The organism is Streptomyces sp. ISL-66 (assembly GCF_018614135.1).
In the GTDB taxonomy this organism is placed as follows: Bacteria; Actinomycetota; Actinomycetes; order Streptomycetales; family Streptomycetaceae; genus Streptomyces.
In genome coordinates this window covers 1-57,400 of sequence record NZ_JAGGOW010000152.1, presented here as the reverse complement: position 1 = coordinate 57,400, position 57,400 = coordinate 1, and the positions used below count along the sequence as shown (strand labels likewise).

General features: G+C 71.0%; 50 protein-coding genes, 2 tRNA genes, 1 pseudogene and 1 riboswitch (1 of these 54 cut by a window edge). Of the genes and pseudogenes, 33 read left to right on the top strand and 20 right to left on the bottom strand.

The annotated features are described in order from the left end of the window. A protein-coding gene (locus J7E97_RS27725; protein ID WP_215032703.1) for a glycoside hydrolase family 2 TIM barrel-domain containing protein crosses the window boundary here: on the top strand, positions 1–1,414 show its end. 1,649 nt of this gene lie to the left of the window's left edge; only the last 1,414 of its 3,063 coding nucleotides appear in the window; its start codon lies off the left edge, out of view; it ends in the stop codon at positions 1,412–1,414. Positions 1,415–1,496: 82 nt separating this feature from the next. Here J7E97_RS27725 and J7E97_RS27720 read toward each other — a convergent pair whose 3' ends face one another. The 4 genes from J7E97_RS27720 to J7E97_RS27705 form a co-directional block, all read right to left on the bottom strand. Then, on the bottom strand, positions 1,497–2,795 hold the full coding sequence (locus J7E97_RS27720; RefSeq protein WP_215032722.1) for an RICIN domain-containing protein: 1,299 nt from the start codon (positions 2,793–2,795) through the stop codon (positions 1,497–1,499). A gap of 95 nt (positions 2,796–2,890) precedes the next feature. Further along, a complete protein-coding gene (locus J7E97_RS27715; RefSeq protein WP_215032701.1) occupies positions 2,891–4,321 on the bottom strand; it encodes an endo-1,4-beta-xylanase in 1,431 nt (476 codons plus the stop codon). Positions 4,322–4,374: 53 nt separating this feature from the next. Then, positions 4,375–5,673: a glycoside hydrolase family 6 protein gene (locus J7E97_RS27710; protein WP_215032699.1), complete on the bottom strand. Its 1,299-nt coding sequence runs from the start codon at positions 5,671–5,673 to the stop codon at positions 4,375–4,377. A 100-nt stretch (positions 5,674–5,773) separates the two neighbouring features. After that, on the bottom strand, positions 5,774–6,748 hold the full coding sequence (locus J7E97_RS27705; protein ID WP_215032697.1) for a glycoside hydrolase family 6 protein: 975 nt from the start codon (positions 6,746–6,748) through the stop codon (positions 5,774–5,776). A 294-nt stretch (positions 6,749–7,042) separates the two neighbouring features. Here J7E97_RS27705 and J7E97_RS27700 point away from each other — a divergent pair, with 294 nt between their 5' ends. After that, positions 7,043–8,074, top strand: a complete 1,032-nt coding sequence (locus J7E97_RS27700) for a LacI family DNA-binding transcriptional regulator (protein ID WP_215032695.1) — start codon at positions 7,043–7,045, stop codon at positions 8,072–8,074. Positions 8,075–8,301: 227 nt separating this feature from the next. Here the strand turns inward: J7E97_RS27700 and J7E97_RS27695 are convergent, their stop codons facing one another. Then, positions 8,302–10,521: a glycoside hydrolase family 3 N-terminal domain-containing protein gene (locus tag J7E97_RS27695; RefSeq protein WP_215032693.1), complete on the bottom strand. Its 2,220-nt coding sequence runs from the start codon at positions 10,519–10,521 to the stop codon at positions 8,302–8,304. 8 nt (positions 10,522–10,529) lie between these two features. Then, complete coding sequence (locus J7E97_RS27690) at positions 10,530–11,543, bottom strand: LacI family DNA-binding transcriptional regulator (RefSeq protein ID WP_215032691.1); 1,014 nt, start codon at positions 11,541–11,543, stop codon at positions 10,530–10,532. Positions 11,544–11,776: 233 nt separating this feature from the next. Here J7E97_RS27690 and J7E97_RS27685 point away from each other — a divergent pair, with 233 nt between their 5' ends. The 13 genes from J7E97_RS27685 (at position 11,777) to J7E97_RS27625 (ending at position 25,028) form a co-directional block, all read left to right on the top strand. Further along, positions 11,777–13,069 (top strand): extracellular solute-binding protein, encoded by a 1,293-nt coding sequence (locus tag J7E97_RS27685; RefSeq protein WP_215032689.1) that lies wholly within the window; start codon positions 11,777–11,779, stop codon positions 13,067–13,069. Then, complete coding sequence (locus J7E97_RS27680; protein WP_215032686.1) at positions 13,062–14,051, top strand: carbohydrate ABC transporter permease; 990 nt, start codon at positions 13,062–13,064, stop codon at positions 14,049–14,051. The genes J7E97_RS27685 and J7E97_RS27680 overlap by 8 nt, the downstream gene beginning before the upstream one ends. Further along, a complete protein-coding gene (locus tag J7E97_RS27675) occupies positions 14,048–14,878 on the top strand; it encodes a carbohydrate ABC transporter permease (RefSeq protein ID WP_215032684.1) in 831 nt (276 codons plus the stop codon). Before J7E97_RS27680 ends, J7E97_RS27675 begins: the two co-directional genes overlap by 4 nt. A gap of 35 nt (positions 14,879–14,913) precedes the next feature. After that, a complete protein-coding gene (locus J7E97_RS27670) occupies positions 14,914–16,299 on the top strand; it encodes a glycoside hydrolase (RefSeq protein ID WP_215032682.1) in 1,386 nt (461 codons plus the stop codon). A gap of 81 nt (positions 16,300–16,380) precedes the next feature. Further along, positions 16,381–17,415, top strand: a complete 1,035-nt coding sequence (locus tag J7E97_RS27665; RefSeq protein ID WP_374224257.1) for an endo-1,4-beta-xylanase — start codon at positions 16,381–16,383, stop codon at positions 17,413–17,415. Then, positions 17,412–18,458 (top strand): Gfo/Idh/MocA family protein, encoded by a 1,047-nt coding sequence (locus J7E97_RS27660; RefSeq protein WP_215032680.1) that lies wholly within the window; start codon positions 17,412–17,414, stop codon positions 18,456–18,458. Before J7E97_RS27665 ends, J7E97_RS27660 begins: the two co-directional genes overlap by 4 nt. Further along, positions 18,455–19,315 carry a PmoA family protein gene (locus tag J7E97_RS27655; protein ID WP_215032678.1) on the top strand — a complete coding sequence of 287 codons (861 nt, stop codon included), beginning with the start codon at positions 18,455–18,457 and terminating at the stop codon, positions 19,313–19,315. The genes J7E97_RS27660 and J7E97_RS27655 overlap by 4 nt, the downstream gene beginning before the upstream one ends. Continuing rightward, entirely contained in the window at positions 19,312–20,055 is a 744-nt protein-coding gene (locus J7E97_RS27650) for a cupin domain-containing protein (RefSeq protein ID WP_374224255.1), read from the top strand. Before J7E97_RS27655 ends, J7E97_RS27650 begins: the two co-directional genes overlap by 4 nt. Further along, positions 20,055–21,521 carry a non-reducing end alpha-L-arabinofuranosidase family hydrolase gene (locus J7E97_RS27645; RefSeq protein WP_215032674.1) on the top strand — a complete coding sequence of 489 codons (1,467 nt, stop codon included), beginning with the start codon at positions 20,055–20,057 and terminating at the stop codon, positions 21,519–21,521. Before J7E97_RS27650 ends, J7E97_RS27645 begins: the two co-directional genes overlap by 1 nt. Positions 21,522–21,767: 246 nt before the next feature. After that, on the top strand, positions 21,768–22,499 hold the full coding sequence (locus J7E97_RS36870; RefSeq protein WP_215032671.1) for a DUF6328 family protein: 732 nt from the start codon (positions 21,768–21,770) through the stop codon (positions 22,497–22,499). Beyond that, entirely contained in the window at positions 22,496–22,729 is a 234-nt protein-coding gene (locus tag J7E97_RS27635; protein ID WP_215032669.1) for a DUF6480 family protein, read from the top strand. Before J7E97_RS36870 ends, J7E97_RS27635 begins: the two co-directional genes overlap by 4 nt. Before the next feature lie 167 nt (positions 22,730–22,896). Continuing rightward, entirely contained in the window at positions 22,897–24,081 is a 1,185-nt protein-coding gene (locus J7E97_RS27630; RefSeq protein ID WP_215032666.1) for a zinc-dependent alcohol dehydrogenase, read from the top strand. 62 nt (positions 24,082–24,143) lie between these two features. After that, a complete protein-coding gene (locus J7E97_RS27625) occupies positions 24,144–25,028 on the top strand; it encodes an SDR family oxidoreductase (protein WP_215032663.1) in 885 nt (294 codons plus the stop codon). A 65-nt stretch (positions 25,029–25,093) separates the two neighbouring features. On the opposite strand, the gene J7E97_RS27620 is transcribed toward J7E97_RS27625, so the two are convergent. Continuing rightward, positions 25,094–26,683 (bottom strand): NAD(P)/FAD-dependent oxidoreductase, encoded by a 1,590-nt coding sequence (locus tag J7E97_RS27620; RefSeq protein ID WP_215032660.1) that lies wholly within the window; start codon positions 26,681–26,683, stop codon positions 25,094–25,096. Between the two features lie 152 nt (positions 26,684–26,835). Beyond that, positions 26,836–27,165 carry a plasmid stabilization protein gene (locus J7E97_RS27615; RefSeq protein WP_215032657.1) on the bottom strand — a complete coding sequence of 110 codons (330 nt, stop codon included), beginning with the start codon at positions 27,163–27,165 and terminating at the stop codon, positions 26,836–26,838. A 567-nt stretch (positions 27,166–27,732) separates the two neighbouring features. On the opposite strand from J7E97_RS27615, the gene J7E97_RS27610 reads away from it, so the two are divergent. The 3 genes from J7E97_RS27610 (at position 27,733) to J7E97_RS27600 (ending at position 31,768) form a co-directional block, all read left to right on the top strand. Continuing rightward, the gene (locus J7E97_RS27610) at positions 27,733–30,048 is read left to right on the top strand and encodes a prolyl oligopeptidase family serine peptidase (RefSeq protein WP_215032654.1); all 2,316 of its coding nucleotides are present in this window, start codon (positions 27,733–27,735) and stop codon (positions 30,046–30,048) included. A gap of 116 nt (positions 30,049–30,164) precedes the next feature. Next, complete coding sequence (locus J7E97_RS27605; RefSeq protein ID WP_215032651.1) at positions 30,165–31,259, top strand: glutamate--cysteine ligase; 1,095 nt, start codon at positions 30,165–30,167, stop codon at positions 31,257–31,259. A gap of 233 nt (positions 31,260–31,492) precedes the next feature. Next, positions 31,493–31,768, top strand: coding sequence for a hypothetical protein (locus tag J7E97_RS27600; protein WP_215032648.1), 276 nt, complete (start codon positions 31,493–31,495; stop codon positions 31,766–31,768). 170 nt (positions 31,769–31,938) lie between these two features. Here the strand turns inward: J7E97_RS27600 and J7E97_RS27595 are convergent, their stop codons facing one another. Together J7E97_RS27595 and J7E97_RS27590 are read right to left on the bottom strand one after the other, a co-directional pair. Beyond that, positions 31,939–32,193 (bottom strand): DUF6479 family protein, encoded by a 255-nt coding sequence (locus J7E97_RS27595; RefSeq protein ID WP_215032645.1) that lies wholly within the window; start codon positions 32,191–32,193, stop codon positions 31,939–31,941. 99 nt (positions 32,194–32,292) lie between these two features. After that, positions 32,293–32,709: a CBS domain-containing protein gene (locus tag J7E97_RS27590; protein WP_215032642.1), complete on the bottom strand. Its 417-nt coding sequence runs from the start codon at positions 32,707–32,709 to the stop codon at positions 32,293–32,295. A gap of 234 nt (positions 32,710–32,943) precedes the next feature. Here J7E97_RS27590 and J7E97_RS27585 point away from each other — a divergent pair, with 234 nt between their 5' ends. From J7E97_RS27585 to J7E97_RS27575, 3 genes are all read left to right on the top strand, one after another. Then, entirely contained in the window at positions 32,944–34,074 is a 1,131-nt protein-coding gene (locus J7E97_RS27585) for an amidohydrolase (RefSeq protein WP_215032639.1), read from the top strand. A 21-nt stretch (positions 34,075–34,095) separates the two neighbouring features. Beyond that, positions 34,096–35,562 carry an aminotransferase class I/II-fold pyridoxal phosphate-dependent enzyme gene (locus tag J7E97_RS27580; RefSeq protein WP_215032636.1) on the top strand — a complete coding sequence of 489 codons (1,467 nt, stop codon included), beginning with the start codon at positions 34,096–34,098 and terminating at the stop codon, positions 35,560–35,562. A gap of 168 nt (positions 35,563–35,730) precedes the next feature. Further along, entirely contained in the window at positions 35,731–36,831 is a 1,101-nt protein-coding gene (locus J7E97_RS27575; RefSeq protein WP_308346820.1) for a glycosyltransferase, read from the top strand. A gap of 125 nt (positions 36,832–36,956) precedes the next feature. Here the strand turns inward: J7E97_RS27575 and J7E97_RS27570 are convergent, their stop codons facing one another. Beyond that, the gene (locus J7E97_RS27570; RefSeq protein WP_215032633.1) at positions 36,957–37,448 is read right to left on the bottom strand and encodes an STAS domain-containing protein; all 492 of its coding nucleotides are present in this window, start codon (positions 37,446–37,448) and stop codon (positions 36,957–36,959) included. 65 nt (positions 37,449–37,513) lie between these two features. Further along, on the bottom strand, positions 37,514–37,735 hold the full coding sequence (locus tag J7E97_RS27565; protein WP_215032630.1) for a hypothetical protein: 222 nt from the start codon (positions 37,733–37,735) through the stop codon (positions 37,514–37,516). Between the two features lie 341 nt (positions 37,736–38,076). Here J7E97_RS27565 and J7E97_RS27560 point away from each other — a divergent pair, with 341 nt between their 5' ends. From J7E97_RS27560 to J7E97_RS27530, 7 genes are all read left to right on the top strand, one after another. Further along, positions 38,077–38,289 carry a hypothetical protein gene (locus J7E97_RS27560; protein WP_215032628.1) on the top strand — a complete coding sequence of 71 codons (213 nt, stop codon included), beginning with the start codon at positions 38,077–38,079 and terminating at the stop codon, positions 38,287–38,289. A 120-nt stretch (positions 38,290–38,409) separates the two neighbouring features. Continuing rightward, a complete protein-coding gene (locus J7E97_RS27555) occupies positions 38,410–39,609 on the top strand; it encodes an MFS transporter (RefSeq protein WP_215032625.1) in 1,200 nt (399 codons plus the stop codon). Between the two features lie 89 nt (positions 39,610–39,698). Continuing rightward, positions 39,699–40,436 (top strand): class I SAM-dependent methyltransferase, encoded by a 738-nt coding sequence (locus J7E97_RS27550; RefSeq protein ID WP_215032622.1) that lies wholly within the window; start codon positions 39,699–39,701, stop codon positions 40,434–40,436. Between the two features lie 81 nt (positions 40,437–40,517). Further along, on the top strand, positions 40,518–41,711 hold the full coding sequence (locus J7E97_RS27545; protein WP_374224252.1) for a serine hydrolase domain-containing protein: 1,194 nt from the start codon (positions 40,518–40,520) through the stop codon (positions 41,709–41,711). A gap of 103 nt (positions 41,712–41,814) precedes the next feature. Beyond that, positions 41,815–42,339, top strand: coding sequence for a hypothetical protein (locus J7E97_RS27540; RefSeq protein WP_215032619.1), 525 nt, complete (start codon positions 41,815–41,817; stop codon positions 42,337–42,339). 73 nt (positions 42,340–42,412) lie between these two features. Beyond that, the gene (locus J7E97_RS27535) at positions 42,413–43,264 is read left to right on the top strand and encodes a class II glutamine amidotransferase (protein ID WP_215032616.1); all 852 of its coding nucleotides are present in this window, start codon (positions 42,413–42,415) and stop codon (positions 43,262–43,264) included. A 295-nt stretch (positions 43,265–43,559) separates the two neighbouring features. Further along, the gene (locus tag J7E97_RS27530) at positions 43,560–43,922 is read left to right on the top strand and encodes a transglycosylase family protein (protein WP_215032613.1); all 363 of its coding nucleotides are present in this window, start codon (positions 43,560–43,562) and stop codon (positions 43,920–43,922) included. Between the two features lie 66 nt (positions 43,923–43,988). On the opposite strand, the gene J7E97_RS27525 is transcribed toward J7E97_RS27530, so the two are convergent. The 5 genes from J7E97_RS27525 to J7E97_RS27505 all read right to left on the bottom strand — a co-directional run bounded on the left by J7E97_RS27525 (position 43,989) and on the right by J7E97_RS27505 (position 48,117). Beyond that, positions 43,989–44,333, bottom strand: coding sequence for a peptidase inhibitor family I36 protein (locus J7E97_RS27525; protein ID WP_215032610.1), 345 nt, complete (start codon positions 44,331–44,333; stop codon positions 43,989–43,991). Between the two features lie 147 nt (positions 44,334–44,480). Further along, positions 44,481–44,990 (bottom strand): CHAP domain-containing protein, encoded by a 510-nt coding sequence (locus tag J7E97_RS27520; RefSeq protein WP_215032607.1) that lies wholly within the window; start codon positions 44,988–44,990, stop codon positions 44,481–44,483. A gap of 149 nt (positions 44,991–45,139) precedes the next feature. Further along, complete coding sequence (locus J7E97_RS27515; RefSeq protein ID WP_215032604.1) at positions 45,140–46,339, bottom strand: glutamate--cysteine ligase; 1,200 nt, start codon at positions 46,337–46,339, stop codon at positions 45,140–45,142. Between the two features lie 101 nt (positions 46,340–46,440). Continuing rightward, positions 46,441–47,736 carry a cytochrome P450 gene (locus J7E97_RS27510; protein ID WP_251055243.1) on the bottom strand — a complete coding sequence of 432 codons (1,296 nt, stop codon included), beginning with the start codon at positions 47,734–47,736 and terminating at the stop codon, positions 46,441–46,443. 108 nt (positions 47,737–47,844) lie between these two features. Continuing rightward, entirely contained in the window at positions 47,845–48,117 is a 273-nt protein-coding gene (locus tag J7E97_RS27505) for a hypothetical protein (protein ID WP_215032601.1), read from the bottom strand. Between the two features lie 196 nt (positions 48,118–48,313). Here J7E97_RS27505 and J7E97_RS27500 point away from each other — a divergent pair. The 4 genes from J7E97_RS27500 to J7E97_RS27485 all read left to right on the top strand — a co-directional run bounded on the left by J7E97_RS27500 (position 48,314) and on the right by J7E97_RS27485 (position 52,642). Beyond that, positions 48,314–48,387 (top strand) — tRNA-Met (locus J7E97_RS27500). A 364-nt stretch (positions 48,388–48,751) separates the two neighbouring features. Then, on the top strand, positions 48,752–50,164 hold the full coding sequence (locus J7E97_RS27495; RefSeq protein ID WP_215032598.1) for a family 2B encapsulin nanocompartment shell protein: 1,413 nt from the start codon (positions 48,752–48,754) through the stop codon (positions 50,162–50,164). Between the two features lie 190 nt (positions 50,165–50,354). Then, entirely contained in the window at positions 50,355–51,710 is a 1,356-nt protein-coding gene (locus tag J7E97_RS27490) for a family 2 encapsulin nanocompartment cargo protein terpene cyclase (protein WP_215032595.1), read from the top strand. Positions 51,711–51,724: 14 nt separating this feature from the next. Then, the gene (locus tag J7E97_RS27485) at positions 51,725–52,642 is read left to right on the top strand and encodes a geranyl diphosphate 2-C-methyltransferase (protein ID WP_374224250.1); all 918 of its coding nucleotides are present in this window, start codon (positions 51,725–51,727) and stop codon (positions 52,640–52,642) included. Positions 52,643–52,755: 113 nt separating this feature from the next. Here the strand turns inward: J7E97_RS27485 and J7E97_RS27480 are convergent. Then, positions 52,756–52,829 (bottom strand) — tRNA-Met (locus J7E97_RS27480). Between the two features lie 128 nt (positions 52,830–52,957). Continuing rightward, a riboswitch (cobalamin riboswitch) is annotated at positions 52,958–53,179 on the top strand. Between the two features lie 174 nt (positions 53,180–53,353). Here J7E97_RS27480 and metE point away from each other — a divergent pair. Further along, the gene (metE, locus tag J7E97_RS27475) at positions 53,354–55,672 is read left to right on the top strand and encodes a 5-methyltetrahydropteroyltriglutamate--homocysteine S-methyltransferase (protein ID WP_215032592.1); all 2,319 of its coding nucleotides are present in this window, start codon (positions 53,354–53,356) and stop codon (positions 55,670–55,672) included. A gap of 120 nt (positions 55,673–55,792) precedes the next feature. Here metE and J7E97_RS27470 read toward each other — a convergent pair whose 3' ends face one another. Then, the gene (locus tag J7E97_RS27470) at positions 55,793–57,091 is read right to left on the bottom strand and encodes an alkaline phosphatase family protein (RefSeq protein ID WP_215032589.1); all 1,299 of its coding nucleotides are present in this window, start codon (positions 57,089–57,091) and stop codon (positions 55,793–55,795) included. A 93-nt stretch (positions 57,092–57,184) separates the two neighbouring features. Further along, a pseudogene (locus J7E97_RS27465) lies at positions 57,185–57,400 on the bottom strand (galactokinase); the annotation flags it as partial.

Here is a 57,400-nt window from a genome sequence, read left to right as displayed (position 1 = left end):
CTACGGCGGCGACTTCGGCGAGGACCTGCACGACGGCAACTTCATCTGCGACGGCCTGGTCCTCCCCGACCGCACCCCCTCTCCCGGTCTCCTGGAGTACGCGAAGGTGAACGCCCCCGTCCGGATCGGCCCCGGCCCGGAGGCGGACACCCTCGCGGTGGAGAACCGCTACGAGGTGCTGGACCTCTCCCATCTGCGGTTCACCTGGTCGCTGGCCCGCGACGGGGTCCAGCTGGACCACGGCGTGCTGCCCACACCGGAGCTCGCGGCCGGGGAGCACGGCCGGCTGCCGATGCCCCGGCTGGACCCTCCCCCTGCTACCGCTGCGAGGTGCCCACAGGGCGCGCAGGACGGCGGAGGCGAGCTCTGGCTCACCGTCCAGGCGGAGCTGGGCAAGCCCGCCGACTGGGCCCCCGAAGGCCACGTGGTCGCCTGGGGACAGCTCCGGCTCTCCGCGACGCGCGGCCGCCGGCCGATCGGCCGGCCGGGCCCGGCCCGCAGCGAGGGCGAACAGATCCTGCTCGGCCCCGGCCGCTTCGACCGGACCACCGGAGCCCTGCTCGCCATCGGCGGACTTCCCCTCCGCGGGCCACGACTGAACCTGTGGCGCGCCCCTACCGACAACGACCGGGGCTGGCACCAGCGCGACGCCGCCTACTGGAAGGACCGCGGGCTGGACCGACTGCGCCGCCGCACCGTCTCCGTCACCCCTGACGCACAGGGCATGACCGTCGTCGTCCGTAGCGCCGCCGCCGCGGGCAGCTCCGGCTACCTCACCACCTACCGCTGGGACAGCGACGGGGACAGCCTGCGCCTGCGGGTGCATGCCGAGCCCGTCGGCCACTGGCCGGAGCGAGGCGACGACTTCCCGGACCCCATGGTGGACCCGGCACTCCCGCCGGAGGAATACCGAGAGCTGGTCCGCAGGAACAGGTCCCGCTCACTGGCCCGCATCGGACTCGACTGGGAGCTTCCCGCCGACCGGTCCCAGGTGGAGTGGTTCGGCACCGGGCCGGGCGAGGCCTACCCCGACTCGCGCCAGGCGGTTCGCGTCGGACGGTTCCGCGCGAGCGTGGACGAGCTCCAGACGCCGTACGTGCGCCCCCAGGAGAACGGCAACCGGGCGGACACCCGCTGGGCCACCTTCACCGACGGAGCAGGGAGGGGACTGCGCGTCGTGGGCGAAGAGCCGTTCCATTTCGCCGCGCGCCGCTGGACCGACCAGCAGCTCGACGCCGCACGACACGACAGCGATCTCGTCCCGGGCCCGGTGATCCACCTCCACACCGACCATGCCGTCCAGGGCCTCGGCACCGCCGCCGTGGGACCCGGTGTCCTGCCCCAGCACCGGCTCGAACTCGCGCCGGCGGACTTCGGGTTCATTCTGACCCCCCTGCGGCAGCCTTCGCGCTGAGACGGACGTCGACGGAGTGGAGCCAGGATCATCCTGGCTCCACCCCGGCATCACCCTGGCTCCACTCCATGGTGCGGACGTGTCACTGGAACTGTGCGAAGAACCGCCAGATCTCTCCCTTCGTCCAGGTGGTGACGCCGCTCTCGTTGGAGGAGCCGTCGACCGGACCGGGCATGTGGCCTCCGTCGAACGCCGCCCATTGGACCGGGTACCCGGCACGGCAGCCCGAGTAGGTGGTGGTGATGTGCGTCCGGCTGCCCGGCGCGGGCTCGCGCGGGCTCTGGGAAGTGCAGCCGTTGTTGCTGACGAACCTGTCGCGCAGGGACCGTCCTTGCGCGATGTCGAGGACGGAGTCGCCGACGCCGTGGATTCCGAAATAGGCGATGGGCTGGGTTCCGCCGCTGCACCCGCTGATCTGGCCGCCGGAGATGACCGCGACGGCTCTGAAGACGTTCGCCCGGCTACATGCGAGTGCGTAGCTCATACCGCCGCCCCAGCTGAAACCCGTGGCGAAACGCTGCGCCGTGTTGACGCAGAGGCCGCCTTCGATGCGCCGGATCATGTCGTCGACGAAGGTGATGTCCTCACCACCCGAATTGGCCCAGCCGTTGCCGAGGCCCTGGGGAGCGACGAGGATCGCGCTGTTGTTCGACTGTTCCTGTTGGCCGTAGTAGGACCAGGCGGTCCCGCTCGTTCCGCCCGAGGCGACCTCGCCGGCGGTTCCGCCCCGCCAGTGGAACGCGAAGATCAGCCGGTAGGGGTGGCCGTTGTCGTAGTTGGCGGGAACTCTGAGGATGAAGCTGCGGCTCTTGCCGCCGCTCTGAATCGTGTGCGTACCGCTCGACAGAGTCGGGGCGCTGCCGCATCCGCCGCCGCCGGACGACAGCTTGATCATCTGCCATTGCTGGTTGGCGCCGCCCCAGTCGGTGTACTGGACGATGTTTCCGCCGTTGGCGGTGGCGGCGCCCTGCACCTCCACGGCCTTGCCGCTGTTGCGGTTGATCAGCCGTACGTGGCCTGCGTCGGAGTCGGCCAGGCGGAACTGCTGGTTGGCCCCGTTGCCGTCGGCCCACTGCGCGATCGCGGCGCCGTCGGTGGTCGAGGCGCCGGCCACGTCGAGAACCTTGCCCGAATGCCGGGCCTTGAGCCTGTAGAAGCCGCCGCCGGAGTCCACGAACTGCCACTGCTGGTTGGCTCCGTCGCCGCGCGTCCACTGGATGACCCGCGCGCCGTCGGCGGTGGACCCGTCACGGACGTCCAGCGCCTTGCCGCTGTTGCGGTTGACCAGGACGTACCAGGCGTTGGTGTCCACCGTCGCCGCCTCGGCGGGCGTCGGCTTCACCGCGACGAGCATGCCGATCGCGAGGGTCGCCGCCACCACGGCGGCCAACCGGGACCACCAGCGGTGTGTTCGTTGAGGGGCGGGGGAAACCGCACCGTAGGTCTTCATCGATTCACCCTCTTCGCCGTCGCAGGTCAGGTGCGGGTCCAGCGTTGGTTGCTGCCGTTCGAGCAGGAGTAGAGCTGGATCAGGGTGCCGTTGGCGGTGCCGCCGCCGACGGCGTCAAGGCAGAGGCCGGACTGGACGCCGACGATGGAACCGTCGGAGTTGAGGCGCCACTTCTGGTTGTCGCCACCCCAGCAGCTGTAGATCTGGACTTTGGCGCCGTTGCCGGTGCCGCCCGCGTCCAGGCACTTGTTGTCGTAGACCTTGAGCTCGCCCGCGGCGGTGTAGGTCCACTGCTGGTTGGTGCGGTTGTTGCAGTCCCACAGGTTGAGCTGGGTGCCGTCGGTGGTGCTGGAGCCGGGCACGTCCAGGCAGCGGCCCGAACCGACGCCCTTGATCTGTCCGGAACCGGGCGAGGGGGTGGAGGAGCCGCCGTTGAGTGCGTTGAGGACGGAGGTGTAGGCGGGCTTCTTGCTGCCGTCGCCGTTGAACAGCAGCGGCGACTGCTCCGATCGCCAGGAGTCGGTGTCGCGCACACCCCAGACGGTGATGCCCAGGCAGCGCGGGACGGCCAGGCAGTCGTTGGTCACGTTGGCGTAGGTCGTGGCCGAAGCGCCCTGGATGTCGAGTTCGGTGACGGCCACATCGACGCCGAGGGCGGCGAAGCTCTGCAGGGTGGTGCGGAAGTTGCTGTTGTAGGGGCTGTCGTTGTTGAAGTGCGACTGGAAGCCGACGCAGTCGATCGGCACGCCGCGCTGCTTGAAGTCGCGGACCATCGTGTACATGGCCTGGGTCTTGGCCCAGGTCCAGTTCTCGACGTTGTAGTCGTTGTAGCAGAGCTTGGCGGCCGGGTCGGCGGCGCGCGCGGTGCGGAAGGCGACCTCGATCCAGTCGTTGCCGGTGCGCTGCAGGTTGGAGTCGCGCCGGGCTCCCGAACTGCCGTCCGCGAAGGCCTCGTTCACGACGTCCCACTGGGCGATCTTGCCCTTGTAGTGAGCCATCACGCCGTTGATGTGGCTGGTCATCGCCTGGCGCAGCGTGCTGCCGCTGAGGCTCTGCATCCAGCCGGGCTGCTGGGAGTGCCAGGCCAGGGTGTGGCCGCGCACCTGCTTGCCGTTCTGCACCGCCCAGTTGTAGACGCGGTCACCGCCGGCGAAGTTGAACTGGCCCCGCTGGGGTTCCGTGGCGTCGATCTTCATCTCGTTCTCGGGCGTCACCGAGTTGAACTCGCGGCCCGCGATCGTCGTGTACGCCGAGTCCCCCAGCCTGCCCGAGGCGATGGCGGTGCCGAAGTAGCGGCCGCTCTGCGCCGCCGCGCCGCCGAGCGTGCTCTCGGCGGCCTGTGCGGTCAGCGGCGCCGCCAGCACGGCGGCCGAGCCGAGCACGCCGACGACCAGGGCCATGCACAGACCGCCGATCTTCCGGCGGACGGTGGGTGGGGGAGTGGCATGTGAGCCCATGGATGAGCCTCCAGGTCAGAAATCACGGAAGGATTGATGGGTGCGGGCCTCGGTCAGCGGACGACCGTGTTGAACTCCAGGGCGGGGTCGGCGTTCCGGACGAGGGACTTGGCCTGCTCCGGCCACCACACGCCGGCGGCGGGATCGACGATGCCGTACTCCGGGTCGATGGTGCCGCCCGGGATGCCGCGGTCGCACTGGCCGTCGGACTGGCCGACGGTCTTGATCCACAGGTAGGCGTCGACGAGCGGGACACCAGTGTTCGCGGTCGGTCGGTCGCCGATGCCGCGACCGGGAGCGTTGCACCAGGTCTGCGGGTCGCCGCTGTACTTGCCGGCGGGAGGGGTCCAAGCGCCCCGGCCGTTGCGGCTGGTGTCGACGACGAGGTGGGTGAGCTCCTGCGCGGGCGGGGAACCGACGTTCTGCTGGAACCACACGTCGGTCCAGTGCCAGGTGGACGGGTCGTCCACGTTCACGGAGTTGCCCGGCTGCCCGTCGTTCGGCGCCGCGGGGGAGTAGTACTGGCTCGCGCACCACTCCGGGTGCCCCTTGGCCCAGTCCGGGCCCTTGGTGGCGAACCACAGGCACTGGGAGACCCAGCTGCCGTAGTGGTTGGACAGGCTGGTGGCCAGGTAGTTGGAGACGTTCAGCGAGAAGCCCTGGGTGCGGGTGACACCGGCCTGGAGGAGGCGTTGCGCGATGTCGCCGACGCCGCGCCAGTGGCTGTTGCCGGCGTCCAGGTAGACGACGCTGTTCGGCTGCCGCTCCAGGGCGTCGATCGCGTGGTTGAGGTCGGCGAACCGTCCGGTGGTGATCGCGCCGGTGGGGTCGCTGTCGGGACCGCAGTCGGAGGGGAGGTTGGCCAGCCCGTCCGGTTCGAGGATGACGACGGCCTTGCTGCTGCCGAGCCCCCGGGCGAAAGCGCTGATCCAGGTCTGGTACTCGGCGTCCGACTGCGCACCGCCGGAGGAGTACTGGGAGCAGTCGCGCAGCGGGATGTTGTAGGCCACCAGGACGGGAACCGTCCGGGTTCGCTCGGCACGGCGTACCAGGTCGCGTACGCGGGATTCGACCTGCTCCGCAGTGCCGTCGGTGAACCAGGCAGCCTCGGGCCAACTGGCGAGCTTAGCCATGGACTTGGCGCCTTCGAGGTCCCGGTGGAGCAGGTCGGTGACGGCCTGGTGGGCCGCGTCGCTGCCGGGATCGACGGAGAAGCGGGTGTTCGCGGGAAGCGCGTGGGAGGCCGGCGCGGAGCCGGCCCCGGCAGAGTCGGCAGAGGTCGGGGCGGCGGCGCCGAGGAGCAGCGCGAGTGCGCTCGCGGTCAGGACGGATCGGTAGAGGGGGATACGCACGAAAGTTCCTTCGGCAGGGGTGTTCGGGGTCGCGGGCCCTGGCGCCGGACCGCGTGGGGCCGGCCCGGCGCCGGGGCCCGGCCTTCGGCGGGGGAACGGGTCAGTAGCCGTAGATCATCTTGTAGGCGACCTCCGGCAGGAACTGCCCGGCCGAAGAGCCGGCCCCGACACCGCAGTTGCCGTCGGACTCGCCGGGGATCTTGATCCACAGCAGCATCTCGGCACCGCCGCCACCGCGCTGGCTGGGAGTACCGATCCGGCGGCCGGCCGGGTTGCACCACTGACCGTTGGAACCGTTGCCGTTACGGCTGGTGTCGATGACGAACGGCTTGGTGTAGCCGTAGGAGCCCAGGGCTGAGTTGACCGCGTTGCCGTAGGAGGTGTTCTGGTCGGTGGTGAAGTAGTTGGAGACGTTCAGCACGAAGCCGTGTGCCCCGCCGACACCGGCGGTGGCGAGCTGCTGCGCCATGGTCGAGGCGCCGATCCAGCCGGGGTTCCCGGCGTCGAGGTAGACCCAGGTGTTGGGTGCCTTGGCCTTGAACTGGGCGATCGCGTTCTTCAGCATGGCGTTGCGCTCGGCGATCTGATCGGCCGTCATGCAGCTCTCGTGGCCGAGCGCGTCGGGTTCGAGGACGACGACGGCCGGGCGGCTGCCGATGCCACTGGCGAAGGCGGCGATCCAGGCGTCGTACGCGGCGCGGCTCCCGGCACCGCCGCCGGAGTGACCGGCGCAGATGTCCCGGTTGGGGATGTTGTACGCGACCAGGATCGGCAGCTTGTCGTAGGAGTCCGCGCGGCCGACGTAGGCGCCGGCGGCGGAGCCGATGTCGCCGCTCCAGTTGCCGAACCAGCGGGCTGCCGGGGTGTTGGCTATGGACGTCCGGATCGCTGCCGCCCGGCCGTCGCCGGGGTTCGCGTTGGCCCATCGCAGGGCGGAGTTGTCGGGGTCGGCGTAGAAGCCGCTGGTCATGGTGGTCGGGTCGGCGGCGTACGCCGGGCCGGCGCTGATCGCGGCGAGACCGGCGGTGAGCACACCGGCCAGCAGGGCGGATGCGGCTCGGACGGACTTGCGCATGGTTCTTCCTCCGGTGGGGTGGGGGCGGGGAAGTGGAAGCGCTTCCAGTTTTGACGCGAGTCGGACTGCGTTGATGGGATGATTGGTTCCGTTGCCGGGACATGTCAAGAGGTTGAACACGGTATTACTCGCGGCTCGGTTGACGCGGCAGATTGGAAGCGCTTCCAAATCCGTGGGGGAAACGCTGCCAAATCGAAACAAGGGAGTCGTCCGCGTGCAGGACCGAAGTCGGGACGGTGCATGGAATCATGGTTCCTGTTCACCGTCCGCGTGAGCCTGAGGAGCACTTTTTCCATGGAGTCGTCACCCAAGCGCATGCCGACCCTCGACGAGGTGGCTGCGCGAGCCGGCGTGTCGCGAACGGCGGCCTCCCGGGTGATCAACAACGCCCCGCACGTCAGCCGCGCCAAGCGGGAGGCGGTCCAACGTGCGGTGCGAGAGCTGGCTTTCGTGCCCAATCCGTCCGCGCAGGCCCTGGCGACCCGCAGGGTCGGAGCGGTGGTTCTGGCGGTCTCCAGCGACGAGCCGGGGCTGTTCGCGGACCCGTTCTTCGCGGAGGTCGTCGTCGGCGTCAGCGCGGCACTGGAGCAGACGGAACTGGAACTGATCCTGCTGCTGGCCAACACCCCGCGCGGCCGCGAGCGGTTCGAGCGGTTGCTGCGCTCCCGCCGGGCCGACGGCGTCATGCTGATGGCGCTGCGGGGCGACGACCCGCTGGGACGCCTGGGCGAGGAGGTCGATCTGCCCGTCGTCTTCGGCGGACTCCCGCTCGTCGGGGAGCCCACGTGGTACGTGGACGCCGACAACCGGGGCGGCGCGCGCCTGGCCGCCGAACACTTCGCGCGCACCGGCCGCCGACGGCCCGTCATGATCACCGGGCAGGTGGACGCCAGGGCCGCCGTCGCGCGGGAGCAGGGTTTCACCGAGGGCCTGACCTTGTCCGGCCTGCCGCTGCTCGGGGTCGAGTCCGGGCAGTTCACGGAGGACGGCGGCGCAGAGGCGATGGAGCGACTGCTCCGGGCGCACCCCGATCCGGACGCGGTGTTCGCGGCCTCCGACGCGATGGCCATCGGCGCTCTGCGCACCTTGCGGGAACGGGGGCTGCGGGTACCCGAGGACGTCGCGGTGATCGGCTTCAATGACCTGGCGAGCGCCCGGCACACCAGCCCGCCGCTGACCACGGTCCATCAGCCGGTGCGGGCGCTGGGGCAGGAGATGGCAAGGATGCTGGTCAGTGCCATCGAAGGGCACCGGCCCAGCCCGCTGATCCTCCCGACCCGCCTGACCGTGCGCGAGTCCGCCCCCGATCTGCCCGCGTCGGCCTGACCGGTGGGCGCTTGCGTCAGGGTCGGCCCGATCTGACGGGGTGCGCTTCCCCCTCATTTTCATTTCCCGGCCATCGCCGTCTCACGTCTTGGCATCATCCTCCTGTGCGGCACGAACGCCCCGGCGTGACCTCTGGAAGCGCTTTCAGCGCCGGGGGCCATCACCCTCACCTCTTCGAGCTCCTGCGTCTCTCCCCCGCAGCACGGGGCCCGGCCCGAACGACGTGGTCACGGAACAGGGATGATCTCGACCGGCACGGACAGCACTCGGTCGGCCGCCGGGTGGCGTACGGGGCCATGCAGAGTGAAGGAGCCCTGGAGCGGAAGATCGCCGCTGGACCGTCCGACGGCCACGCCGATCTCCCCGGGCTCCACCCTTCGGCGCAGGTCGAGCCCGGTGAAGGAGGTCCGGTCGGCATGGACGGAGAAGGTGATCCGGGCGGCCGCGCCCGGCTGCAGCTCGACCCTGGCGAATCCGGCGAGCCACCGCTGCGGCCGGACGACGGACGCCACGGGGTCCGAGAGGTACAGCTGGACCACCTCGGTCCCGGCCACCTCGCCGACGTTGCGTGCGGTGACCGAAACGGCGACGGCCCCGTCGGTCGCGGCGACGGGATCCACCGAGAGCTCCGAGCAGGTGAAGGTGGTCCAGCTCAGCCCGTGTCCGAAGGGGAACAGCGGGGTCGGGTCCACCGAGCTCCAGTCGGTGCGCCCGCCGAGCCTGGCGTGCAGGTAGGTGCCGGGCTGGCCGCCGGCCCGGCGGGGGATGGAGACGGGCAGCCGCCCGGACGGTTCCGCGGCCCCGCTGATGATCCGGGCCAGCGCCGTCCCGCCCTCCTCGCCCGGGAAGAAGGCCTGCACCACGGCCGATGCCCGCTCAGCCAACGTGCCGAGCGCGTAGGGCCGTCCGGAGACGAGGACCAGGACGGTCGGCGCCCCGGAGTCGAGAACGGCGCAGGCGAGTGCGGCCTGGTCGCCGGGCAGGTCGAGGGTCTCGGCGTCGCAGCCCTCTCCGGAGGTGCCCCGGCCGAACATGCCGGCCCGGTCCCCGAGCACCAGCACGTTCACGTCGGGATCGTTCGCGGTGACCGTGAACCCGGCGGCGGTCAGCGCCTCGCCGAGCGTCGGGATCTCCAGCCCTAGGTCGCCGGGCAGCGCGACGTGGTTGGGGAAGGAGTAGCAGCCGAGGAAGGACTGGGGGTCGTCGGCGTACGGCCCGCTGATCGCGACCCGGCACGGCCGCAGCGGCAGGATGCCGTCGTTGGCGAGCAGCACGGTGGAGCGTTCGGCCAGGAGCCTTGCCAGGGCCCGGTTTTCCGGCGGGTCGAGTTCGACCGGCTCGGGTTTGACGGGTTCCCAGTCGGGGTCGAGAAGGCCGAGCTCGGTCTTCTGCAGCAGGACCCGTTCCGCGGCCCGGTCGATGAGCCCCTCGGGTACGTCTCCCGACCGCACGAGGTCGGTCAGCGGCTTGCCGTAGCAGCGGGCCGTGGGCAGCTCGACGTCGATTCCGGCGGTCAGCGCCAGTGCGCCGGCCGCGCCGCGCGATCCGGTGACGCCGTGGCGGGTCTCAAGGAAGGAGACGGCGTAGTAGTCGGCGACGACCACACCGCCGAAACCGAGCTCATCCCTGAGAAGCTCGGTCAGCAGCCGTTCGTCGGCGGCCACCGGGACGCCGTCCACGTCGGTGTAGCTGTTCATCACCGACCGGGCGCCTCCCTCGCGCAGTGCCCGTACGAAGGGCTCGACCAGCACGTCGGCGAACTCGCGCGGTCCCGAGGCGACGGGGGCCATGTTGCGGCCGCCGCGCGAGGCCGAGTACCCGGCGAAGTGCTTGAGCGTCGCCACGATCCCGGCGCCTTCCAAGCCCTGCACATAGGCGGTGCCGACGGCTCCGACGAGATAGGGGTCCTCGCCGATGCACTCCTCGGTCCTGCCCCACCGGTAGTCGCGGACCACGTCGAGCACCGGAGCCAGCCCCTGGTGGACGCCGACCCGCCGCATCCCCGCGCCGATGGCGGCGGCCATCTGGCGCACGAGCTCCGGATCGAAGGACGCACCCCAGGCCAGCGGCCCGGGGAAGACCGTCGCCCCGAAGGTCATGAAGCCGGTCAGGCACTCCTCGTGAGCGACCGCGGGGATCCCGAACCGGCCGGATCCGGTCACCTGCCGCTGGAGCGAGGCGAGCCGCTCCATCCCGGCTTCCGCGCTGATCGGCGCGGTGCCGTACACCCGGGTGAGCTGGCCGAGCCCGTGGGCGACGATGTCGTCGAACAGGGGCGCGGACTCGCCGGAATCGTCCTCCATGGGCGCGACCGGTGCTCCGGGATTCGAGGGCAACGCCCAGAAGCCGGCGAGTTGCCCCGCCTTCTCCTCCAACGTCATCCGTTGCAGCAGATCGGCGACCCGCACGGACGCGGGCAGGAGGGGGTCACGCCAGGGCTCGATCAAGGGGTCTCCTAGGGGCGGGGCGGGGCGGAGGAGAGCCGGACCTTGAGCTCGGTCGAGAGCTCCATCCGGGGGCTGACCAGGGGCTGGTCCTCCAGAAGCTGGAACAGCGTGCGGGCAGCGAGCCGGCCCATCTCCTCCAGCGGCTGGCGCACCGTCGTCAGCGGCGGTGACAGCCATTCACACATCGGCAGGTCGTCGAAGCCGACCACGCTGAGGTCCTGAGGAATGCTCAACCCGCCCTGCCGGGCGGCTTCGTAGACACCCATCGCCTGCTGGTCGCTACCGGCGAAGATGGCGGTCGGCGGCTCGGGGAGGGCGAGCAGTTCCCGGGCTTGCTGGAACCCGCCCTCGTGCTGGAAGTCGCCGAACCGGATCAGGTCGCGGTCGACCTCGATCCCGGCCCGCTCCAACGCGGCCCGGTACCCGTCGATGCGGGCCTGGCTGCAGAGCATCTCCTTGCGTCCGCCGATCGCGGCGATCCGGCGGTGCCCCAGCTCCAGCAGGTGCTCGGTGGCGGCCAGGCCGCCCGCCCAGTTGGTCGCGCCGATGCTCGGCACACCGTTGCCCGGCAGGTCGATCGGGTCGATGACGACCAGCGCCACCCCGGCCCGTTCGACCTGGGCGCGCTGGGCCCGGGTGACCGAGGCGGTGACGAGGATGACGCCGTCGCTGTGGTGCAGGACCGGCAGTGCGGCCCAGCTCGACGGCGTGGCCTCGCCCGGCGGGACGAGCGACACGACGGTGCCGACGCTCCGCGGGGCGCACTCGGCCTCGACGCCGCGCAGGATCTCCACCGCCCAGGCGCTGTCCAGACCGCCGATGATCAAGTCGACGAGGCCCGACCTGCGGGCCCTGCCCTGCCTGCCGGGGTGGAGGTAGTTGTGCGATCGCAGCAGGGTCTCGATCCGCTCGCGTGTCGAGGGTGCGACATCGGAGCGGCCGTTGATCACCTTGGACACGGTGGCCTGGGAGACCCCTGCCTCCGCGGCGATGACCGCCAGGGTCGGACGCTGCTCACTCAACTTCTCTCCTCCACGCGGACGCCTTGGGCCGGCGACATGTATCGCAAACTTTCGAAGAGTCTCCGATCGGTGTGACCTGCTTGTCAAGCCCCAACAGGCCTGCCTCTTTTGGATAGTTCGGTGCTAGGTCTTGACCGAGAAGCCCCGCGTTCCTAGTTTATGGCAGCACGGAATTCGAGAGTATTGCGAAAAAGTTTCGAGCACGCATCGGCATTCCCCCACCCGGAGGTCCCATGGCCAGCACCCCCCCGAGCCGACGCCGCTTCCTGGCGCTCTCGGGCCTGACCGCACTGTCCGTCCCGCTGGCCGCGGCCTGCGGCGGTGGCAGCTCCGGCGACAGGCCGGCGGCCGACGGCAAGGTGACCTTCGCGTGGTGGAACATCGCCACGACGGAACCGGGCAAGTCCCTCTTCCCGCAGATCTCCTCGGCGTTCACGGCCGCTCACCCGAACATCACGATCAAGGCGACCTCGTTGGAGAACGAGGCGTTCAAGTCCAAGCTGACCGCGAGCACTTCTTCGGGCAAGCTCCCCGACGTCTTCCAGACCTGGGGCGGCGGCGTGCTGCGGCAGCAGGTCGACGCGGGGCTGGTCGAGGACCTCACCGACGTGTTCGGCTGGTCGTCCGAGCTCACCCCGGTCTCGCTGCAGGCCTATCAGATCGAGGGCCGGACCTACGGGGTGCCGTACGACGTCGGCATGGTCGGCTTCTGGTACAACAAGAAGCTCTTCGCCCAGGCCGGGATCACCGCTCCGCCGGCCACCTGGGCCGAGTTCCTCGAAGACGTCAAGAAGCTCAAGGCGGCGGGCGTCACTCCGATCGCCCTCGCGGGCAAGGAGAAATGGCCGGGCCACTACTACTGGGCCTACCTCGCGATGCGCGTCGCAGGTCTCCCTGCGCTGCAACAGGCCGCGACCACCAAGGACTTCACCGGCGCCGGGTTCGTCCAGGCAGGCACCCACCTCAAGGAGCTGGTCGACCTCCAGCCGTTCCAGACGGCCTTCCTCGGCGCCGGCTACTCCACCCCCGGCGGCCAGGCCGCGACCATGGGCAACGGCAAGGCCGCCATGGAGCTGATGGGGCAGTGGGCACCGTCGGTACAGAAGGACGCGGGCGCCGACCTCGGAGCGGACCTGGGCTTCTTCCCCTTCCCGACGGTCGACGGCGGTGTCGGCCAGGTCACCGAGGTGTTCGGCGGTGGCGGCGGCTTCGCGCTGCGCAAGGGAGCCCCGAAGGAGGCCCTGGACTTCCTGAAGTTCTTCGTCCTGGAGAACGAGTCGAAGCTGCTGGCCTCCAACGGCTACCTGCCGGTGGTCAAGGGCGCGGAGAGCCAACTCACCGACGCCAACAGGAAGGTGGTGGCCGACAGCCTGGTCAAGGCGACGGGCTTCCAGCTCTTCCTCGACCAGGCCTACCCGCCGGCGGTCGGCAGCGAGGTCAACGACAGCGTCGCCGACCTCATCGCGGGCAAGAAGACGCCCGAGCAGGTCACCAAGTCGATCACCGAGGCTGCGAAGGGTGCCTAGCCCCGTGTCCACCCTGACCAAGGAGCGGACGCAGGACGCCGTGCCGGTACGCCCGGCCGCCCCGGCCCGGTCGCTCCTGCGCGGGTTGGGCAGCTGGGCGTCGGTCGCCTGGTTCCTCGTCCCGGCTCTGGTCCTCTTCCTCGTCTTCGTCCTCGCCCCGATCGCCGTCGCCGTCTACACCGGCTTCTTCAAGTGGGGCGGGACCGGCCCCATGGCCGACTTCGTCGGCTTCGAGAACTACGCCAAGCTGTTCGGCGATCAGGTCTTCCTCGGCGATCTGGGGCGCGGGCTGTACCTGATCACCCTGTCGATCACGGTGCAGTTGCCGTTCGCGCTGTTCACCGCGGTCCTGCTCAACCAGAGGCTGCGCGGCCGGGCCGTCTACCGCATGCTGTTCTTCGCGCCGTACATCCTGTCCGAGGTGGTCACGGCGGTCCTCTTCACGATGATCTTCCTTCCCGGTGACGGGATGGCCGACCATCTCGCCGGCGTCCTCGGCCTGGAGTGGCTGCAGGGCAAGTGGCTCGCCGATCCCTCGACGGTCATGCCGACCCTGTTCGTGGTCATGACCTGGAAGTACTTCGGCTTCCACATGATGCTCTTCCTCGCCGGGCTGCAGAGCATCCCGGGCGAGATCCTCGAGGCCGCCGCCATCGACGGCGCCGGCGCCTGGCAGCGCTTGCGGCACGTGACGCTGCCGCTGCTCGGCCCGACGATCCGGATCAGCGTCTTCCTGTCGATCATCGGGGCCATCCAGCTCTTCGACCTCGTCTGGGTCATGACCGCGGGCGGGCCCAACCACTCCTCCGAGACGATGGCGATCTCGATGTTCCAGTTCGGGTTCAAGCGCTACCAGGTCGGCTACGCCAGTGCGATCAGCGTGGTGTTGTTCATGATCAGTCTGGTCTTCTCCCTCTTCTACCAGCGTTACGTCCTCCGCCGTGACCTGAGCGGGGCCGTCACCTCGGGAGGTGGCCGATGAACGCCCGCAGGACGGTACGCGGCCTGTCGCTGCACGCCGTGGTCTGGCTGATCGGCGCGTTCGTCGTCGTGCCGCTGATCTACGCGGTGATCTCCGGGTTCAAGAGCACCGGCGAGCTGACGACCAACCCGTTCGGGCTGCCGGAGCACTGGAAGACCGGCAACTACACCGGCATCCTCGGCGACGGAATGTTCTGGCGGCAGATCGCCAACAGCGCGGGCATCGCGATCGGCACGACCTGCTGCACGGTGGCGGCCTCCGCGATGGCGGCGTTCGTGCTGGCCCGCTACGCCTTCCGGGGCAGGGAGCTGTTCTACACGCTGTTCACGATCGGGCTGATGTTCCCCTTCGCGGTGGCCGTCCTGCCGCTCTTCCTGCTGCTCCGCAACTTCGAGCTGCTCGACAACCCGCTCGGAGTGATCCTCCCGCAGGCTGCCTTCGGGCTCCCCATGACGATCATCATTCTGCGCGGTTTCTTCCGGACCATCCCGGCGGAGGTCGAGGAGGCGGCCGTCATGGACGGCTGCGGCAAGTTCCGCTTCTTCTGGAAGATCCTGCTGCCGATGGCGCGTCCGGCGCTCGGCACGGTCTCGGTACTGGCGATCGTCGCGAGCTGGAACAACTTCTTCCTGCCGCTGCTGGTGTTCAACGACCCGAAATGGCAGACGGTCCCGGTCGGCGTCCAGCAGTTCCAGGGCCAGTACTCGACCGACTACGCGCTCGTCCTCGCCTACATCGTGCTCGCCATGGTCCCCGCCCTCGCCTTCTACGCCGTCGCCGAGCGACAGCTGATCGGCGGCCTCACCGCGGGCGCCACCAAGGGCTGACCCCGTCCCGCGACCTCCACCCCCGAGGAGACGTTGTGAAACGCCTGATCGCATTGACCGTTCTGATGTTAGCGTTAACATCACAGGCGGTGGCCGCCCCCGCTCCCGCCCCCGCGCGCCCCGCCATCGACTTCCGCGCCGAACTCCAGCCCATCGACGGATTCGGCTTCTCGATGGCCTTCCAGCGGGCCGACCTGCTGCACGGCGCACGCGGCCTCAGCCCGGCCAAGCAGCGCGAAGTGCTCGACCTGCTGCTCAGCAAGGACAAGGGCGCGGGCCTTTCGATCCTGCGCCTGGGCATCGGGTCGTCGACCGACAGGGTCTACGACCACATGCCGACGATCCTGCCGGCCGATCCCGGCGGGCCGGACGCCACGCCGAAGTACGTCTGGGACGGCTGGGACGGCGGCCAGGTCTGGCTCGCCAAGGAGGCCCAGGCCTACGGCGTCAAACGGTTCTTCGCCGACGCCTGGAGCGCCCCGGCCTTCATGAAGACCAACGGCAGCGAGAACGGCGGCGGCGAGCTACTGCCCGAATGGCGTCAGGCCTACGCGAACTACCTCGTCCAGTACGCGAAGTTCTACCGGCAGGAAGGCATCGGGATCACCGACCTGGGATTCACCAACGAACCCGACTGGACGGCGACCTACGCCTCGATGCGCTTCACCCCGCAGCAGGCCGTTGACTTCCTCAAGGTGCTCGGGCCGACCGTTCGCGCATCCGGACTGAAGACCGAGCTGGTCTGCTGCGACGCCGCCGGCTGGGACCGGCAGGTCGCCTACACCGAGGCCATCGAGGCGGACCCCGCGGCCGCCAAGGCCGTGCGGACCATCACCGGCCACCGCTACAGCGGTCCGACCGAGGTACCGCAGCCGACCGACAAGGGGGTGTGGATGTCGGAGTGGTCGCCGGACGGCTCCACCTGGAACGAGAACTGGGACGACGGCAGCGGCTACGACGGTCTCACCGTCGCGGCCGACATCCAGAACACCCTGACCGTCGGCAACGCCAATGCCTACGTCTACTGGACCGGCGCGTCCCTCGGCGCGACCCGAGGGCTCATCCAACTCGCCAACCCCGGTGACGAATACCGCGTGTCCAAGAGGTACTGGGCGCTCGCCGCCTTCAGCCGGTTCATCCGCCCCGGCGCCGTCCGCGTGCCGGTCACGAACGCCGACCCGGCGCTGCGGATCACGGCCTTCCGCAACACCGACGGCAGTCGCGTGATCGAGATCCTCAACACCGCGACCACCGAAAGCTCCACCGAGTTCTCCCTTCGCGGCGGGCACGACCGGCACCCCGACGGCTACGTCACCGACGAGACCCGCTCGATCACCCCGGCCGGCATCGTCTCCACGCACGGCACGACCCTCACGGCGACGCTCGCCCCGCGCGCGCTGACCACGATCGTCCTCGACTGAACCGACCAGCATCCCGAGGAGCCCGTCATGTCCAAGTCCAAGTCCAAGTCCAAGTCCATGTCGAAGTCCATATCCACGTCCATGCCCCGGATTCTCACCGCACTGTCCGCCGCCGTCTGCCTCGCGGCCGGTCTCGCCGTCGCGCCCGCGGCCGCCGAGCCCCGTCCCCGGACGCTCGGCGAACTGGCCAAGAAGCACCACAAGTACTTCGGCTCCGCCACCGACAACCCCGAGTTCACCGACGCCGCCTATCTGAAGCTCCTCGGCAGCGAATTCGGGCAGACCACCCCCGGCAATGCCATGAAGTGGTACGCCACCGAGCCCGAGCGCGGCGTCTTCGACTTCACCGCCGCCGACGAGGTCGTCGATTTCGCCAAGGCCCACCACCAGAAGGTCCGCGGCCACACCCTCATTTGGCACAACCAGCTCCCGGCATGGCTCACCGAGGGCACCTGGAGCGCCGACGAGCTGCGCGCCGTCCTCAAGAACCACATCCAGACGGAGGTCCGGCACTTCAAGGGCCAGGTGATCCACTGGGACGTCGTCAACGAGGCCTTCAACGAGGACGGCACCTACCGCGAATCGCTCTTCTACAAGACGCTCGGCCCCGGCTACATCGCCGACGCCCTGCGCTGGGCCCACGAGGCCGACCGGCACGCCAAGCTGTACCTCAACGACTACAACGTCGACGGCATCGGCCCCAAGAGCGACGCCTATTACACCCTGATCAAGCAGTTGAAGGCCGACGGGGTCCCGGTGGAGGGCTTCGGCATCCAGGGCCACCTGGCGCTCCAGTACGGCTTCCCCGGCGACGTCCAGCAGAACATGCAGCGCTTCGCCGACCTCGGGGTCGACGTCGCGGTCACCGAGCTCGACATCCGGATGGCCCTCCCCGCGACCCCTTCGATGCTCGCCACCCAGGCCACCTGGTACGCCGACTACGTCAAGGCCTGCCTGGCGGTCAAGAAGTGCGTCGGCGTCACCATCTGGGACTACACCGACAAGTACTCGTGGATCCCCTCCGTCTTCCCCGGTGAGGGCGCGGCGCTGCCCTACGACGAGAACCTGCTGCCCAAGCCCGCCTACTACTCGATCAAGGAGGTGCTGGGCGGATGATCAGAACGGCGATCGTCGGAACGGGCGGGATCGCGGGCATCGCTCACGTTCCCGCCCTCCGGGCGCAGGCGCACCGGGCCGTGATCGTGGCAGCCGTCGACGTGGACGCCTTGCGCGCCGAGGCGTTCGCGGCCGAACACGGCATTCCCGCGGTCTACACCGACCTGCACACGATGCTCGACGAGCAGAGGCCGGACCTCGTGCACTTGTGCACGCCTCCGTTCCTGCACGCCGAGCAGGCCGTGGCCTGCCTGGAGGCGGGGGCGTGGGTGTGGTGCGAGAAGCCGGTGGCGTTGTCCCTGGCCGAGCTCGACCGGATCCGTGCCGCCGAAGGGCCCGCCGTCGCGGGCGGGGTGTTCCAGCACAGGTACGGCACGGGGGTCCGGTACCTGCGCGATCGGATGGCGGCCGGGACGCTGGGCCGTCCTCTGGTCGCGCAGTGCGTCACGGCGTGGTACCGCGACGACGCCTACTACGACGTCCCGTGGCGCGGCACGTGGGAGAGCGAGGGCGGTGGCCCGACGCTGGGCCACGGCATCCACCAGATGGACCTGATGCTCGCGGTGCTCGGCGAATGGGCCGAGGTCCGCGCGATGGCCGGCCGCCTGGAGCGCGACGTGCAGACCGAGGACGTGTCCGCGGCCCTGGTCCGGTTCGAGAACGGAGCCATCGCGACGGTCGTCAACAGTGTCCTCTCCCCACGCGAGGAGAGCTACCTGCGGTTCGATCTCACCGACGCCACGGTCGAACTGCGGCACCTGTACGGCTACTCCAACGCGGACTGGACGTTCACCACCGGGTCGTCCGGCGTGAAGTGGGAGCCGCCGGGCGACCTGCCCAGCTCGCACTCCGCCCAGCTCGCGGCCTTCCTCGACGGTTACGACGCGGGGATCCGGCCCGACCTCGGCCGGTCCACCATGGAACTGGTGACCGCCTTGTACAAGGCCGCGATCACCGGGCTGCCGGTCCGGCGCGGCGAGATCGACGCGGCCGACCCGTTCTACGGCTCGCTCAACGGGGGGCGTCCGGGGGTGTTCCGATGACGTTCGAACTCCGCGAGGGCGAGGACTCGCTGACCGTCCGAGCTCGCGGCGTCGACCTCTTCCGGTATGTGCACCGGCCGGTCACGGACCCCTTCGAGGCGCCGAAGCCCTACCTGCATCCGGTGCGCACGCTCGCCGGCGACGTGGTCACCGGGTACCGGCCGCACGACCACCGCTGGCACAAGGGCATCCAGATCACGGCGTCGTGGGTGTCGGGGCAGAACTTCTGGGGCGGTGGCACCTACCTGCGCGGCCAGGGCTACGTAGACCTGCCGAACCTCGGCACGATGCGCAGCCTCACCGTGTCCGCCGAAACAGGTCAGGGCCGCACCGTGATCACCGAGGACCTGGCCTGGCACACGATGGCGGGGGAACACTGGATCGACGAGCGCCGCACGCTGACCGCACGCGACGTCGAGGCCGACTCCTGGACCCTGGACGTCACCACCGCGCTGACCAACGTCCTGGACGCCGATCTGATGTTCGGCAGCCCCGGCACCCAGGGCAGGAAGCTCGCCGGATACTCCGGTCTGTTCTGGCGCGGCCCGCGCGACTTCACCGGCGGCGAGGTGATCGGCCCCGCGATGGGCGAGCAGGGCGACTGGTTGGCCTTCATCGGCACGCACGACGAGGTGGACCGCTCCTCCACGCTCCTGTTCCTGGACGATCCGGACGCCCCCTGCCACTGGTTCGTCCGCAGTGAGCCCATCCCCGCCGTCAACCCGTCCCTGGCGTTCGACAAGGAACTTCCGCTGCCCCCGGGCGACACCCTGTCGCGCCGCTACCGGATCGTCGTGGCCGACGGCGCATGGACCCCCGGGCGCCTGTCCCGCCATATCGCGGAACACCCGTGGTGACCCGGCTCCCCGGCAGCGTGGGGATCTCCGAGCTGACCGTGTACGACTGGGAGGCCGCCGACGGGCTGTGCGGCGGCGCACCCCACATGCACCTCGTCTGCTCCGAAGCCTACGTCGTCATCGGCGGCGCGGGCAGCGTCCAGACCCTCACCACCTCCGGCTTCGCCGACACCCCGCTGCACCCCGGCGACGTCGTCTGGTTCACCCCCGGCACGATCCACCGCCTCGTCAACGGCGGCGGCCTGCGCCTCGTGGTGCTCATGCAGAACAGCGGACTCCCCGAGGCAGGCGACGCCGTCTTCACCTTCCCCGCTCCTGTGCTGGCCGATCCCCACGCCTACCGGGCGGCGGCCGCCCTGACCGGCGACGGGGCCGCGGCAGCGCGCCGCCGCCGCGACCTGGCACTGGAGGGTTTCCTGGCCTTGCGCGAAGGCGGACTGCGGGAGTTCCACATCGCGGCCCACTGCCTGAAGAGCGACCTCCTGGACGCCTGGTGGATCCGCTGGCGTGACGGCCCCCTGGCCGCAGCCGCCGCGACCGGCCTTCAGCTGGAACGGCTGAAGGCCGGAGACCTCTCTCACCTCGGCCACGGCGAAGTGTCACGACTGGAGCGTCCGGAGCACCAACTCTTCGGCATGTGCGGCCGCCTTCACACCTATCCCGTCCCAGACCCCCCGACGCGGCCGCTCCGCGGTGCGCCGGGGTCACCTCACCCCCACCCCCCAAAGGAGCTCTTCTGATGTGGTTTCGCCATCCACCCCGGGTCCTGAGACTCGTACTCGCGGCCCTTTCGTCGTTGCTGCTCGGGGCTACGCTCCTCAGTGCCCAGCCCGCCGCCGCGGCGACCGTTGACCCCAACGCCTCGTACGCGCTGGTCAACCGCAACAGCGGCAAGGCCCTGGACGTCTACAACCTGGCGACCAACGACGGCGCGCGCATCACCCAGTGGACCAGGAACGACCAGAACCAGCAGCTGTGGCAGTTCGTCGACTCCGGCGGCGGCTACTACCGCATCAAGTCCCGCCACTCCGGCAAGGTGCTGGACGTCCACAACGGGTCCACCGCCAACGGGGGCTCGATCGTCCAGTGGGCCGACCTGAACGCCACCAACCAGCAGTGGCGGCTGGCCGACAGCTCGGGAGGCTACGTGAGGTTCATCGCGCGTCACAGCAACAAGGCCCTCGAAGTACAGGGCGCCTCCACCGCCGACAACGCGAACATCGTCCAGTACGACGACTGGGGTGGCAACAACCAGCAGTGGCAGCTCGTCCCGGTCGGCGGCGGCAACCCCGGCCCGTGTGATCTTCCGTCGACGTACCGCTGGACATCGACGGGCCCGCTGGCGCAGCCCAAGCCGGGATGGGCCTCGCTCAAGGACTTCACCGTCGTCCCCTACAACGGCAAGCAGCTCGTCTACGCGACGACGCACGACACGGGGAAGAGCTGGGGTTCGATGAACTTCGGTCTGTTCACCAACTGGTCGGAGATGTCCTCGGCCAGCCAGAACGCGATGTCGAACGCCACCGTCGCACCCACGCTCTTCTACTTCGCACCGAAGAACATCTGGGTGCTCACCTACCAGTGGGGCGGCGGGAGCGCCTTCTCCTACCGGACGTCGAGCGACCCCACCAACCCCAATGGGTGGTCATCACAGCAGGTGCTCTTCTCCGGAAGCATCACCGGCTCCGGGACCGGACCCATCGACCAGACGCTCATCGGTGACGCCACGAACATGTACCTGTTCTTCGCCGGCGACAACGGCAAGATCTACCGGGCCAGCATGCCGATCGGGAACTTCCCGAGCAGCTTCGGCTCGTCCTACACGACGATCATGAGCGACACGACGAACAACCTGTTCGAAGCCCCGCAGGTCTACAAGCTCCAGGGCCAGGAGCGCTACCTCATGATCGTCGAGGCGGACGGCTCGCAGGGCCGCTACTTCCGCTCGTTCACGGCCACCAGTCTGAGCGGCTCATGGACACCCCAGGCCGCGACCGAGAGCAACCCCTTCGCCGGCAAGGCCAACAGCGGCGCCACCTGGACCAACGACATCAGCCACGGCGAACTGATCCGCACCGGCCCCGACCAGACCATGACCGTCGACCCCTGCAATCTGCAGTTGCTCTACCAGGGTCGCGACCCCAGCTTCAACGGCGACTACGGCCTTTGGCCCTACCGGCCGGGCCTGCTGACACTGCGCCGCTAACGGCGTGACACGGGCCCGGCTCCGATGCGGAGCCGGCGTGGCGGGCTCGGCCGAAGGGCCGAGCCCGCCCTGGTGCCGTCGAAGGCCCCCCGTCCTGCGGCACCAGCGGATCCCGAGCCGGAGGAGGGGGTGAGCGTCAGACCCCGGAGGGCGGCGGAGGGTCGGTCCGTGACTGAGCAGGCCCTGGGCGGGTAGGCGCCACGCGAAACGCGGCTCGGTGTCGGGCCCGGTCCCGAGGAGGCCAAGGTGGACGCGAGAGGCCCTGGTCCGGGCGATCGGACGGAAACCGTCGACGAACGTGCCGACCGCTTGTGGTGCGAGCTGCTCCACGAGGTGCGGGTCGCGCTGACCGGAGTGCAGCTCCTGTTGGCGTTCCTCCTGGCAGCTTCCTTCACCCCGGCGTTCCAGGAGCTGGGGCGCCTGGACCAGTACATGTATGTGGCATGCGTGCTGCTCGGCGCCGCCGCTACGGGCGCCCTGATCGCTCCGGCGTGCGTCCACCGGCTCGTCAGCGGCCTCGGGGTCAAACCCGAGACGGTGGTGTGGGGCGCCCGGCTGACTTCGGCCGGGCTGTGCCTGCTGCTGGCGATGGTCGCGCTGGCCCTGCTCATCGTGCTGCGGACGGTACTCGGCGCATGGGTGGCGCTGGCCCTGGACGGAGGGCTTCTGCTGTGGTTCGGGCTCTGCTGGCTGGTGCCCGGCCTGCTGCTTCGGCGCGAGGCGATACGGCGTGCTTCGGCTGTCCCGCCGGGCGGCGACGGCTACGCGCAGCCGCACCGGGCGCAATCACCGGCGCGCGGCGGGGGACCGCGCGGAGCTGTCCGCGGCGCAGGAACACGTAGCGGACTTCCCGCCCGGCCCGAGGGCGGCGCGCCCCTTCCGCCGGTGTACGAGACGGTCGATTCGCCGGGTATGGGTTCGAGGTCACCGGGTAGGCGCCAGCAGCAGGACCGGACCCACGGAAGAAGACCGACATGAGCTCCTTCGACAACCCCGACCCCGACCCCGAGCGTCTCCCAGGGCTCGACCGCGGTGGTGGTGTGCCGCCCGGAGAGACACCGCCGGCCGAAGCGAGCACCACCTCCGGTGCGGGCCCGTACCGCCGGCCGAAGCCCGGCTGGGGCAAAGGTCCGCTCATCGTGATCTGCGTCGTCGCCGTGCTCTGCGCACTGTTCTTCCTCGCCTACGCCATCGTGCTCATCACGTGACGTGGTCCGAACGGAACCAGCCCCCTCGCGGTGGTGACCCGGAGCGCTCAGTGCATCGGATGCGAACCGGCTCGGCAGCTCGCCGAGCGGTTCGAGCGTGGTGCGGACACGGCCTGCGCCGGGCGGGGGATCCAGCACCTCCGACGCAACCGAACGAAGGTGACCTCGTGAAGGCACTGACCTGGCACGGCAAGCGCGACGTCCGCGTCGACACGGTCCCGGACCCCACGATCCGGGAGCCCACCGACGTCATCGTCAAGGTGACGAGCACCGGCCTGTGCGGATCGGATCTGCACCTGTACGAGGTCCTCGGCCCCTTCCTCGAATCCGGAGACATCCTCGGACACGAGCCCATGGGCATCGTCGAGGAGGTGGGCCCCGAGGTGACGGCCCTGCGCCCCGGAGACCGCGTCGTCATCCCCTTCAACGTGTCGTGCGGCACGTGCTTCATGTGCGACCGGGGGCTGCACTCGCAGTGCGAGACGACGCAGGTCCACGAGCACGGCAACGGCGCGTCCCTCTTCGGCTACACCAAGCTCTACGGCCAAATCCCGGGCGGCCAGGCCGAATACCTGCGCGTTCCCTTCGGAAACACCCTCCCCATCGCCGTCCCGCCGGGCCCGCCGGACGACCGGTTCGTCTACCTCTCCGACGTCCTGCCCACCGCGTGGCAGGCCGTTGACTACGCGGCCGTACCGCCCGCAGGCACCGTCGCCGTCCTCGGGCTCGGCCCGATCGGGGACATGTCCACCCGTATCGCCGCTCACCGCGGCGCGAGCAAGGTCATCGGCATCGACCTCGTACCGGAACGCCTCCGGCGCGCCCACGCCCACGGTGTCCACACCTTCGACCTGAACGAGTACGGGGACGAGATCACCGAGGCCGTGCGGGAGATCACCGACGGCCGAGGCCCGGACTCCGTCATCGACGCCGTCGGGATGGAAGCCCACGGCGCCGCCCTGGCCAAGGGCATGCAGCAGATGACGACACTGCTGCCGAACGCGCTGGCGGCGAAGATGATGCAGCGCGCCGGGGTGGACCGCCTCTCCGCCCTCTACCTGGCCATCGACCTCGTCCGCCGGGGCGGCACCATCTCCCTGTCGGGCGTCTACGGCGGCATGACCGACCCCTTGCCGCTGCTGACCATGTTCGACAAGCAGATACAGCTGCGCATGGGCCAGGCCAACGTCTGGCGCTGGGTCGACGACCTCCTCCCGCTCCTCACGGACAACGACCCCCTGGGCGTCGAGGGCTTCGCCACCCACCGCATGCCGCTCGCGGACGCGCCGGCAGCGTACGAGATGTTCCAGAAGAAGCAGGACGGCGCGGTCAAAATCCTCTTCAAGCCCTGATCCCGCCCGGCCGGCTCGGCGCTGCCCCGGGCCCGTGTGGCGCACACGGACGAGGAGGCGCCATGGGAGACCCACGCCGGCCACTGCGCGGCCGCACCGTCGTGGTCACCGGCGCCGCGCGCGGAATCGGCGCGGCGATGGCCCGGGAACTCGACCGGCGCGGGGCGCGCGTGGCTCTCCTGGGGCTGGAAGCGCCGCTGCTGGCAGAGGTCGCGGGCACGATGCGCCACCACTGCGCCTGCTGGGAGGTGGACGTCACCGACGACGAGGCCATGGCGCGGGCGGCCCGGGAGGTCCGTGCACTCCTGGGGCCGGTTTCCGCCGTGGTGGCCAACGCGGGCGTGGCCGCGGGCGGCTCCTTCGCCGACTCGCCTCCCGACGTGTGGCGCCGCGTCATCGAGGTGAACCTCATCGGCAGTGCCGTCACAGCACGCTCCTTCCTTCCCGCACTCCTGGAGACGCGCGGTTACTACTTGCAGGTCGGCTCGCTGGCAGCACTGAGCGCCACGCCGTTGATGAGCTCGTACTGTGCCTCGAAGGCCGGCGCCGAGGCCTTCGCGCACTCCCTGCGCGCCGAGCTGGCCCACCAGGGAGTGGGCGTCGGTGTCGCCTACGTCAACTGGACGGACACCGAGATGATCCGCGACGGCGACCGGCACGCGGCCCTGCGCGAACTGCGCGCCCACATGCCGCCGCCCGCCCGCAAGGTCCACCCGGCCGAGCAGGTGGCGGCGCGGCTGGTTACCGCGGTGGAACGCCGCCGGCCGGCCGTTTACGCACCTGCCTGGCTCCGTGCCGTGCAGCCGGTGAGGGCCGCCCTTCCGCCGATCGTCACCCGGTTCTCCCGGTTCGAGCTGCCCCGCGTGGCCCGCCGGTCGCCCCTCAAGGCGACCGGCCTGCTGGGCAGCGGTGGCCGCGCCGACGAGGACGCCCGGCGCCGCCGCTGACACCTCGGGCGTGTTCCCCGGTGTTCCCCGGTGTTCCCCCTTGTTCACTCCGTCGCGGCGGCCGCTCAGACGCGCTGGGCGCGGTGGAGGATCGTGTGCGGCCCGTGCCGCCGCAGGGCGGCCCGGGCGGCGTTCGCGCCGGGTGCGCCGTGGACGCCGCCTCCGGGGTGTGCGGCGGCGGAGGCGAGGTAGAGGTTCTTCACGGGAGTCTCGGGGCGGCCGGTGCCCGGGGTGGGGCGGAAGACCAACTGTTGGTGGAGAGCGGTGGTGCCGTTGTTGATGGCGCCCCCGTGGAGGTTCTCGTCCATGGCCTGGAGGGTGGTGGGGGCCAGGATCCGGCGGGCACGGACGAGCGCACGGAAGCCCGGTGCGTAGCGTTCGACCTGGGCTTCGACGCGGTCGGCCATGGCCTCCTGCTCACGGGCGTCCCACCGGCCGGTGATGCCGTCGGAGCCGGCGTCGGAGGTGATGCGCTGCGGCAGATGGGTGTAGGCCCAGGCCGATTCCGTACCGGCGGGCGAGCGGCTGGGATCCGCGGTGGTCATCTGGCCGAACAGCACGAACGGCTCATCGGGGACGTGCCCTGTGGCGATCTGTGCGGCGAACCGGGTCAAGCCGTCGACGCCGTCGGCCAGGTGGACCGTACCGGCGCCGGAAGCCGCCGCCGCGGTCCAGGGCACCGGACCCGTCAGTGCCCAGTCGATCTTGAAGGTCGCGAAGTCCCACTGGAACCGTTCCAGGTCCCGCACGAGGCGCGACGGGAGGTGTTCCTCGCCGACGAGCTCGCGGTACAGGGCCGGCGCAGAGGTGTCGGCGAGCACGGCCCGCCGCGCCTCGACGCTTTCGCCGCCGGCCGTCACGACGCCGACCGCGGTGCCTGCGCGTACGACGACGGACGTGACCCTTTCCGCGCAGCGCAGCACTCCGCCCCGGCGGCGCAGACGGCTCACGAGCGCCGCCGTGAGGGCGCCGGCCCCGCCCACCGGTACAGGGAAGCCGTGGCTCTGGCCGAGCATGGACATCAGCCAGCCGAAGCCGCCGCTGCCCGCCGCCTCGGGGGCCAGATCCGCGTGGAGGGCGTTACCGGCCAGCAGGAGCCGGCCACCGTCCCCGGCGAACTCCTCCTCACCCAGACGGCGCACGGGCAGGGCCAGTTGCCGGGCCAGCCGCAGCCCTCCGGAGGCGCGGAGCTTCGCGGCCAGCCGCAGGCCGGAGCGCACCGGCGGGAAAGGGGTGAACAAGGCCTGGACGATGTCCGGCCCGAGCAGGCTCCACGTCCGGTACATGTTCTCCCAGGCGTCGGCGTCGGCAGCGGCGAAGCCGGCCAGCCCGGAGCAGGTGTCCCGCACCCGGCGCTCCAGGACCGCGCACCGGCCGTCGAGCAGCGGATGGGCCAGCACGGAGGGGGCGTGGCTCCAGCGCAGCCCCTCCGCGGCGAGGCCGAGTCGGGCGAGCACGGGGGAGGCGGCCGCGAGCGGGTAGAAGGCGCTGAACAGGTCCGAAACGTAGTCGGGGTGGACACCCCGGTCGCTGCGCACCGCTCCGCCGGGCTCGTCCTGCGCTTCCAGGACCTCCACGCTCCATCCGGCGTCGACCAGCAGGTTCGCGGCGACGAGCCCGTTGGGGCCGGCGCCGATCACCACCGCGTCAGGCACGGAGCACCTCGCCGTACTGGTGACGGACAGCCATGGAACTGATCCTCCTGCGCAGATGTGCGGGGAGAGCCGCGACGCACGGCCGGGCCTGGACGTCGGCACCGGCGCGGACCGGGCGGCCCTCCGCGGGCCGCCGTTCCGTCAGGCGCGGGTCAACTCCCCAGAGCGCTCTTGAGCTGCTGCTTGTTCATGGTCGAGCGGCCCTCGATCCCGCGCTTCTTCGCTTCCTGGTAGAGCTCGTCCTTGGTGCGTTCGGACGAGCCGCCACCGCTGCGGGACTTCTCACCACCGCGCTGCGAGGCGGACTTGCCCTGCGTGGAACTGCGACTCGCGGTCTTGCTCTCGCCGGACCGGGCACGTTCCTTGTTCACGGTGCGGGAGGCCATCTCCTTCGCGCGCCCTTCGGACATGCCGCGCTCCTCGCCGGATTCCTTGATGTGCTCGTACTGTCGTTCGCGCTTCTGGCTGGATCCACGAGGCATGACGAACCTTTCATCGACGGGTGTGCCTTCATGCCATCGTGCGCGTACCCGAGCCTGCCCGCATCACACCCATGAGCTTCCGGAGCTTCCCGAGCTGTATGAGCCTCGAAAGGCCAACCGGTTCGGCGGGCGGCGGAAGGCGAGCGTAGGGCGCTCCGGTCGGCGCGACGCTTGCGAACGACGGTGCCGTCGAAGGCCGTCCGCCGATATCTGCGCCGGTATTTTCCCCGACATCTCTGCCGGAGCCAGTCGGGTGATGTCAACGACCAGAAAGGCCATCCGCCGTCAGGCCATCACGGCGCGTCGGCTTGGGCGATGCCCCAGCGGGCAGGTGCCACATATGCCTGCCCGCCACGGCTCAAGACGGATCAGGGCGGCAGGGCCAGACCTCGCGAGGCAAGGCCCCTCGAACCACGGGCCGGAGAGGCGGACATGCCCTTGGATCGCACGACGTCACCGCAGTCCGGGGCCGCAACGGCCCGGCGCGACGGCCCGGACGGCGCCGGCGGTCCCCAGGGGGTCGCCGCTCCAGAGGCGGCCGCCCCGGCCACCGGGGACGCTGGGGTCATGGAAGCCGAGGCGACCGCGTCCCAGCCGCTGCCGGCCCCCGTACCGGTTCGGATGCCCGACCACGGCGGGGGAGACCCGCCGACCCTCCTCACCGTCCACGGCTGCTGGTACCCCTCGGCCGACCCCACCGGCGAGCGCGTGGCGTTCATCTGCGACCGGGCGGGCGTCCCGCAGCTGTGGAGCGGGCCGGCCCGGGGGGACGAGGCCCACGTTCTCGACGGTGGCCCCGACCCGGTGATCGAGGTGTCCTGGTCCCCCGACGGGCGCTGGATCGCTTACACCTCGGCGCCGGGCGGCGGGGAGCACACCCGCGTACTCGTGGTGCGCCCGGACGGCACCGGGCGGCGGGTCCTCGCGGGCGCCGAGCCGGGTGGCTCCGCGCACCTGGGCTGCTGGACCCGGGACGGCGCGGCCCTGGCCGTCACGGTCGCCCAAGCCTCCGGTGCGGGCGCGGAGCACACGGGGGCCGGACACCTCCTTCCGGACACCGTCGACGGAGCACCCGGGGCGGGCGCGGCGCCCGAGCCGGCATGGGCCGAACGCGACGGGCCGGCGGCCCTGCTGGGCGGAGCCGCCGCATCCCCGGCCGACCGACAGCGTGCCGTCGCGTCCCCGGCCGACCGACACCGTGCCGTCGCGTCCCCGATCGACCGACACCGTGCCGTCGCGCAGCGCGCCCACGTTCCGGCCCCCGGGCCCGCGCACCGAGGGCCGGCCATGGGCCTGCCCACGGTCCCGGACCTGACTACGGTCCCGGACCTCGGTACGGTCCCGGACCTGACCACGGTCCCGGGCCTCGGCGCGGTCCCGGACCTCGGTACGGTCCGGAGCGGCGGACTCGCGGCCTACCTGATCGACCCGGACGGCGCCGACGCTCCGGCCTTCCTCTTCGCCGAGGAAGGAGCCGCCTCCCTGCGGGTGTGCGACGTAAGCCCGCAGGGACGCCTCGCGCTGGTGCGCCGCGGGCCGCGGGGCCGACGGGAGGCGCTCGTACTCGACACCACCTCCGGCCGCATCGCCTTCGCGCTCCACGTCGCCGACGGCGACCCCTGGATCGGCCGGTTCTCGGCCGACGCGCGAACCCTGTGGTTGCGCAGCGACGCGGAACGGGAGTTCGCGGCGCTGCTGCGGGTTCGACTGGACGAGGACGGCGTCTGCCAGGACCTCTCCGTCGCGGCCGAGCGCGAGGCATCCGCCCTCGACCTGCTCAGCGTGCCCGACCACGGTCGGTGGGCCCACCTCGCCTGGAACGTGCACGGAGCCGTCGAACTGGAGGGCGTGGGCCTGCCGGACGCGCAGGACGCGGACGGCGCCGTGGGACCGCACCACCGGCCGGTCCTGCCCCACGAGGTGGTGACCCGCATCTCACCGGCGGGCGGCGGCGGAGCGTTCGTCGCCCTGTCCGGTTCGCGCCGACGGCCCGGCATCTGGGAACTGGCGGACGGCTTCGCGCCGCTGCGCACCGGCTGGTCGGCCCGGGACGAGGACGCGGCCCCGCCCGGCCGGCCCCCCGTACGCCCCGTGCCCCTGCGCTGCCGCTCCAGGGACGGGTTGCTGCTCGGCGGCTGGTACTACCGGGCTCCGGACCATGACGCGGGCCGCCCGGCCCCCTGCGTGATCCACCTCCACGGCGGCCCGGAGGAACAGGAACGGCCGGTCTTCAACCCGCTCTACCACGAGCTCCTCGGCAGGGGCCTGGACGTGTTCGCCCCCGACGTCCGCGGCTCTTCCGGCTGGGGACGGTCCTTCGTGGACGCCGACCTCGGCGCCGGCCGGTTCGCGGCGATCGACGACGTCGCCGACTGCGCCGCGCACGTGGTCGAGCTCGGGTACGCCGACCCCCTGCGGCTGGGGGTGATGGGGCGCTCGTACGGCGGCTACCTCACCATGGCCTCCCTGGTCTGGCACCCGGACCTCTTCCGCGCCGGAGTCGCCGTCTGCGGGATGTCGGACTTCGCCTCGTTCTTCGCCGGTACGGAGCCGTGGATCGCGCAATCCGCCGCCGCCAAGTACGGCCACCCCGAGCACGACCGGGACCTCCTGCGCGCGCTGTCCCCGATGAGCCGCGCCGACCAACTGCGCGCCCCGGTGCTGACCGTCCACGGGGAGCACGACACCAACGTGCCGCCGACCGAGTCCGAGCAGTTCGTCCGAGCGGCACGTGAGCGGGGGGTGCCCGCGGAACAGCTGACCCTCCGCAACGAGGGGCACGACTTCCTGAGGGCGGACAACCGGCGGCTCTACCGCCGGGCCGCGGCGGACTGGCTGGAGCGACACCTCGGCGCGATCGCGCCTCCGTGGGAGTCGTCCTGATCCGGGGGCTCAGGGGATCCCGGAACCTTTCGGGCCACCTCGCGGCAAGAGTTCGGCCCACGGGACGGTATGTCCGATTTTTGGATGATCATGCAGATCAGGGGTAGTCGTCGAGCGTGATCACTTTGGGCGTCGAAGAAGAGTACCTACTGGTGGATCCGACGACCGCGCTTCCCCGGCCGTGGGTCGACGACGTGCGCAGGATCGCGGGCGTCGGGCCGCTGGCCGAGGACGGTGAGGTCCAGGACGAACTCCTTCAGGCACAGATCGAGGTCGCCACCCCGATCTGTAGCGGGCTGGAGGAAGTGGGGGGCCATCTCCTACGGCTGCGGCACGCGGTCGCTTCCGCCGCCGAGGAACGGGGCTGTCGGCTCCTCGCCTCGGCTGCCGCCCCGGTCAGGGACACGGCTCCCGTCCCCGTCACACCGAAGCCCCGCTACCGCAAGATGGAGGACGAGGCGCGGCAGCTGGTGGACGAGCAGCTGATCTGCGGGATGCACGTCCACGTGGCCGTGCCTGATCCGGAGACCGGCGTGGCGGTGCTGAACCGCATCCGGGTCTGGCTTCCGACGCTGCTCGCGATGTCGGTGAACTCGCCGCTGTGGGACGGGAGGGACACCGGGTTCGCGAGCTGGCGGACGATCGTCTTCGGCCGCTGGCCCGTCAGCGGCCTCCCGCCGTACTTCCACGGGTACTCCGACTACGAGGAACGGGTAGAGGCCCTGCTCTCCTCCGGGGTCATCGCCGACCGCGGACAGCTGTACTGGCAGGCCCGCCTCTCCGACCGCTACCCGACCGTGGAGATCCGCTGCCTGGACGTCCAGCTGCGGGCGGACGACGCCGTCATGCTCGCGGGCATCGTGCGCGCCCTGGTCGAGGTCGCCATCGCCGAGGAGAAGGCCGGAGCCCCTCCCGCCCCGTGCCCGCCGGAGCTGCTGCAAGCCGCGAACTGGCACGCGGCCCGCCACGGTCTGGGCGGCTACCTGGTCGATCCGCAAGGGCGTCGCCGCAGCAGCGGAGACGTCCTGTGCATGCTCCTGCGCCACATCGGTCCCGCGCTGGAGGACAGCGGCGACCACCGCGAAGTGGGCTCCCTCGTACACCGGCTCCTCCAGGACGGAACGCCGGCGGACCGGCAGCGGCGTGCGCTGGCGGAAGGCGGCATGCCCGCCCTGCGGAAGCTGCTCCTGGCGGTTTCGCCCGCGGGCTGAGGGTGCTGTGAAGGGAAGGGTTCGCCGGGTCGGTCGGCGGCTCGGGCCGACTGGTCCGGCGTCGGTCGCCCTGCGCGCGCGCCTCGGCGAGGGGCCCGAACGGATGACCCGGCCGGTGTCGCGGCGGGTCGCGGGCCACAGCCGGGTGGCTCCCTCCGTCAGGATGGCCCCGGCCACCGGGCCTCCGTGAGAGCCCGGCCATCGGGCCGTCCGCGAGGCAGAAGGAGTCTGTAATGCTGGAGAGGCAGCGCCGCAAGAACGCTACCGAGGTCACCTTCGTGTTGCCCGACGGCGATCCGCCGGGACCCGTCAGTGTCGTGGGAACGTTCAACGACTGGCGGCCCGGGACCCACGTACTGGAATCCCGCCCGGACGGAACGCGCGCGGTGACGGTCTCGCTGCCGCCGAAGGCGACGCACACCTTCCGGTACCTCGCCGCCGGTGACTACTGGTTCGACGACGATGCGGCCGACGGCCACGACGGAACCAATAGCCGTCTGCGCACCTGACCCGCGCGGACGAGCACTGACTCGCGGACGGGCACGGCCGCGGCCGTAAACGCCCGCCCGCGCGCCCGCCCGGCCGCGCCGCGGCCCCCGTCCGCGGCTCGGCCGCCGTGGACGGCGGGCCGCTGGACGGGGGCCGCTGGAGGGGGCCCGTGAGGCGCGTCTGCGGGACGTCAGCCCGGATCGTCGTCCTCGGTGCCGCGTGTCCCGATGTTCCCGTATCCCTTCATCTCGTGCGCCGTACGGCGGCTCCCGTCGTCGGGGAAGTCGGCTCCGCCCGCATCCGGGCGCGCCGCCCTACGACCCGGGGTCGCCGTTTCCCGGCCGGTGCGGGATGAAGTACGTCGCTTGATGCCCCACCACACGGCCCCGATCAACAGGGCGGTGATGAGGACGCCGATGACGAGCAGGACGAAGAAGTTCGGCATGGAGGTCCCTTTCCGTCGCGTCGCGTGCCGCAGGCCCGCCGCGACAGCGATTCACTGCGTGTACGTCGGCCGGGCGGGCCTTGGTGACCACCGCGCAGTTCAATCCGTGGACAGTGCCTCCAGCAGTTCGCCGACCTGCGCGTCGGGGAGGGCCCGGGCGACGTCCGCCTGCGCGACGATGCCGACGAGCTGGTGGCCGTCGATGACCGGAAGCCGCCGGACCTTGTGAGAGATCATGGTGCGCAAGATCTCGCCGGCCTCGTCGTCCGCGCCGATCGTGACCGCCTCGCCCTGCGCGAGCGTGCCGACCTTGGTGTTGGCGGGGTCCTTTCCGGAACCCAGGACCTTCACCACGATGTCGCGGTCGGTGAGCATTCCCTTCAGTTTGTTGTCGTTTCCGCAGATGGGCAGGGCGCCGACCCCCAGGTCGGTGATCTTCCGCGCGGCGTCGAGGACGCTCTCGTCCTCGTTGATGCAGTCCGCGCCCTCCGTCATGATCTCGCGTGCCGTGGTCATGGGATCCGATCCTCTCGACTGTGCCGTGGGATGTGTTGGCGAGTGTGGGATGTGTCCCTCCGCCTCCGCGCCTTCCCAGCCGGAGGGCGACCTAACGCGCCGACTCCCGCCCGTGCGCGCGGTCGCTTCCTCGTGTCGCGCCGCAGGACGAGCCGGCGGGTAGGGGAGAAGGAGGAGAAACGGGGAAGGCGAGGCGGGAGCACGCTCCGCCCCGTCGCGCGCAGGAGGAGAGACATGGCCCACCGTGGTGACGCGCTGTACGACCGCATCGGCCGGGCGTGCGCCCGACGGGCGGACCGGCTGTGGGACGTGAGCCGGATCCTCCACGCGGATCCGGAGACCGCGTACGAGGAGCACCGGGCGGCTCGTCTCCTCGGTGACGAGCTGGAAGAGGCGGGCTTCGCGGTCCGACGGGGGACGGCCGGCCTGGACACCGCCTTCACGGCCGACTGGGGGGACGGGGGTGGCGACGGGGACGGCCGGCGCGTCGCTCTGTTGCTGGAGTACGACGCGCTGCCCGGGCTCGGTCATGCCTGCGGCCACAACCTGATCGCCGCTGCCGGGCTGGGAGCCGCCCTCGCACTGCGTGATGCGCTGGGCGGGGGATCGGGCCGGGTCACCGCCATCGGGACGCCCGCCGAGGAGCGCGGGGGCGGCAAGGTGGCACTGGCCGCCGCCGGGGTCTTCGACGACGTGGACGCCGCCCTCATGTTCCACCCGGGGGTGCACGACTGGTCCTGGGCTCCCCTGACCGCCCAGAGGCAGGTCCGGGTGGGCTTCCGGGGCCGGGCCGCACACCCGACCGGCGACCCCGAGGGAGGGATCGACGCCCTCGCCGCCCTCATCCAGCTCTTCAACACGGCGGCCGCGGTCGCCCGGCGGCTACCGGCGGGCTCCCACGTCCAGGGCATCGTGACGGAGGGCGGTACCGCCACCAACATCGTTCCGGCCTACGCGGAAGGGCTCTTCGGGCTCCGTGCCGCGACCACGGAGGCCCTCGACGACTTGGCCGCGCTGGTCGGCACGTGGGCCGGGGGAGTGGCCACGGCCACCGGTACCACGGCGGACGTCACGCCACTGGGCGACGGCTACGCCCACTTCCGCGACAGCACGGTCCTGTCCGAACGCTTCGCCGGACACCTCGCCCGGGGGTCCGGCATCGAGCTGACACAGCCCGAGGCGGGAACGTACCTGGGTTCGTCCGACATCGGGGACGTGAGCCTGCGCGTACCCGCCATCCACCCCTTCGTCGCGATCGTCCGGCTCGCTCACCCGGGTCTCCTGCGGTTCGATCTGCTCCCGGGCGGCCGCCCGCGGCACCTTCTCTCCACGTACATGCCGATCCAGCTGCGTTTCTCTCCCTGACGGGCGGGCAAGCGCCGCGTTATGGACCAGTCGAAGGCACCCGTACTCGCGGCCCTCGCCGCCTACCACGAAACCGGCCAGACCCCCTTCACACCCCCCGGACACAAGCAGGGTCGCGGCACCGACCCGAGGGTGCGGGCGGTGCTCGGCGAAGCGGTGTTCCGGTCGGACGTACTCGCCACCAGCGGCCTGGACGACCGTACGTCCTCCCACGGCGTCGTGGAGGAGGCTCAAGCCCTGATGGCCGACGCCGTCGGAGCGGAGCACGCCTTCTTCTCCACCTGCGGCAGTTCCCTGTCGGTGAAGTCGGCCATGCTGTCCGTCACCGGACCCCACGAGAAGCTGCTGGTCGGACGGGACGCCCACAAATCGGTGGTGTCGGGCCTGGTCCTTTCGGGAATCCGGCCCGTCTGGGTGGACCCCCAGTGGGACGCCCGACACCACTTGGCGCACCCGCCGTCCGCCGAGGCCTTCGAGGCCGCTTTCGCCGAGCATCCCGACGCCCGCGGCGCCCTGGTGACCACCCCCACGCCCTACGGCACGTGCTCGGACCTCGCCGCCATCGCCGATGTCTGCCACCGGCGCGGCAAGCCCCTGATCGTGGACGAGGCATGGGGCGCCCACCTGCCCTTCCACGCCGACCTTCCCGCCTGGGCCATGGACGCCGGCGCCGACGTGTGCGTCACCTCCGTGCACAAGATGGGCTCCGGCCTGGAACAGAGTTCCGTCTTCCACCTCCAGGGAGACCTGGTCAAAGCCGAGGTCCTCAAGAGCCGTGAAGACCTGCTCGGCACCACCAGCCCCTCCGTACTCGTGTACGCGGCCCTGGACGGGTGGCGCCGGCAGATGGTCGAACACGGCAAGGTCCTCTACGACGACGCGCTCGCCCTCGCCGAGCAGGTCCGCGGCCGGATCTCCCGCATCGACGGCATTCGGGTGCACGGCCGGGACGATTTCTGCGGGCCCGGCCGGGCGGCGGACATGGACCCCCTGCAGATCATCATCGACATCAGTGCGTGGGACACCACCGGATACCGGGCGGCCGACTGGCTGCGCCGCAACCACCGGATCAACCTCCACATCGCCGACCACCGCCGCATCAGCGCCCAGTTCACGCACGCGGACGACGAGAGCACCGCCGAGGTCCTGCTGACGGCCCTGACCGACCTGCACGCCCATGTCTCCGAGCTGCGGTCGGGCCAGCCCGTCGAGGTCCCCTCGCCGTCCGAACTGCGGCTGGACCAGGCGGTGCTGCCCCGCGACGCCTTCTTCGGCCCGACGGAACAGGTTCCTTGGGAATCGGCGGACGGGCGGGTCGCCGCCGAGATGCTGACCCCCTATCCGCCGGGGATCCCGGTGGCGGTCCCGGGGGAGCGACTCAACGGCGACGTCCTGCGCTATCTGCGGTCCGGGGTGGAGTCGGGCATGGTCGTTCCGGACGCGGTCGACACGGAGGTCAAGAGCGTCCGTGTGCTCCGCGAAACCTGACGGCGCGCGCAACCGCGTTCGGCAGCCGGTACGGGGTGGGGTTCCCGGTACTCCGCGTGCTCGGGTTCTCGGTACTCCGCGTGCGTATCCGGGCCGTGCTTCACAGACTGGACGGACGGGCGGACCGTACCTCTGCGGGACGCCGCCCCTCCGTCGAAGGAGCAGACCGTGCCCGAACAGCTGTCGCCGCCGCCGCACTCCCGCTCCCGGGATGAAATCCGGGTCGCCTCCGTGCCCTCCGGCCACGTGTACGTGAGGCACTGCTCCGCGACTGACCCCGACGGCGTACGACGGCTGAAGGACCCCCGCCCCAACGGCGCGCCCCGTACCTCGCGGCGGTGGTGGCCCCCGGTGATGCTGGACCCCGACTGGGTCAACGCCCACCACGAGGACTTCGACGTCTTCCACCTGCACTTCGGTTTCGACGCCCAGAGCCCCGACCAGCTGTCCGCGCTCGTCGATGCTCTCGGACGCCACGGCAAACCCCTCGTCCATACCGTGCACCAGCTGCGCAATCCCCGTCAGCGGGACCCCGCGGCGCACGACGCCGCTCTGAACGTCGTCATCCCCGCGGCCGACCAGCTCATCACCCTCACCCCCGGCGCCGCCCAGAGCATTCGCGACCGGTGGAACCGGACAGCGACCGTGCTGCCCCATCCGCACGTGGTCGAACTGCAACGACTGGGCCGTCCCAGGCCGCCCCGTGACCGGTTCCGCGTCGGGGTCCACGCCAAGAGCCTGCGTGCCAACATGTCCGTCCTGCCCGTCGTACAGGTGCTCGCCGACGCGGTGCGCGACCTTCCGGACGCCGAACTCCAGGTGAACATCCACCGCGAAGTGGCCGATCCCGCCGCCCCGGCCCATGCCCCGCAACTCCTCCAAGAGCTGGAGGAACTCGAAGGCCGGGGCCGCCTCACGCTCACCGTCCACGACTCCTACGACGACGACCGGCTGTGGGACTACCTGTCGTCGCTGGACCTGTCGGTGCTTCCCTACCTGTTCGGCACCCACTCCGGATGGCTCGAGGCCTGCCACGACCTCGGCACCGCCGTCGCGGCCCCGGACTGCGGCTTCTACGCCCAGCAGCGCCCCTGCCTGACGTACGGGCACACGCAGCGCGGGGGCCTCGACGAGGAGTCGCTGCGCGAGGCGGTACGGACGGCCTACGAGGAGAGGCCGGCGCCCCGGGCCACCGCGCAGCACCGTACGCGGGAGCGGAGCGAACTGGCGGCCGCGCACCGTGACCTGTACGGGAGCGCGCTGTCCTGAGCCGTGTCGGCCCTGCGCGTCCCGCGTCCCAGTGGTGGGAGGACGCGCCCCCTGGCCGGCCCCGCTCATGGGCGCTGCCGCACCCCTGCGACGACCACGATCGACTCTCCCCGATCGCCCGGGGATCAATACCGTGCGGCCGCGTGGGTCGCTAGGGCCGGCCCGCGATGGGGGGCAGTGCCGCGCCCCGTCGGGTAGGCGGGTTGTTCCGGTTGCCGGTCGGTTCCGCAGGCGCGGGGGGCGGCCGGGGGCTCATGAAGTGCGGCATGCAGGGCGCGGGCCGCGCTCGGAGGGGTTCCGCGGGCGCTGGTTGCTTCCCGATCGAGGGTGTCGAGGAGTTCGAGAAGGTGTTGGGGTTGTGGGCGCCAGTTGTAGACGAACAGGACGATGTGGCGGGCGCGTGCGTGGGCGGCGAGGATGAGCAGGCAGTTGAGCCCGGTGACGTCCACGAAGGGGACGTGCTGCATGTCGCAGACCACCGCCGCGATCTTCGCGTTCAGGGCGTCGTGAACATGGGTGAAGGCGGGTTTGGCGTCGAGGTCCATTTCACCGGAGGGGCGGACGTGGAGCGTCGGGCCGTGCCGTCTGATCGCGATGTGGAAGCAGTCGGTTTCCATGGCGTGTCTCACCTCGCCAGGCCTGTGTCTTACACCCATTTCTTTCTACCCCCTCGTCCAGCCCTTCAGTGCAGGGCCTCCGCGAGAAGCTCGATCGCGAGGGTGGATGCGGCCAGGGCCTTGGTGCGGTCACCGTCGTTCAGGGCCTGCCGGGCGGCGTCGAGGGCTGCGCGGGCTCGGTCGGATACGTCGCCGGGGAAGGTGTTCGAGTTCAGTGAGACCTCCGCTCGCCTGATGTTCCCCAGGGTCGTCTCGGCATCGGCCATGGAGGGTGAGTCGCTCTGCATCGTCGTTTCCCTTCAGTACGTACGAGAGTGACATGGGTCCGACCCGGTGCATCGATCACACGTTCGAGCATCGTGCGAGCCCTGTGGGCGGCGGCCGCTGGGGCGGGCGGCCCCGCGTGAAGGAGGCCCGGTCATCGAGCGGCTACCCGAGCCTACGCGCGACAACCCGCGCACTCGGGACGAACGACCGGGGGCATTGGTGATGCGCGCATACGGCCCCGACGGTGGGGCAGGCGCCCCCAAAGCGGGAGCTTGCGGCCGCGACGGACGCCCGGTAGGCGGCCGGACCGCAACCGCTAGACGAGAGACGAGAGACGAGAGACGAGAGACGGGATCGCACCGTGAGCAAGGACAAGCACCCTCGTACCACCACGCCGTCGCAGGCTCCAGGTGAAAGTGGGGACCCGGAAGCTCGGAAGGAGGCCGAGGAAGCCGTGATTCCCACAGGTCAGGACGGTGAAGCAGGCGATGCCCTGACGCCCAACACCGGCGCGCAGCGCCGAACGGCGAAGGACGGGAAGGCCGCTCGGGAGCAGAAGCGGGGCCGCGGCTGACGCGGCCCAGGGGCTCGGTCGTACTGTCCCCAGCGCGCCCGCGGGCCCGGAGGAGTGGCGGCGGGCGCGCCGCGCACATCGGGCCGGGTCCGGGGCGGCTCGCGGGTTACCGTCGGCGGCATGGACGGTGATCGCCGAGGGTGGCGCCAGTGTTTGCTCAGCGGGGCGGTGTTCGCCGTGTGCATGGTCGGCACCACGCTGCCGACCCCGCTCTACGGCCTCTACCAGGAGAAGTTCGGCTTCTCCGAGCTGATCGTGACCGTGGTGTACGCCGTGTACGCCTTCGGCGTCATCGGCGTACTGCTGCTCGCGGGCAATGCCTCGGACGCCGTGGGCCGGCGACCCGTGCTGCTGGCGGGGCTGGGTTTCGCGGCGCTGAGCGCCGTCTGCTTCCTGTGCGCCGACGGGATGCCCTGGCTGTACGCGGGGCGGCTGCTGTCGGGTCTGTCCGCCGGCCTGTTCACCGGGGCCGCCACGGCGTACGTGATGGAGCTGGCCCCTGACGGCGGCGCCTCGCGGGCCACGTTCGTCGCGACGGCCTCCACCATGGGCGGGCTGGGTTGTGGTCCGCTGCTCGCGGGAGTGCTCGCGCAGTACGCCTCCTGGCCGCTCTACCTGCCGTTCGCCGTGCACCTCGCGCTGCTGGCCGGCTCGGCCGCCGTCCTGCTGTGGCTTCCGGAGACGGTGCGGGAGCGGCGTCCGCTGAGCACCGTACGGCCGCAGCGCGCCGCCCTGCCCCCGCAGGTGCGGACGGTGTTCGGGCCGGCGGCGATCGCCTCGTTCGCGGGGTTCGCGCTGTTCGGGGTGTTCACGTCCGTCAGCCCGGCGTTCCTCGCGCAGTCCCTGGACGTGCACAACCATGCCGTGACCGGGCTGGTGGTCGCGCTGGCCTTCTTCGCCTCGACCGCGGGGCAGCTGGCCGTCGGCCGGGTCGGGGTGGGTCGCTCGTTGCCCCTGGGGTGTGCCGGGCTGCTCGCCGGGCTGGCGCTGCTCGCCGGGGCGCTGTGGTGGGAGCTGCTGCCGCTGGTGGTGCTGAGCGCCCTGATCGGCGGAGTCGGGCAGGGGCTGACGTTCCGCGGGGCGCTGAGTGCGGTGGCCGCGGCGTCTCCCGCGGACCGGCGGGCGGCCGTGATCTCCATGCTGTTCGTGGTGGCGTACGCGGGCATCTCGGTGCCGGTGATCGGGGTGGGGGTGCTGGTGGGTCCGCTCGGGCTGGAGGGTGCGGGGCTGGTGTTCATCGCGGTCATGGCGGTGCTCGTCCTGTCGGCGGCCCTCTACCTGGTCCGGCGTCCAGCAGTGCGGACCACCCCGGGGACCTGAGCTCCGCCGCCCTCCCAACGGACCGGCCAGGTCCTGGAGAACGTAAATACCTCGACAGCGCCCCTCGGCACCCGGCAAAGTGGCCGTCCGTGACGAGCAGTGAACTGTGGACCCGAGCGACCGCCGACCGCTACGACGCCGAGGAGACGGAAACGTCCTCGGCTGCCGTTCTCGGACCGACTCTCGCCTTCCTCGCCGAGCTCGCCGGAGACGGCCGGGCACTGGAGTTCGCCATCGGAACCGGACGAGTGGGCGTCCCGCTCCGGGAACGCGGCGTGCCGGTAGTGGGCATCGAACTGTCCGAGCACATGGCAGCGGTGCTGCGGCGCAAGATCGACGAGAGGACGCTCCCGGTAACCATCGGGGACATGGCAACCACCGTCGTCCCAGGCGGGTTCACCCTGGTCTACCTCGTCTACAACACCATCACGAACCTGCTCACGCAGGACGAGCAGGTCGAGTGCTTCCGCAACGCCGCACGTCATCTGGAGCCCGGCGGCCGATTCGTCATCGAGCTGGGCGTGCCGCCGCTGCGGTTCCTGCCGCCCGGCCAGGTCGCGGTGCCGTTCGACGTCTCCGAGCAGCATCTCGGCTTCGACACCTTCGACCTGGTCGAGCAGATCCTCGTCTCGCACCACTTCACCCGCGACGACGACGGCCGCTACCGTCGCGGCAACTCCCGGCACCGGTACGCCTGGCCGGCAGAGCTCGACCTGATGGCACGGATCGCCGGGCTCGAGCTGGAACGTCGCGTCGCGGACTGGGACGGGGCGCCGTTCGCCCAGGACTCCGCGAAGCACATCTCCGTATGGCGCAAGCCGACCTGAGGTCGGCCGCGTCGGCGTGGGGACCGGTGCGGCTCCTGCCATGGTGGGCCACCGCGCTCCGTCTTCCCGGGAGGTACCTCCGTGTCCCGACGCCCGTACGGCCATGCCGGCCGGATCCGCCCCTCGCTGCGGCTGGCGGCCGCCACCGCCGTGTGCGGCGCCGTGCTCGCCGCCTCCGTGCAACCCGCGCAGGCCGGGGCGGACCGCAATCCGCCGCCGGGTGCCGCCCTCCGCCAGGAGCTGCGGGAGCTGGTGGAGAGGCCCGACGGGCCCCCCGGAGTCATCGCCGTCCTGCGCGACGGGGACCGTACGGAGGTCTACCGGGCGGGCGTGGCCGACGTGGAGAGCGGCCGGCCGCCGAGGGCGACCGACCACATGCGGATCGCCAGTGTCGCCAAGGCCTTCAGCGGAGCGGTGGCCCTGGGGCTCGTCGACCGCGGCCGGCTCCACCTGGACGACACGATCGGTGAGGTGCTGCCCGGCCAGCCGGCCGCCTGGCACGGGGTGACGCTGCGTCAACTGCTCAACCACACCAGCGGCTTGCCCGACTATTCGACCTCGCAGGGGTTCATCGACATCGTCTCCGAGGACCCCCGCCACCGCTTCGACTCCCGGCGCCTGCTGGAATTCGTCGCCGACGAGGACCTCGACTTCCGGCCGGGCAGCCGCTACCAGTACTCCAACTCCGACAACATCGCCATCGCCCTCATGGCCGAAGCGGCCACCGGGCGCCGGTACGAGGCGCTGCTGCGCGAGCTCGTCTACGAGCCGTTGGGCTTGGAGGCCACCAGCCTGCCCCAGGGATACCGGCTGCCCGTGCCCTTCCTCCACGGCTACCAGATCGATCCGCAGGCCGGGCCCGTCGACGTCACTGAGGCCGTGGGTGCCTCGGGGGCCTGGGCGGCCGGGGGCATCGTCTCGACGCCGAAGGACCTCACCGCGTTCATCCGGGGCTACGCGGGCGGTGCCCTCGTCTCGGACCGCACCCGACGGGAGCAGTTCAGATTCATCCCCGGCGCCCTGTCCCAGCCCCCCGGCCCCGGTCGCACCGAGGCGGGCCTGGCGATCTACCGGTACACCACGCGCTGCGGAACGGTGTACGGCCACACCGGCAACACGCCCGGCTACACCCAGCTGGCGGCGGCCACGGCGGACGGCCGGCGCTCGCTGACCTTCTCGATCACCACGCAGACGGCCCTCAACAGCAACCCCGACCTGCTCGCGCGGGTCCGGGAGGTCCAGGAGGACTTCGTCTGCGCCCTGCTGCACGGCTGACGCCGTTCCCCCGCGTCCCCCGCGGGTGCGAGCTTCGCACCCATGGGGGAAGCTGGGAATGCCGCGGTGCCGGCGGCGGGCAGAGTGGTGAGGAAGGTCTGTCGTGAACGTTTCAGCAGGTGGACGCCCCGCACGCGCATCCGGGCACAGGGTGCGGGTGGCCACCCTGCTGTGCGCGGCGGCGGCCATGACGGCCGCCGTGCTCCCGGCCTCCGCCCTCCCGGTCTCCACCCTCCCGGCCTCCGCGCGCACCGCCGGTACGTCGTCGGCCCTGACTCCGGATCCAATGGACCCGGTCGTGGTCGTCGACTGTTCCTCCCAGGCGCAGATGCGCCCCGCGGAGTACCTCCTGGCTTGCGGCGACGGGAACAACCGACTCGTCGGCCTCCGGTGGAACACCTGGGGGCCTACCGCCGCGACGGCCACCGGCACCGACATGGTGAACGACTGCCGCCCGTACTGCGCGGCCGGCCGCTTCCGCTCCTACCCGGTGACGGTGACCCTGAGCGATCCGCAGGCCTGGCCCGAGCACCCCGATGTCCGGCGCTTCACGACGATCCGGCTCCTTTACACGGACACCGCACCGGACCCGGTCCCCAAGGACGTGACCTACAAGCTCGTGTACTGACCGGCGGATGACGCGGCAGCCGGCGGGTGCCCGGGAGCGCTACGCGAGGTAGCAGGGAAACAGGTGATGGCACATGTGCCGATGGCTCGCCTACTCCGGGACCCCCGTGCTGCTCGACACCATCCTGTACAAACCGGCGCACTCGCTGATCGATCAGAGCCTTCATTCCAAGCTGGGTGTCGAGACGACGAATGGTGACGGCTTCGGCATCGGCTGGTACACGCGGGACAACGACACGGACACTCCGGCGCTCCTCAGAGACGTAGGGCCCGCCTGGAACAACCGCAACCTGCGGGAGATGGCGGACCACGTCCGCTCCCCGTTGTTCTTCGCGCACATCCGGGCATCGACCGGCACGGCGGTCCAGCAGTCCAACTGCCACCCGTTCCGCCACGGCCGGTGGATGTTCATGCACAACGGCGCCATCACCGGCTTCCACCTGTTGCGCCGGGAACTCACCCTGCTCGTCGACCCCGCGCTCTACGCCGACATCGAGGGAACGACGGACTCCGAGGTGATGTTCTTCCTGGCCCTCACCTTCGGCCTGGAACAGGACCCGCCGACCGCCGTGGCCAGGATGGCGGGAGTGGTGGAGCGCGCCGGGCGCGACCACGGCGTGGAGTTCCCCCTCCAGATGACGCTCGCCATCACCGACGGCGAGCGCCTCTGGGCCTTCCGCTACTCCAGCGCGCACGCTTCCCGTTCGCTCTTCTACAGCAGCCGGGTGGACGCACTGCGCCGGCTGCACCCCGATGTCGCGTTCCTGCGGGACGTCTCGGAGGACACCCGTCTCATCGTGTCCGAACCCGTCGGCGACCTGCCCGGTGCCTGGAACGAGGTGCCGGAAGGCACCTACGGCGTCGTACAGCCCGGCGCGGACGAGATCTACCCCTTCACACCGGAACCGGCACCGGCGGCCGCATGACCCGCCCACAGCTGCCCGCGGAGCACCGCACCGGCCGCAAGGGGTAGCCGAGCCCGCGGGCTCGATGGCCCGCGGAGCCTCCGTAGAGCTGCCGGGGAGCGTCCCGTGGAGCTCCGTAGGGCCGCCGTATAGCCCTCGTAGAGCGTCCGTTCGGGTGGTGTCACCCCCTCACCGACCGCAAGTGCCGCTGGAGGCGCGTCGGTCCGTGCTGTGCTGTGGCCACGGCCGGAAGACGGCCGTACGCGGGCCCGCCCGCTGTTCGTGGCAGGTCCGCCCCAACAGCGAAGGAGGAGTGATGTCGCGTCACCGAAAGGATCGGCGAAGCAGGAGCGTCGTCGGTCAACTGCTGGTCCTGACAGCCGTGTTGGTCGTGAGCTTGCTGGACGTTTCCGGGGCTCATGCCGCCGCGGTCCACTCGAAACCGAAGCCCAACTGGGACGCCATCGCCCGGTGTGAATCCAGCGGGAACTGGCGGGCGAACACCGGCAACGGCCATTACGGGGGATTGCAGTTCACCCAGTCGAGCTGGAAGGCGGCAGGAGGCCGCAAGTACGCACCACGCGCCGATCTCGCCACGAAGGCGCAGCAGATCGCGACGGCGCGCAGACTCGCCAAGATCCAGGGCATGGGGGCCTGGACCTGCGCACGCCGCCGCTGAGCCGGCCCGTTCCGACAGGGCGGCCGCGCCGCCCTGTCGGGGGCTCGCGGGCGGACGCGCCGGGGCTCAGCAGTTGTTGCCGACCGCGTCCATCTTCCCGCCGAACCGCCCCTGGTAGTTGGAGGCGTAGTCACCGACCCGGACCGGACGGCAGTCCTTGCCGCTCGCCCAGTCGATGAAGGCGCCGGTCCTGTTGGCCCTGAACGACCACACGTGGTCAACGAACTTGGCGGGCAGGTCCACATAACCGCCGCGCCACACGTACACGTCGCCGGTCCCGTCCTGGTAGTGCCACAGGCAGATGGCGTTGCTCGGGCACGCGGGCAGGGCCTGCGCCGCCGTGGGCGAGGTGAAGGTGGCCAGTACGACCGTCCCGGCAACGAGCAGCGTGCGCACGGTTCGTGCCTTCATGTGCTTCTCCTTCGTCGGCGTCCTTCCTTCCATCGTCCTCGCCCACCCGCGACGTTGGGAAGACGGCCTCGGACTCCGACCGGCGCCGCCCAAACGAGGGGGCTCGTGCCGCAACGGCACGAGCCCCGGAGCGGACGCGGCGGCCGGTCAGCTGCCCGCGGCCGACACGATCGCGTACGCGGGCGAGCCGCCGACGAGCCTGCGGGTCACACGCTCCACCCTGTCGTTGTGGTTGCCCTCGATCGTGGTGACGGTCCCGTCGCCGTTGTCCTGCTCGATCACGCCGACGTGGACGCTCGTCGAAGTGCTGGAGGGTCCGGTGCCGAAGAGGATCACGTCACCGGGCTTGGGCGCCGCGTTGCGCAGGTCCGTGCGGAGCGTTCCGTGGTCGCGCCCGTAGTAGTAGAAGTCCCCGCTGAACGCGGTGTGGTAGTCGATCCCGGCCTGTTGCCAGGTCCAGCTGGCGAAGTGCGCGCACCAGGCTTCACAACGACCGTACGGGTTGCAGTTGTTGCCCCATTCCTCCTGGCCGAGCTGGGAACGCGCCGCCTGGATGATCTTGTCGCGGACGCTGCCCGACAGCGGGGGAACGGTCGGATTGCCGCCGCTGGGCCCGCCGCCCGGGCCGGTGCTCCCGATCTCGCGGGTGATGCCCATGGCCGCCATGGTCTGCGGACCGGCGATGCCGCACCGCCGCGGGGACGTATGACGCCCGGCGAATCAGCAAAGAGCTGAATGCGCCAGCACGGCCCGCGCCCGCAGCTGCAACCGCGAGTGTGCACCACCCCTGATATCTCTCTCCCCGTTCACCCCTCCTGGGCCGACGTGGTCGCGGCCAGGGTGTCGACGACGTCGTACAGGCTTCCGGCGCGCCGGTGCGCCGCGCGCTGGCGGCAGGCGCCGCCGCCCCCGAGGCGGAGCCGGCCGAGGACCGTCGCGGCCATGGGCAGGTCTCCGGCGGCGTCCAGCCCCGGGGCGGCCCGCTCCAGGAGGGCGCCGACCAGGTCCCAGGCGGGTACCCGTCGGCCGCTTCCCACATCGAGCCCGTCCCCCTCCAGGCCGTGGAGGGCGGCGAGGTGGTGTGCGGTCCGCAGTGCCCTGGATCCGACCACCGGCGGCGGTACGCCGGCCTCGGCCTCCGAGACCAGGGACGCGGCGAGGCCCCGTACGAGTGCGGCCAGCAGCACCACCACGTCGAGGTCGGCGTTGACGTCGGCGACGCGTATCTCCAGGGTGGGCACGTGCTCGGAGGGCCGGGCGTACCAATAGACCATCCGCCGGTCGAGGAGGTGGCCGGTGCGCACGAGGGTCTCGACCGTGCGCTCGTACCCGTCCTCGTCCAGGACGGGGGCGGGCCCGACGCCGGGCCACCGGGCGTGCGCGACCGACCGCCAGCTCGCGTACCCGGAGTCCGTGCCGCGGTCGAACGGGGAGTTGGCGGCGAGGGCTTGCAGCACCGGCAGCCAGGGACGCATGCGGTTGGCCAGGTCCAGTGCCCGGCCCCGGTCCGGCACGCCGATGTGGATGTGGCAGCCGCACACCACCTGGCGCAGGTCACCGAGCACACGTGCGTAGCGGTCGACCATGCGCGCGTAGCGTGGCTCGGCGGTCACCTCGAGCGGCCCCTCCGGCGGGATCACGGGAGTCCCCGAAGCCACCAGCAAACAGCCCTCGTCGGAAGCCGCGCGGCTCACATTGTCCCGCAACCACGCCAGTTCGGCACGCAGCCGGGAGCTGTCCGAGGTGGGACGGGTGCAGACCTCCACCTGGGCGGTGAAGAACTCGTGCTGCACCTGTGGGCCGAGGGCTCCGCTGGTCGCCGCGATGACCTGCGGCGCGCGGCCCGCCGGTGCACGGGTGAGCCGGTCCACGAGGAGGAACTCCTCCTCGACGCCCATCGTGAGCAGGGCGCGGCCGGGCTCGCAGGGCCTGCCGCTCCTGCTGGGCTTGCGGGCGGCCGGGCCGGGCGCGCCGCGGTCGGCTGCCGCGGACAGTGCTGTCGACATGTGCGGTCCCTTCGCGGGGGGTCCTGCCGTCTTCCCAGTCTCGCGGCTACCCCGCTCGCCCGCGCGAGCACACTCGTCCGGGCGCTGGGGTACCGCGGCGCCTACCGCCGGGCGAGGCGTTTCCACGGCTGTCGTGCGGGTTCGATGACGAAACCGCTGCGGGGCCGGGTCGGGATCCGGGTGAGCGGGATGGACAGGTCCTGCTGCGGCACGGCGAAGTCCAGATCCGCCAGTGCTGGTCCGAGTACGCAGAGCAGGGAGATCGTGATGTCCTCGCCGGGGCAGCGGTGGCCGGTGCGCGCCTCGCCCCCGCCCTGGGGGATCAGCTCGTCGCTGCCCGGTTCGCGGCCGGCGAAGCGCCCGGGGTCGAAGTGGTACGGCCGCTCCCACAGCTCGGGGTCGTGGTGGTGCCCGTACACATCGAGGAGCAGCAGGGTCCCGGCCGGGAGCGCGTCCCCGGCGAAGGAGAGGTCGCGGGCGGCGAGGCCTCCGACGAAGGGGACGAACGGGTAGAAGCGCCGGACCTCGTGCGCGAACGCGCGGGCGTGGGCCGCGCCGCCGGTACGCAACTGCTCGTGCCGGCCGGGATGGCGGTGCAGGGCGTGGGCGGCGAAGACGGCGAACCAGGCGACGGCGATGGTCGGACGGATGATGTTGAGGAGCTCGACGGCCGCCGTGTGCGGATCCAGCAGCGTGCCGTCCGCCTCACGGTGCAGGGCGACCGCCTCCAGCGGGCTTCCGGCCGCCGCGGCGTGCCGGGACGCGGAGAATATGCCGTCCGGATGCGGTCCGTGTTCGCGCAGGCGCAGATCGGTGACCGCGGCCGCGAGGGCGTTCTCCTGGCGGCGCCGGGCGCGGCGGGCCAGCGCGTGCCGGGGCCCGGCGGTGGCGAAGCCGTCGACCATGGCGACGCAGTCCTCGGCGATCTCCCGGGCCGCGTCGTCCGGGACCGGCAGACCCACCCAGTCGCAGACCGCGCGGGCGAGCACGGCGGCGACCTCGTCGAAGAGCACCACCCGGCCGCCTTCCCAGGCCGTCACGGCATCGCGCCAGGCGCCCTCGACCCTCGAGGTGAGGCTGTGGACGCCGTCCGGGTGCATGAGCAGGGAGACGAACAGTTCCTTGCGCGCGCGGTGGGCCCGCCCGTCCAGGGTGTGCACCGCTCCCTGCCCGAAGAGGGTGTCGAGCACCGGATCCGGGAGGGCTCCCTGGCGGTGGACATGTTTCTCGTCGTAGAAGAAGGCCACGGCCTCGGGGCCGTGCAGTAGCGCTGCGGGACGCCCCATCAGCCGGGTACGGACCAGGGGCGCACCGCCGTGGGCCCGGCGCAGATCCGGGGCCCACGCGTAGCCGTGCACCAGCAGGGACAGCGTGGCGTCGGTCATCACAGCGGTCATGAGCTGCGCCTACCCGTGCAGGGGGGCGGCAATCACGGCAGTCACAGGGCTCTCCGGTGCTCTCGGGTCTCGGGTCTCGGGGTCAGCCGGTCGTCCCGTCCCGCGGGCTCAGCCGGCGGGGCGTCCCCTTCCCCGTCCCTTCCCATGCGCCGTCTCGGCCCCCTGCGGGCGGTCGAGACGGCTCGCCTCGTCCGTGTCGGCGGCCTCCGTCGTCCTGTCGTCCGCCCTGTCGCCCCTCCTGTCGCTCTTCCTGTCGCGCTCGTCGTCGTGGCCGTCGCCGTGGCGGTCGGCACGCGGGGTGCGGTGTCCGGCCTGGGCCTGCGCCTTGGCCTGGTCGTCGTGGTGCAGCGGTACTCCTCCTGCGCCGCCCTGCTCGTCCATGGCGTCCTCCTCGTTCCCGTGACGTGTCGCATGCTCCATCCGGTCCCCGGTCCCCTCGGTGCGGCTGCCCGGCTCCCGGCCGGGGAAACCCCGACGCCCCCGGCGTCCACGCGCAGGCGGCCATGACTGGTGAGACGCTGGTCGGACGGGTGTGGCGTGAGACGGGCCCGGGATCCCGTAAGGTGAGGTTTACCGACGCGGGGTGGAGCAGCTCGGTAGCTCGCTGGGCTCATAACCCAGAGGTCGTAGGTTCAAATCCTGCCCCCGCTACAAGAAGGTCCGGCCCCCTGGACGCGCAAGCGTCCAGGGGGCCGGACCGTTTTCCGGAGTCCCTCGGCGACTGCCGGCTCGTGGGCGTGCGCCCGCCTCCGCAGTCACGCGCCGGCACGCGCTCCGCGCAGCGGACACCAGGTCTCTACCAGGCCCAATATCACTGTTTGGCCAGGCAAACCTCGTGCGGGACAAGATCACTAGATCGAAGCAATGCCATCGTTTCTGCAAGTTGGGCCGACCGTGACGGCCGATACGGTTCTCCATGATCTGGGCGGATGCGCCGGATATTCGCCTGTTTCTTCCTCCTGTCACCGTGACGCGCACGCACGCCGCACCGCCCATACGAAGGAGAGCCCGACCGATGAGCGTTGAGACCAGCCCGGAAGCGCAGCTTGACCCGCCGCGGCAGTCCAGCCTGGGTACTTCGGCTGCCCGCAACCTTGCCACCACGACCAAGTCCGCCCCGCAGATGCAGGAGATCACCTCCCGCTGGCTGCTGCGGATGCTCCCCTGGGTGGAGACCAAGGGTGGCGCCTACCGGGTGAACCGCCGACTGAGCTACACCGTCGGCGACGGGCGCATCGAATTCGTCCAGGACGGCGCCCACGTCCAGGTGATCCCCCGCGAGCTCGGCGAACTGGCCCTCCTGCGCGGCTTCGACGACGTCGAGGTGCTGACGGCCATCGCCGCCAGGTGCGTACAGCGCGACTTCCGTGCCGGTGAGGTGCTGGCGGAGCGGGGTACCCCCGCCGACCAGATCCACCTGATCGCCCACGGCCGGATCAGCCAGACCTCCCTCGGCAAGTACGGAGACGACGTCGCCGTCGCCGTTCTCGCCGACGGCGACCGCTTCGGTGAGAACGCCCTGCTGGACGCCGACGCCACGTGGGACTACACCGCCACCGCCGAGACCGGCGGCACCCTGCTCACGCTCTCCCGCGCCGAGTTCGCCGCCGTCGTGTCCACGGCGCCGCACCTGCGGGACCACATCCAGCAGTTCAGCTCGCTGCCCCTCCAGCGGCAGAACCGGCACGGCGAAGCCGAGATCGCGATGTCGGCCGGCCACACCGGCGAGCCCGAGCTGCCCGGCACGTTCGTCGACTACGAATCCAAGCCGCGGGAGTACGAACTCTCCATCGCGCAAACCGTGCTGCGCGTCCACACGAGGGTCGCCGATCTCTACAACGGGCCGATGAACCAGACCGAAGAGCAACTCAGGCTCACCATCGAGGCGTTGCGCGAACGCCAGGAGCACGAGCTGGTCAACAACCGGGAGTTCGGGCTGCTCCACAACGCGGCCTTCAAGCAGCGCATCCAGACCCACTCGGGTCCGCCCACCCCCGACGACCTCGACGAGCTGCTCTGCCGCCGCCGCGGCACCAAGCTCTTCCTCGCCCACCCCAAGACGATCGCGGCGATCGGGCGTGAGATGAACGCCCGCGGGCTCTACCCGGACCACGTGGACGTCGGCGGGCAGCAGGTCCCGGCCTGGCGCGGGGTCCCGATCCTGCCCTGCAACAAGATCCCCATCAGCAAGGCGAACACCAGCTCGATCCTCGCCATGCGAACCGGCGAGGACAACCAGGGCGTCATCGGCCTGCGCCAGACCGGTCTGCCGGAGGAGTACGAGCCCGGCCTGTCGGTGCGCTTCATGGGCATCGACGAGAAGTCGATCATCTCGTACCTGGTCACGACCTACTACTCCGCCGCCATCCTCGTGCCCGACGCGCTCGGCGTGCTGGAGAACGTGCAGATCGCCCGCCGGAGCGACTAGTGCGGCGCGGCGGCCGGAAGGCCGCGACGGCGCGGCTGCGCGGCGGCGCGACCGTGCGGCCGTGCGACGGCGCGACGGCGCGACCGTGCGGCCGCGCGACGGCGCGACGGCGCGACGGCCGGGATCCTCCCGGGCCGCCGAGGATGCCCGGGATCCGGGACAGCCCACCCACCTCACCAAGGAGTCACGGATGCCCGATCCCGGGCCTTCCCCTCTGCAGTCGAGCCTGCCTGGCGCCGCGGCCCACTTCGGCGCCCACGTCCTCGGCAACGCCCATGCCCATGCCCACGCCCGTGCAGGCGCCGGCACCGATAGCAGCAGTAGCAGTAGCAGTACCAAGGCCCCCTCGCGGGTCCCCACCTCCGGCGGGCTGGCCGGTATGCCACTGCGGCCCGCCCTCCAGGTGCCGGAGGAGGCCGCCGCGGTCCCGCAGCCGAGCCCCGCTCTGGAACGGATCCTGCGCGGCCCCAACGGTCTGGGCACGAGGGGCCTGCACTTCGCCCCGCGCGAAGACGCTCCGAGGCGTACGGAGCCTTCGCTGCCCGCGGCGCACACGGAGCCGGTGGCGGGCCGTCCGATCCCGGGGCTCTACCACCGCCCGGTGTCGGACCCCGATCCCGTGCGCGTGGAGGAGGTGAGCCGCCGGATCAAGGCGTGGGCGCTGGACGAGGTCGAGTTGTACCCCGAGGACTGGGAGGACCAGTTCGACGGCTTCTCCGTCGGGCGCTACATGGTCGCCTGCCATCCGGACGCGCCGACCATCGACCACCTGATGATCGCCACCCGGCTGATGGTCGCCGAGAACGCGGTCGACGACTGCTACTGCGAGGACCACGGCGGCTCGCCCATCGGCCTCGGAGGTCGCCTGCTGCTGGCCCACACCGCCCTCGACCCCCTCCACACGACGGGGGAGTACCAGCCGGAGTGGGCGCGGTCGCTCCACTCGGACGCGCCCCGGCGCGCCTACCGCTCCGCCATGGAGTACTTCGTCGGGCAGTCCACGCCGTCCCAGGCCGACCGGTACCGGCACGACATGGCCCGTCTGCACCTCGGGTACCTGGCCGAGGCGGCGTGGGCGCAGACCGAGTACGTCCCCGAAGTGTGGGAGTACCTGGCGATGCGGCAGTTCAACAACTTCCGCCCGTGTCCCACCATCACCGACACCGTCGGCGGCTACGAGCTGCCGGCCGACCTGCACGCCCGGCCCGACATGCAGCGGGTCATCGCGCTCGCCGGCAACGCCACCACCATTGTCAACGACTTGTACTCGTACACCAAGGAACTCGCCGCCCCCGGACGGCACATGAACCTGCCCGTGGTGATCGCCGAACGCGAGCGGATCTCCGACCAGGAGGCCTATCTGAAGGCGGTCGAGGTCCACAACGACCTCATGCACGACTTCGAATCCGCGGCCGCCGCGCTGGCCGTCGCCTGCCCCGTCCCGAGCGTGCTGCGCTTCCTGCGGGGCGTGGCCGTGTGGGTTGACGGCAACCACTACTGGCACCAGACCAATACCTACCGCTACAGCCTGCCCGACTTCTGGTAAGGATGGACTTATTAGTGACCAGCACCGATCTCACTACCGAACTGACCGCTGACACGAGCACCACCGGGACCCTCACCGGCCCCTCCGCGATCATCCCCGGCCCGACGACTCCGTACCAGGGGGACATCGCCCGTTACTGGAACAACGAGGCCAGGCCCGTGAACCTGCGGCTCGGTGACGTCGACGGCCTGTACCACCACCACTACGGCATCGGCGACGTCGATCGCGCGGCCCTCGGCGACTGCGACGACGGCGAATCCGAGAAGAAGCTGGTCGCCGAGCTCCACCGGCTGGAGTCGGCGCAGGCCGAACTCCTGCTGGACCACCTCGGTCCCATCGGGCGCGGCGACACCCTCCTGGACGCGGGCTGCGGCCGCGGCGGTTCGATGGTGATGGCCCACCAGCGCTTCGGATGCAAGGTGGAGGGCGTCACCCTGTCGGCGAAGCAGGCCGACTTCGCCAACCAGCGAGCCCGCGAACTCGGCATCGAGGACCACGTCCGGGCCCGCGTCTGCAACATGCTCGGCACGCCCTTCGAGACCGGTCAGGTCGCGGCCTCGTGGAACAACGAGTCGAGCATGTACGTCGACCTGCACGACCTCTTCGCCGAGCACTCCCGGGTCCTCGAGGTCGGCGGCCGCTACGTGACCATCACCGGCTGCTGGAACCCGCGCTACGGCCAGCCCTCGAAGTGGGTCTCCCAGATCAACGCGCACTTCGAGTGCAACATCCACTCCCGCCGGGAGTACCTGCGCGCCATGGCCGACAACCGTCTCGTACCGCAGGCCGTCATCGACCTGACCCCCGACACCCTGCCGTACTGGGAGCTGCGGGCCACGTCGCGCCTGGTCACGGGCATCGAGGAAGCGTTCATCAACTCCTACAAGGACGGCTCTTTCCAGTACGTCCTGATCGCGGCCGACCGCATCTGACCCGGTCCGCCCGGGTAGGGGCCGCTCTCGGTCAGGCCCGGCCCGGCTCCGTCACGTCCGACGGCATGCGGAAGGGCCCGGATCCTCAAGAGGATCCGGGCCCTTCCGGTCAGTAGCGGGGGCAGGATTTGAACCTACGACCTCTGGGTTATGAGCCCAGCGAGCTACCGAGCTGCTCCACCCCGCGTCGGTAAACCTCACTGTACGGCACCCACGGCCGGTGCATCGCCATTTTTCCTGTTCAGGTCCACCGGGCATCGGTCATGCCGCTCCCGGTACGCGGGGGCTCCATCCGTTCTTTAGGTGGCGGTCCCTATGCTGATCACAGCAGCTGGTTCGCCCCCGCCCTCCAGGCGGGACGCGTCGTAAGAGGGAACCCGGTGGGAATCCGGGACTGCCCCGCAGCGGTGAGCGGGAACGACCGCCGTCATACGCACTGGACCCGTACGGGTCTGGGAAGCGACGGCCAGTAGGTGTCTGCCCGAAGGGGAGACGCGCCCGCAAGTCCGAAGACCTGCCCGTTGCCCGCGCACGCACAGCCGTGCGCGGACATTCCGGTGACCTCGTGGGCGGGTCGGTGGACCATCAGACGGTCGTGTCCGTGTCCGTGCCCGGCGCACGGCGTACCGTCCGGTCAGCCATCCCTTCGCGCCCCGCGCCCCGCGTCCCGTCACCGGGATCCATGGAGACGTGCTCGCGAAGGAGAGTTCCGTGACGATCGAGTCGGCAACCGAGGCCGTACGGGCCACCGTGTACGGCTACCCCCGCCAGGGACAGAACCGGCAACTGAAGAAGGCGATCGAGGGCTACTGGAAGGGCCGCGTCAGCGCCGAAGCCCTCCACGAGACCGCGGCGGGCCTGCGCCGGACGAACTGGCGGCAGCTGGCCGAGGCCGGCATCCACGAAGTGCCCACGGGCGACTTCTCGTACTACGACCACGTCCTCGACACCAGCGTCATGGTCGGCGCGATCCCGGCCCGCCACCGCGCCGCCGTCGGCGCGGACGCGCTGGACGGCTACTTCGCCATGGCGCGCGGCACCCAGGAAGTGGCCCCGCTGGAAATGACCAAGTGGTTCGACACCAACTACCACTATCTGGTCCCGGAATTGGGGCCCGGCACCGTCTTCACCGCCGACTCCACCAAGCAGGTCGCCGAGCTGAAGGAAGCCCTGGCGCTCGGCCTGGGGGCCCGCCCCGTGCTGGTCGGACCGATCACCTACCTCCTGCTGGCCAAGCCCGCGCCCGGCGTGGCCGAGGACTTCCAGCCGCTCACCCTGCTCGACCGGCTGCTGCCCGTCTACGCCGAGGTCCTCGCCGATCTGCGGGCCGCCGGAGCCGAATGGGTCCAGCTCGACGAGCCCGCCCTCGTCCAGGACCGCACCCCGGCCGACCTGGCCGCGGCCGCCCGCGCCTACCGCGACCTGGGCGACCGGGACGAGCGCCCCAAACTGCTCGTCGCCTCCTACTTCGACCGGCTCGGCGAGGCCCTGCCCGTCCTGGTCAAGGCCCCCGTCGAAGGCCTCGCCATGGACTTCACCGACCGGGCCGCCGCCAACCTGGCCGACCTCGCCGCGGTCGGGGGACTGCCGGGCAAGCGCCTGGTCGCGGGCGTGGTCAACGGCCGCAACATCTGGATCAACGACTACGAGAAGTCCCTCGCGACCCTCGGCACCCTGCTCGGCCTCGCCGGACGGGTCGACGTGGCCGCCTCCTGCTCCCTCCTCCACGTCCCGCTCGACGCGGCCGCCGAGCGAGACACGGATCCGCAGGTCCGCCGCTGGCTGGCCTTCGCCCGCCAGAAAACCACCGAGATCACCGTCCTGGCCCGCGGACTCTCCCGGGGCACCGACGCCATCGCCGGCGAACTCGCCGCCAACCGCGCCGACCTCGCCTCCCGGACCCGTTCCGCGATCACCCGCGACCCTGCCGTACGCGCCCGGGCCGCGGCCGTCACCGACGCCGACGGCCGTCGCTCCCAGCCCTACGAGCGGCGCGCGGCCGCCCAGCGGACGCACCTCGGCCTGCCCCTGTTGCCGACGACGACCATCGGATCCTTCCCGCAGACCGCCGAACTGCGCACCGCCCGCGCGGACCTGCGCGCCGGACGGCTGGACGAGGCCGGCTACGAGAGCCGCATCGAGGCCGAGATCCGCGAGGTGATCGCCTTCCAGGAGAAGACCGGCATCGACGTCCTCGTGCACGGCGAGCCCGAACGCAACGACATGGTGCAGTACTTCGCGGAACAGCTCACCGGCTACCTCGCCACCCAGCACGGCTGGGTCCAGTCCTACGGGACCCGCTACGTGCGCCCGCCGGTCCTGGCCGGGGACATCTCCCGCCCCGATCCGATGACCGTGCGCTGGACGACGTACGCCCAGGCGCAGACGGCGAAGCCGGTCAAGGGGATGCTGACGGGCCCCGTGACCATGCTCGCCTGGTCGTTCGTCCGGGACGACCAGCCCCTCGGCGAGACCGCCCGCCAAGTCGCGCTCGCCCTGCGCGACGAGGTGAACGACCTGGAAGCGGCGGGCACTTCCGTCATCCAGGTCGACGAACCCGCCCTGCGCGAAACGCTGCCGCTCCGGGCGGCCGACCGCGCCGCCTACCTGGACTGGGCGACCGGGTCCTTCCGCCTCAGCACCTGCGGCGTCCGGCCGGAGACCCAGATCCACACCCACATGTGCTACGCCGAGTTCGGCGACATCGTCGAAGCCATCGACGCCCTCGATGCCGACGTGATCAGCCTGGAGGCGGCCCGCTCGCACATGCGGGTCGCCGACGAACTGGCCGGTGCCCGCTACCCCCGCGAGGTCGGTCCCGGCGTCTGGGACATCCATTCCCCGCGCGTCCCGTCCGCCGAGGAAGCGGCGGCCCTGCTGCGCAAGGGGCTGGAGGCCATCCCCGCCGAGCGCCTGTGGGTCAACCCGGACTGCGGGCTGAAGACCCGTGGCTGGCCCGAGACGAAGACCTCGCTGGAGCACCTGGTCGAGGCCGCGCACGTCGTTCGTTCGGAGGCCGGGACGGGCTGAGGCCCGGGCGGTCCGCCCGCGGATCCGGAGGGGAACGGGCGGTGGTCTGCGCCGCCGCCCGTTCCTCCGTTCCTCCGCTCCTCCCTCCTCCCTCCGTCCGTGCCTCCGTCCCGCTGTGGGTCAGAACCAGGTGAGGGTGAGGGGGAAGGTGGTGGTGGCGGTGGTTCCCGTGGTGTCGGTGGCGGTTGCGGTGATCTGGAGGGTTCCGGTGGCCCAGGGTTTGCCGGTGATGCGGCCGGTGGTGGCATCGAGGGTGAGGCCCCAGGGGAGTCCGGTGGCGGCGTAGCGGACGGGAGGCTTTCCTCCGGTGGCCGTGAGCTGGATGGTGCAGGACTGGTTGAACTTGCAGGCTTGCGGGCCGGGGTCGATCAGCTTCAGCTCACCGGTGGTCGGGGTGGGTGTGGGTGTGGGTGTGGGGGTCGGCGTGGGGGTCGGCGTGGGTGTCGGGGTCGGGGTGGGAGTCGGCGTCGGCGTGGGATCCGTGGACGCGGCGAACACCTCGCTGATCGGCTGGACGTTGGCCGCGTTGCCCGCGTGCGTCGCGGTGGCGAAGAGGTCCTCGAAGGTGCGCAGCAGGTGGTGGTGGTTGAAGGCGGTGGCGTACTTGCCCGTCTTGACGTTCGCGCCGTAGAAGACGGTGGCGATCTGGTTGGAGCCGAGGTAGTTGTCCTCGTCCCACGTCAGCACCAGCAGGCTGTTGTTGGCCTTCGCCCACTGCGCGTAGGCGTCGAGGCTGTTCTTCGTCCAGGTGTCACCCGTGGCGACCGAGCAGGAGTGCATGTCGTTGCACTGGTTGGGCACCACGAACGACAGGTTCGGCAGCGCCGCGAAGTTGCCCTGCGGGAACTGCGTCCAGGTCTTCCCGGTGTTCAGCGGGACGTTCTTGAAGGCGAACCAAGGGTTGTGCTTCTGCGCGTACTGGCCGCTGGTGCAGGCCGTGGACCCCTCACCGGGAAGGTCCTCGTTGTACGTCGCGAAGGTCTTGCCTGCGGCGATGACCTCCTGGCCGAGGTTGGCGGCGGTCATCGACTGCGGGGTGTAGCAGCCGTCCCCGGTGATGCCTTGGGTGGCGCCGGAGAAGAGGTTGAAGTAGTTCGGCTGGCTGGGGTGGGTCAGTGCCTTCATGCCGGTCAGGCTCGCGCCGCCGCCCGCCAGCTGGTTGATGTACGGGGCATTGGCGCTGCCGATGACCTCTCCGTACTGCTTGTTCTCGTACACGACGACGACCACGTGGTCGTACGCCGGCAGCGCGGTGGCGGCCGCGTTCGCGAGGGGAGTGGAACTGCCGCTGCTGACGTGCGAGTTGGCGAGGGTGAAGGCGCCCAGCAGGCCGAGCGCGCCGAGTCCGGCGACGAGGGCGGACCGGCGGACCCGGTGTCTCGCGCTCGTGCTCGCCTTCGGAGAAGGAGGAAGGGGCATGGGTGGTTTCTCCTCATGGTGGGTGATGGGTGATGGGTGATGGGTGTGCGTGGTGGGTGGTGGGCCGGCAGTGGGAGCAGGGGGTGAGCGGCGTCATTCCTCACGCCGGGCCGCACCGGCCACGGCGATGTTCAGGAACCGGGGTACGGGTCGCTCCCGGTCGCGGAAGTCCTCCGCGACCGCGGCCCGCACCGCCGCCAGCCGTGCTTCGGGCAGCAGTGCCAGTACGCTCCGCCCCGGGCGCCGGCCGGGCGGCCACACGCTCAGGGCCCCGGCCCGGCGGGCGCACGCCACGGCCCGCGCCAGATC

Excerpts from the sequence above, each read along its gene's own strand:
- J7E97_RS27715 (WP_215032701.1), bottom strand. The coding sequence starts at position 4,321 with ATGGGCTCACATGCCACTCCCCCACCCACCGTCCGCCGGAAGATCGGC.
- J7E97_RS27705 (WP_215032697.1), bottom strand. The coding sequence starts at position 6,748 with ATGCGCAAGTCCGTCCGAGCCGCATCCGCCCTGCTGGCCGGTGTGCTC.
- J7E97_RS27700 (WP_215032695.1), top strand. The coding sequence starts at position 7,043 with ATGGAGTCGTCACCCAAGCGCATGCCGACCCTCGACGAGGTGGCTGCG.
- J7E97_RS27685 (WP_215032689.1), top strand. The coding sequence starts at position 11,777 with ATGGCCAGCACCCCCCCGAGCCGACGCCGCTTCCTGGCGCTCTCGGGC.
- J7E97_RS27675 (WP_215032684.1), top strand. The coding sequence starts at position 14,048 with ATGAACGCCCGCAGGACGGTACGCGGCCTGTCGCTGCACGCCGTGGTC.
- J7E97_RS27665 (WP_374224257.1), top strand. The coding sequence starts at position 16,381 with ATGCCCCGGATTCTCACCGCACTGTCCGCCGCCGTCTGCCTCGCGGCC.
- J7E97_RS27660 (WP_215032680.1), top strand. The coding sequence starts at position 17,412 with ATGATCAGAACGGCGATCGTCGGAACGGGCGGGATCGCGGGCATCGCT.
- J7E97_RS27655 (WP_215032678.1), top strand. The coding sequence starts at position 18,455 with ATGACGTTCGAACTCCGCGAGGGCGAGGACTCGCTGACCGTCCGAGCT.
- J7E97_RS27645 (WP_215032674.1), top strand. The coding sequence starts at position 20,055 with ATGTGGTTTCGCCATCCACCCCGGGTCCTGAGACTCGTACTCGCGGCC.
- J7E97_RS27635 (WP_215032669.1), top strand. The coding sequence starts at position 22,496 with ATGAGCTCCTTCGACAACCCCGACCCCGACCCCGAGCGTCTCCCAGGG.
- J7E97_RS27625 (WP_215032663.1), top strand. The coding sequence starts at position 24,144 with ATGGGAGACCCACGCCGGCCACTGCGCGGCCGCACCGTCGTGGTCACC.
- J7E97_RS27615 (WP_215032657.1), bottom strand. The coding sequence starts at position 27,165 with ATGCCTCGTGGATCCAGCCAGAAGCGCGAACGACAGTACGAGCACATC.
- J7E97_RS27610 (WP_215032654.1), top strand. The coding sequence starts at position 27,733 with ATGGAAGCCGAGGCGACCGCGTCCCAGCCGCTGCCGGCCCCCGTACCG.
- J7E97_RS27600 (WP_215032648.1), top strand. The coding sequence starts at position 31,493 with ATGCTGGAGAGGCAGCGCCGCAAGAACGCTACCGAGGTCACCTTCGTG.
- J7E97_RS27595 (WP_215032645.1), bottom strand. The coding sequence starts at position 32,193 with ATGCCGAACTTCTTCGTCCTGCTCGTCATCGGCGTCCTCATCACCGCC.
- J7E97_RS27590 (WP_215032642.1), bottom strand. The coding sequence starts at position 32,709 with ATGACCACGGCACGCGAGATCATGACGGAGGGCGCGGACTGCATCAAC.
- J7E97_RS27585 (WP_215032639.1), top strand. The coding sequence starts at position 32,944 with ATGGCCCACCGTGGTGACGCGCTGTACGACCGCATCGGCCGGGCGTGC.
- J7E97_RS27580 (WP_215032636.1), top strand. The coding sequence starts at position 34,096 with ATGGACCAGTCGAAGGCACCCGTACTCGCGGCCCTCGCCGCCTACCAC.
- J7E97_RS27570 (WP_215032633.1), bottom strand. The coding sequence starts at position 37,448 with ATGGAAACCGACTGCTTCCACATCGCGATCAGACGGCACGGCCCGACG.
- J7E97_RS27565 (WP_215032630.1), bottom strand. The coding sequence starts at position 37,735 with ATGCAGAGCGACTCACCCTCCATGGCCGATGCCGAGACGACCCTGGGG.
- J7E97_RS27555 (WP_215032625.1), top strand. The coding sequence starts at position 38,410 with ATGGACGGTGATCGCCGAGGGTGGCGCCAGTGTTTGCTCAGCGGGGCG.
- J7E97_RS27535 (WP_215032616.1), top strand. The coding sequence starts at position 42,413 with ATGTGCCGATGGCTCGCCTACTCCGGGACCCCCGTGCTGCTCGACACC.
- J7E97_RS27530 (WP_215032613.1), top strand. The coding sequence starts at position 43,560 with ATGTCGCGTCACCGAAAGGATCGGCGAAGCAGGAGCGTCGTCGGTCAA.
- J7E97_RS27525 (WP_215032610.1), bottom strand. The coding sequence starts at position 44,333 with ATGAAGGCACGAACCGTGCGCACGCTGCTCGTTGCCGGGACGGTCGTA.
- J7E97_RS27520 (WP_215032607.1), bottom strand. The coding sequence starts at position 44,990 with ATGGGCATCACCCGCGAGATCGGGAGCACCGGCCCGGGCGGCGGGCCC.
- J7E97_RS27515 (WP_215032604.1), bottom strand. The coding sequence starts at position 46,339 with ATGTCGACAGCACTGTCCGCGGCAGCCGACCGCGGCGCGCCCGGCCCG.
- J7E97_RS27510 (WP_251055243.1), bottom strand. The coding sequence starts at position 47,736 with ATGACCGCTGTGATGACCGACGCCACGCTGTCCCTGCTGGTGCACGGC.
- J7E97_RS27505 (WP_215032601.1), bottom strand. The coding sequence starts at position 48,117 with ATGGACGAGCAGGGCGGCGCAGGAGGAGTACCGCTGCACCACGACGAC.
- J7E97_RS27495 (WP_215032598.1), top strand. The coding sequence starts at position 48,752 with ATGAGCGTTGAGACCAGCCCGGAAGCGCAGCTTGACCCGCCGCGGCAG.
- J7E97_RS27490 (WP_215032595.1), top strand. The coding sequence starts at position 50,355 with ATGCCCGATCCCGGGCCTTCCCCTCTGCAGTCGAGCCTGCCTGGCGCC.
- J7E97_RS27470 (WP_215032589.1), bottom strand. The coding sequence starts at position 57,091 with ATGCCCCTTCCTCCTTCTCCGAAGGCGAGCACGAGCGCGAGACACCGG.